Source organism: Streptomyces sp. NPDC057302 (genome assembly GCF_042667685.1).
Lineage (GTDB): Bacteria > Actinomycetota > Actinomycetes > Streptomycetales > Streptomycetaceae > Streptomyces.
This window is the reverse complement of record NZ_JBHUZJ010000033.1, coordinates 16,392-74,062: the sequence shown is the minus strand read 5'-3', so window position 1 is coordinate 74,062 and position 57,671 is coordinate 16,392. Positions and strand designations below refer to the sequence as shown.

The 57,671-nt window shown below is 70.6% G+C and carries 43 protein-coding genes (1 of these 43 only partly in view); 26 read left to right on the top strand and 17 right to left on the bottom strand.

Annotated features, from left to right (window positions below; genetic code table 11):
- Together ACFUPX_RS23140 and ACFUPX_RS23135 are read left to right on the top strand one after the other, a co-directional pair.
- Window positions 1-560, top strand: partial view of a protein kinase gene (locus ACFUPX_RS23140; RefSeq protein WP_383325634.1) — the end only. It extends 1,048 nt beyond the left edge of the window; the window shows 560 of its 1,608 coding nt (coding positions 1,049-1,608); the start codon falls outside the window, past its left edge; its stop codon occupies window positions 558-560.
- A gap of 17 nt (window positions 561-577) precedes the next feature.
- On the top strand, window positions 578-2,722 hold the full coding sequence (locus ACFUPX_RS23135) for a 3'-5' exonuclease (protein ID WP_041984962.1): 2,145 nt from the start codon (window positions 578-580) through the stop codon (window positions 2,720-2,722).
- A gap of 61 nt (window positions 2,723-2,783) precedes the next feature.
- Here the strand turns inward: ACFUPX_RS23135 and ACFUPX_RS23130 are convergent.
- Window positions 2,784-3,574, bottom strand: a protein-coding gene (locus tag ACFUPX_RS23130) for an IS5 family transposase (RefSeq protein WP_383325685.1) whose coding sequence is annotated in 2 segments (ribosomal slippage) — window positions 2,784-3,238 and window positions 3,238-3,574 — 792 coding nt in all. Because the reading frame shifts where the segments join, the coding sequence is not laid out codon by codon here.
- A 902-nt stretch (window positions 3,575-4,476) separates the two neighbouring features.
- Between ACFUPX_RS23130 and ACFUPX_RS23125 the strand changes: the two genes are divergently transcribed.
- Both ACFUPX_RS23125 and ACFUPX_RS23120 read left to right on the top strand, forming a co-directional pair.
- The gene (locus ACFUPX_RS23125) at window positions 4,477-5,490 is read left to right on the top strand and encodes a tyrosine-type recombinase/integrase (RefSeq protein ID WP_383325630.1); all 1,014 of its coding nucleotides are present in this window, start codon (window positions 4,477-4,479) and stop codon (window positions 5,488-5,490) included.
- 550 nt (window positions 5,491-6,040) lie between these two features.
- Window positions 6,041-9,025: a CARDB domain-containing protein gene (locus ACFUPX_RS23120; protein WP_383325627.1), complete on the top strand. Its 2,985-nt coding sequence runs from the start codon at window positions 6,041-6,043 to the stop codon at window positions 9,023-9,025.
- A 110-nt stretch (window positions 9,026-9,135) separates the two neighbouring features.
- Here the strand turns inward: ACFUPX_RS23120 and hemG are convergent, their stop codons facing one another.
- From hemG to ACFUPX_RS23090, 6 genes are read right to left on the bottom strand one after another with little or no spacing between them, the layout of a single operon-like run.
- Entirely contained in the window at window positions 9,136-10,542 is a 1,407-nt protein-coding gene (hemG, locus tag ACFUPX_RS23115) for a protoporphyrinogen oxidase (RefSeq protein ID WP_383325624.1), read from the bottom strand.
- On the bottom strand, window positions 10,530-11,774 hold the full coding sequence (locus ACFUPX_RS23110) for a TIGR04053 family radical SAM/SPASM domain-containing protein (RefSeq protein ID WP_383325620.1): 1,245 nt from the start codon (window positions 11,772-11,774) through the stop codon (window positions 10,530-10,532). The genes hemG and ACFUPX_RS23110 overlap by 13 nt, the downstream gene beginning before the upstream one ends.
- Window positions 11,771-12,499, bottom strand: coding sequence for a respiratory nitrate reductase subunit gamma (gene narI, locus ACFUPX_RS23105; protein ID WP_383325617.1), 729 nt, complete (start codon window positions 12,497-12,499; stop codon window positions 11,771-11,773). Before narI ends, ACFUPX_RS23110 begins: the two co-directional genes overlap by 4 nt.
- The gene (gene narJ, locus ACFUPX_RS23100; RefSeq protein WP_383325614.1) at window positions 12,496-13,230 is read right to left on the bottom strand and encodes a nitrate reductase molybdenum cofactor assembly chaperone; all 735 of its coding nucleotides are present in this window, start codon (window positions 13,228-13,230) and stop codon (window positions 12,496-12,498) included. The genes narI and narJ overlap by 4 nt, the downstream gene beginning before the upstream one ends.
- Window positions 13,227-14,807 (bottom strand): nitrate reductase subunit beta, encoded by a 1,581-nt coding sequence (gene narH / locus ACFUPX_RS23095; RefSeq protein ID WP_383325611.1) that lies wholly within the window; start codon window positions 14,805-14,807, stop codon window positions 13,227-13,229. Before narH ends, narJ begins: the two co-directional genes overlap by 4 nt.
- Window positions 14,807-18,472 (bottom strand): nitrate reductase subunit alpha, encoded by a 3,666-nt coding sequence (locus ACFUPX_RS23090; protein ID WP_383325608.1) that lies wholly within the window; start codon window positions 18,470-18,472, stop codon window positions 14,807-14,809. The genes narH and ACFUPX_RS23090 overlap by 1 nt, the downstream gene beginning before the upstream one ends.
- A gap of 327 nt (window positions 18,473-18,799) precedes the next feature.
- Here ACFUPX_RS23090 and ACFUPX_RS23085 point away from each other — a divergent pair, with 327 nt between their 5' ends.
- Window positions 18,800-19,534, top strand: coding sequence for a YwiC-like family protein (locus tag ACFUPX_RS23085; protein WP_383325605.1), 735 nt, complete (start codon window positions 18,800-18,802; stop codon window positions 19,532-19,534).
- Between the two features lie 136 nt (window positions 19,535-19,670).
- A complete protein-coding gene (locus tag ACFUPX_RS23080; RefSeq protein ID WP_383325602.1) occupies window positions 19,671-21,353 on the top strand; it encodes a hypothetical protein in 1,683 nt (560 codons plus the stop codon).
- 85 nt (window positions 21,354-21,438) lie between these two features.
- Here the strand turns inward: ACFUPX_RS23080 and fusA are convergent, their stop codons facing one another.
- Window positions 21,439-23,562, bottom strand: coding sequence for an elongation factor G (fusA, locus tag ACFUPX_RS23075; RefSeq protein WP_383325599.1), 2,124 nt, complete (start codon window positions 23,560-23,562; stop codon window positions 21,439-21,441).
- A 492-nt stretch (window positions 23,563-24,054) separates the two neighbouring features.
- Here fusA and ACFUPX_RS23070 point away from each other — a divergent pair, with 492 nt between their 5' ends.
- Window positions 24,055-24,807: a hypothetical protein gene (locus ACFUPX_RS23070; RefSeq protein ID WP_383325596.1), complete on the top strand. Its 753-nt coding sequence runs from the start codon at window positions 24,055-24,057 to the stop codon at window positions 24,805-24,807.
- A 66-nt stretch (window positions 24,808-24,873) separates the two neighbouring features.
- Here ACFUPX_RS23070 and ACFUPX_RS23065 read toward each other — a convergent pair whose 3' ends face one another.
- From ACFUPX_RS23065 to ACFUPX_RS23050, 4 genes are all read right to left on the bottom strand, one after another.
- Window positions 24,874-25,479, bottom strand: a complete 606-nt coding sequence (locus ACFUPX_RS23065; protein ID WP_383325593.1) for a response regulator transcription factor — start codon at window positions 25,477-25,479, stop codon at window positions 24,874-24,876.
- 50 nt (window positions 25,480-25,529) lie between these two features.
- Complete coding sequence (locus ACFUPX_RS23060; RefSeq protein WP_383325590.1) at window positions 25,530-26,789, bottom strand: sensor histidine kinase; 1,260 nt, start codon at window positions 26,787-26,789, stop codon at window positions 25,530-25,532.
- 236 nt (window positions 26,790-27,025) lie between these two features.
- Window positions 27,026-29,434, bottom strand: coding sequence for a TOMM precursor leader peptide-binding protein (locus tag ACFUPX_RS23055; RefSeq protein WP_383325587.1), 2,409 nt, complete (start codon window positions 29,432-29,434; stop codon window positions 27,026-27,028).
- Window positions 29,431-29,610 (bottom strand): hypothetical protein, encoded by a 180-nt coding sequence (locus ACFUPX_RS23050; protein WP_383325584.1) that lies wholly within the window; start codon window positions 29,608-29,610, stop codon window positions 29,431-29,433. The genes ACFUPX_RS23055 and ACFUPX_RS23050 overlap by 4 nt, the downstream gene beginning before the upstream one ends.
- A 354-nt stretch (window positions 29,611-29,964) precedes the next feature.
- On the opposite strand from ACFUPX_RS23050, the gene ACFUPX_RS23045 reads away from it, so the two are divergent.
- From ACFUPX_RS23045 to ACFUPX_RS23015, 7 genes are all read left to right on the top strand, one after another.
- Window positions 29,965-30,744, top strand: a complete 780-nt coding sequence (locus ACFUPX_RS23045) for a thioesterase II family protein (protein WP_383325581.1) — start codon at window positions 29,965-29,967, stop codon at window positions 30,742-30,744.
- A 26-nt stretch (window positions 30,745-30,770) separates the two neighbouring features.
- On the top strand, window positions 30,771-31,418 hold the full coding sequence (locus tag ACFUPX_RS23040; RefSeq protein WP_383325578.1) for a thermostable hemolysin: 648 nt from the start codon (window positions 30,771-30,773) through the stop codon (window positions 31,416-31,418).
- Window positions 31,408-33,033 (top strand): AMP-binding protein, encoded by a 1,626-nt coding sequence (locus ACFUPX_RS23035; protein ID WP_383325575.1) that lies wholly within the window; start codon window positions 31,408-31,410, stop codon window positions 33,031-33,033. The genes ACFUPX_RS23040 and ACFUPX_RS23035 overlap by 11 nt, the downstream gene beginning before the upstream one ends.
- Window positions 33,030-33,932 (top strand): TauD/TfdA family dioxygenase, encoded by a 903-nt coding sequence (locus ACFUPX_RS23030; protein WP_383325572.1) that lies wholly within the window; start codon window positions 33,030-33,032, stop codon window positions 33,930-33,932. Before ACFUPX_RS23035 ends, ACFUPX_RS23030 begins: the two co-directional genes overlap by 4 nt.
- Window positions 33,933-34,035: 103 nt before the next feature.
- Entirely contained in the window at window positions 34,036-36,267 is a 2,232-nt protein-coding gene (locus ACFUPX_RS23025; RefSeq protein WP_383325569.1) for an MMPL family transporter, read from the top strand.
- Window positions 36,268-36,316: 49 nt separating this feature from the next.
- Window positions 36,317-38,701, top strand: coding sequence for a LuxR C-terminal-related transcriptional regulator (locus ACFUPX_RS23020; RefSeq protein WP_383325566.1), 2,385 nt, complete (start codon window positions 36,317-36,319; stop codon window positions 38,699-38,701).
- Window positions 38,701-39,438 (top strand): 4'-phosphopantetheinyl transferase family protein, encoded by a 738-nt coding sequence (locus tag ACFUPX_RS23015; RefSeq protein ID WP_383325563.1) that lies wholly within the window; start codon window positions 38,701-38,703, stop codon window positions 39,436-39,438. The genes ACFUPX_RS23020 and ACFUPX_RS23015 overlap by 1 nt, the downstream gene beginning before the upstream one ends.
- Before the next feature lie 51 nt (window positions 39,439-39,489).
- Here the strand turns inward: ACFUPX_RS23015 and ACFUPX_RS23010 are convergent, their stop codons facing one another.
- The 5 genes from ACFUPX_RS23010 to ACFUPX_RS22990 all read right to left on the bottom strand — a co-directional run bounded on the left by ACFUPX_RS23010 (window position 39,490) and on the right by ACFUPX_RS22990 (window position 44,820).
- Complete coding sequence (locus tag ACFUPX_RS23010; protein WP_383325560.1) at window positions 39,490-39,984, bottom strand: hypothetical protein; 495 nt, start codon at window positions 39,982-39,984, stop codon at window positions 39,490-39,492.
- A 74-nt stretch (window positions 39,985-40,058) separates the two neighbouring features.
- Complete coding sequence (locus ACFUPX_RS23005; protein ID WP_383325557.1) at window positions 40,059-41,255, bottom strand: FAD-dependent oxidoreductase; 1,197 nt, start codon at window positions 41,253-41,255, stop codon at window positions 40,059-40,061.
- Between the two features lie 96 nt (window positions 41,256-41,351).
- Window positions 41,352-42,377 (bottom strand): 3-oxoacyl-ACP synthase III family protein, encoded by a 1,026-nt coding sequence (locus ACFUPX_RS23000; RefSeq protein WP_383325555.1) that lies wholly within the window; start codon window positions 42,375-42,377, stop codon window positions 41,352-41,354.
- A complete protein-coding gene (locus tag ACFUPX_RS22995; protein ID WP_383325552.1) occupies window positions 42,374-43,048 on the bottom strand; it encodes an SRPBCC family protein in 675 nt (224 codons plus the stop codon). The genes ACFUPX_RS23000 and ACFUPX_RS22995 overlap by 4 nt, the downstream gene beginning before the upstream one ends.
- Window positions 43,045-44,820, bottom strand: a complete 1,776-nt coding sequence (locus ACFUPX_RS22990) for a thiamine pyrophosphate-binding protein (RefSeq protein ID WP_383325549.1) — start codon at window positions 44,818-44,820, stop codon at window positions 43,045-43,047. The genes ACFUPX_RS22995 and ACFUPX_RS22990 overlap by 4 nt, the downstream gene beginning before the upstream one ends.
- A gap of 246 nt (window positions 44,821-45,066) precedes the next feature.
- On the opposite strand from ACFUPX_RS22990, the gene ACFUPX_RS22985 reads away from it, so the two are divergent.
- The 12 genes from ACFUPX_RS22985 (at window position 45,067) to ACFUPX_RS22930 (ending at window position 57,584) form a co-directional block, all read left to right on the top strand.
- Window positions 45,067-45,315 (top strand): acyl carrier protein, encoded by a 249-nt coding sequence (locus tag ACFUPX_RS22985; RefSeq protein WP_383325546.1) that lies wholly within the window; start codon window positions 45,067-45,069, stop codon window positions 45,313-45,315.
- On the top strand, window positions 45,312-46,214 hold the full coding sequence (locus tag ACFUPX_RS22980; RefSeq protein ID WP_383325543.1) for a class I SAM-dependent methyltransferase: 903 nt from the start codon (window positions 45,312-45,314) through the stop codon (window positions 46,212-46,214). The genes ACFUPX_RS22985 and ACFUPX_RS22980 overlap by 4 nt, the downstream gene beginning before the upstream one ends.
- Window positions 46,215-47,540, top strand: a complete 1,326-nt coding sequence (locus ACFUPX_RS22975) for an NAD(P)/FAD-dependent oxidoreductase (protein ID WP_383325540.1) — start codon at window positions 46,215-46,217, stop codon at window positions 47,538-47,540.
- Window positions 47,537-48,553 carry an SDR family oxidoreductase gene (locus ACFUPX_RS22970; RefSeq protein WP_383325537.1) on the top strand — a complete coding sequence of 339 codons (1,017 nt, stop codon included), beginning with the start codon at window positions 47,537-47,539 and terminating at the stop codon, window positions 48,551-48,553. The genes ACFUPX_RS22975 and ACFUPX_RS22970 overlap by 4 nt, the downstream gene beginning before the upstream one ends.
- 40 nt (window positions 48,554-48,593) lie before the next feature.
- On the top strand, window positions 48,594-49,529 hold the full coding sequence (locus ACFUPX_RS22965) for an SDR family NAD(P)-dependent oxidoreductase (protein WP_383325534.1): 936 nt from the start codon (window positions 48,594-48,596) through the stop codon (window positions 49,527-49,529).
- 61 nt (window positions 49,530-49,590) lie between these two features.
- Window positions 49,591-51,069 (top strand): MFS transporter, encoded by a 1,479-nt coding sequence (locus ACFUPX_RS22960; RefSeq protein WP_383325531.1) that lies wholly within the window; start codon window positions 49,591-49,593, stop codon window positions 51,067-51,069.
- Between the two features lie 26 nt (window positions 51,070-51,095).
- Complete coding sequence (locus ACFUPX_RS22955) at window positions 51,096-52,106, top strand: acyl-CoA desaturase (protein ID WP_383325528.1); 1,011 nt, start codon at window positions 51,096-51,098, stop codon at window positions 52,104-52,106.
- A gap of 2 nt (window positions 52,107-52,108) precedes the next feature.
- Window positions 52,109-53,758 carry an AMP-binding protein gene (locus ACFUPX_RS22950; RefSeq protein ID WP_383325525.1) on the top strand — a complete coding sequence of 550 codons (1,650 nt, stop codon included), beginning with the start codon at window positions 52,109-52,111 and terminating at the stop codon, window positions 53,756-53,758.
- 56 nt (window positions 53,759-53,814) lie between these two features.
- Window positions 53,815-54,918, top strand: a complete 1,104-nt coding sequence (locus tag ACFUPX_RS22945) for a pyridoxal phosphate-dependent aminotransferase (RefSeq protein WP_383325522.1) — start codon at window positions 53,815-53,817, stop codon at window positions 54,916-54,918.
- Window positions 54,919-55,090: 172 nt separating this feature from the next.
- Window positions 55,091-55,732 carry a hemerythrin domain-containing protein gene (locus ACFUPX_RS22940; RefSeq protein WP_383325519.1) on the top strand — a complete coding sequence of 214 codons (642 nt, stop codon included), beginning with the start codon at window positions 55,091-55,093 and terminating at the stop codon, window positions 55,730-55,732.
- Between the two features lie 191 nt (window positions 55,733-55,923).
- Window positions 55,924-56,586 carry a DUF6875 domain-containing protein gene (locus ACFUPX_RS22935; protein ID WP_383325516.1) on the top strand — a complete coding sequence of 221 codons (663 nt, stop codon included), beginning with the start codon at window positions 55,924-55,926 and terminating at the stop codon, window positions 56,584-56,586.
- Window positions 56,583-57,584, top strand: a complete 1,002-nt coding sequence (locus tag ACFUPX_RS22930) for a beta-ketoacyl-ACP synthase III (RefSeq protein WP_383325513.1) — start codon at window positions 56,583-56,585, stop codon at window positions 57,582-57,584. Before ACFUPX_RS22935 ends, ACFUPX_RS22930 begins: the two co-directional genes overlap by 4 nt.
- Window positions 57,585-57,671: the final 87 nt, after the last annotated feature.

Below are 57,671 nucleotides of genomic sequence, written 5' to 3'. Positions count from 1 at the left end.
TCGTGGAGGAAGAGCGGTTCTCCCAGGCATCCGGAATGCTGGAGGACGTCTTGGCCCGCGCTGCTGCGGTCCGTAGCGCTTCCGAACCGCTGATGGTCGGCCTCCGTCTTGTCCACGCGCTCGCGCTCTTCTGCGACGATGACTACGGGCGAGCGCTGCCGGAGTACGAGGCGCTCGTTGAGGTACTGGAGGCCGCAGGTCCCGCCCGTGGCGAGGACGCCCTTTACTGCCGCAGGCAGGCCGCCTTCTGCCGGATGGAGCTCGGCGACAGCGAAGGCGCGCTGGCCGAGTTCGAGGCCGTACTGGGACAGATGAGGCAGGGGCTGCCGGACAGCGATATGGACGTCCTTGAGGTACGCAGGCATGTCGGCCTGCTGCTTCAGGCGGTCGACCGGCTGCGCGAGGCGGTCGAGGTGCTAATGCCGCTGTACCGGGACCTGATGGCCGAGTACGGGCCGGACGCACCGGAGACCGCCCAGGTACGGGATGCGCTTGTACGCATCCGGCTTCGCACCTCGCGTACCACCGGCTCCGGCCGGGCCGGCACACGCAGAAACTGACCGAAGGAGCTTCCCCCATGGCACAGCTGGCTCTGTCGGTGCGTTTCCTCGACGAGTTCGGGAAGCTCGACTCCAAGGCGCGGTCTGGGGCTGTGAAGACGGCTCTCAAGTTCCAGCAGCTCACGCTCAAACAGCTCTGGTCGGACGCCGGACTGGATTTCAAGCAGCCCAAGGGGGCCAGGGACAAGCATATCTATACCTGCCGTATTGACAGGTTCTATCGGGGAGTCGTGCTGGCTCCGGGTGCCGGCGAGGACTTTCTGTTGCTGCGTGTAATGGCGCACGACGACGCCTACACGTGGGCGGCCAAGCAGGTACCGAGCGTTAACGCGGTCACCCATGGGCTAGAGATCCGTGACGTCGTCACCGTGGAGCAGCTGGTGCCGGAATGGGAGGCGGAGGCGGCCGCCGCGGTGGTGGAACCTCTCTTCGTCCGTCACACGGACGGGGATCTTCGTGGGCTGGGTATTGAGGATGACGTGCTGCGCGCGGCTCGTTCCCTGACCTCCAAGGAGCAGCTCGATGCATTCGCTCCGTTGATGCCGGAGGACCAGTGGCAGGTGCTGCAGTTCCTCGCAGAGGGACTGAGCGTGCAGACGGTATGGGGTGAGCTGGTCGCCTTCCGCGCCCGAAACGGCGCGCTTACGGTGGACCGTACAGACCTGGCCGGTGCGATGCGTAATACTCCGTCGCGCATTGCCCTGGTGACTGGCCCGGGAGAACTGTCCGACATCCTCGACAAGCCGTTCGCCGCGTGGAGGATCTTCCTGCACCCGTCTCAGCGGTATATGGCGTACCGGCCCAGCTACTCGGGACCTGCCCAAGTGACTGGCGGACCGGGCACGGGAAAGACTGTGGTGGCGCTCCATCGAGTCAAGCACCTCTTGGGGCATCTACGGGCCGGCGAGCGCATCCTGCTCACCACGTACACCGGGACGCTCACGTCGGCTCTTCGCGAGGGGCTGGCCCTGCTGATCGAGGACGAGGAGCTGCGCGGCCGGGTGGACGTGTCGACAGTCAACGCCCTGGCACGAGAAATCGTTGAACCACATGACACCGTCCGGCGTGCTTACCTCGACGGGGTGCAGGAGGCGGCTCTCTGGGAAGAGATCGGCGAGCAGCTGGGTCTGCCCTGGAACGGCCAGTTCCTGGCCCAGGAGTACAAGCACGTCATCTTGGCGCAGGGCCTGCGCTCGCTCGACGCCTACCGTGAGGCGTCCAGAAGCGGTCGGGGCTCCCGACTCGCCTCCGCTCGACGGCACGAGGTCTGGCAGGCGGTGGAGGCGTTCCAGGCTGCGCTCGACAAGCGCTCCGTGCGTACGCATCTTGGTGTGTGCGATGAAGCGGCGTTGCGGGTCACCGCATCCGGCGTAGCGCTCTACCGGCATGTTGTCGTTGACGAGGCACAGGACCTCCACCCCGCCCAGTGGAGGCTGCTGCGGGCGGTGGTACCCCCTCGCCCTGACGACTTGTTCATTGCCGGCGACCCGCATCAGCGCATCTACGACACGAAGGTGTCTCTGAGATCGCTGGGGATCGCCGTGACCGGCCGTTCCACCCGGCTGCACAGGAATTACCGCAGCACGCAGGAAATTCTCGTTTGGGCGGTGGCGTTGCTGGACGGTCGGCCTGTGGAGCAGCTGGAGAACGGGGGTGCGGACACACTGGCAGGATTCCGGTCCTCGCTCCGCGGCGCCCGGCCGACCGTGTGTGCCACGGATGACCCGGATGCGGAACTGGCCGAGCTGGTGGTGCGCATCCGAGAGTGGGCTGGCAGTGGGGTCGAGCTCTCTGACATTGCGGTGGCTGCCCGGTTCAACAAGATCGTGTATCGCGTGGCGCAGCGGTTGCGGGACGAGGGAATCCCCGCGGTCCGGCTACGGCAAGACGGAAGCGCCGACGCTGAGGGCGTCAGGGTCGCAACCATGCATTCCCTCAAAGGGCTGGAGTTCAGGTGCGTGGCGGTCGTTGGGGTGCGTGAAGGGACGGTTCCGTACCCAGGAGCCATCACCCCAATGGAACTCGACCCCATTCAGCACCACACGGATCTGACAGCGGAGCGTTGTCTGCTCTTCGTCGCCTGTACGCGCGCACGCGACCGACTGCACGTGTCGTGGAGCGGTCCAGCGAGTCGCTTTCTCGCTGAAGTGGGAGCGGCATAAGAGCCTCGTGCGCGTCGCACTGGCAATCCGGGTCGAGTCTAGAGCCTGCGCCTAAGAGGTCCTAACAAAGGCGTTGGACGTGGCGGTGGGTGATGAGGCAGGTGGCTAGGCCGAGGAAGGCTTCGTGGATGTCGTCGCGTCGTTCCCAGCGGATGCGTAATCGGCGGAACCCGTGGAGCCAGGCGATCGTGCGCTCGACGACCCAGCGGTGCACACCAAGTCCGGACCCGTGGGGCACGCCGCGTTGGGCGATCACCGGCTTGATGCCCATCGCCCAGGCCAGGCGGCGGTACTTGTCGTGGTCGTAGCCACGGTCCCCCAGCAGGGTGTCGGGCCGTTTTCGCGGCCGTCCGACCAGGCCCGGCACTGAGGGGGTCTTCTTCAGGAGCGGGATCAGCTGGGTGACGTCGTTGCGGTTGCCGCCGGTCAGTGAGACGGCGAGCGGGATGCCCTGGCCGTCGACGAGGACGTGGTGCTTGCTGCCCGGTCTGGCGCGGTCGACCGGGCTGGGCCCGCTTTGGGGCCCCTTCGAGCGGCCCGGACGTGACTGGAGTCGATCACCGCCCTCGACCAGTCGATCTGCCTGGCCGCCCGCAGTTTCGCGAGCAGGAGTACGTGGAGCTGATCCCAGACACATGCCTGGTTCCAGGCTTCGAGCCGGCGCCAGCAGGTCATGCCCGAGCCGAAGCCCATTTCTTGCGGGAGGTACTCCCACTGGATGCCGGTATGCAGCACGAAGAGGATCCCGCACAACGCTTGCCGGTCCGGCACACGCGGCCGGCCCGGCTTCAGCTTCGGTCCCGGAACCGGCAGCAACGGCTCGATCAGAGACCACAGTTCGTCCGAAACGATGCACGGACGAGACTCCCACTTGCCCACGACCAGACCAACGACCAACCAGGCCGATAGTCACACCACGACCCGCTTCTGTTAGGACCTCTAAGGGCTGTCCCGTAATCCCTGATGGATCAGCGCGCGGCGTCAGGTGCGGTGCCTCGCCAGGCGGAGGGATGCTTGCACACTGGATGCATTCGGGCATTCCGGCAACGCGGCGAGGTGCCGTAGCTGTCGTCGTGCGCCCGCCGGGGATTGCGGGACAGCCCTTAGCCGCAGGGGAAGTCCCGGACGAGGCGGGAGTCGCGTCGAGCATGCTTCGTGCCTGCGTAGGTGAGGTGGAGGGACTCGTGATCGCGGCCGTGAGAGCCTTCGTGATCGTGACGATGGGCGTTACCGATCCGGTGGCGACATTCTGTGCCTCGTTGATGGGTATGGGGCAGCGCAGCTCCTCGTAGCCTCGGTGGCTGTGTGGCGGGCAGCGTTATCTGTATCCGGGTGCACAGAAAGCCGCGCCCATCGGCGTGGAAACACGACCCCGAGAGCGCGGTGGTTGCTTCGTCTGCGTTTGAAGCGTCACGTTCGCTGAAAGGGGCGGTTTAGTGTCATACATCTTGTCTAGTTACGAAGTGATGGCAACGCTTCAGGTCGGAGAGTCAGACTGATCGGGGTGCTGGGTGGCGATCGTCTTTCAGAGATGCAAGCGGGATGTCCGAGATCGAAATCATCCCTGCAATCGTCCCAAATGTGGCCACGGGTGGACGGTTCGGTACCGGGAGCCGGGCGGTAGATGTGGGAGACAGCGAGAGAAGTCGTTTCCGCGGAGGGTCGGCCTGGACGGTGCGGACGCCTTTGCCGCTGGCGTTGAGGACGCCAATAAGGCGCGTGCCTCCGTAGACCCTGCGCGCGGTGCCCTGCCTTTGCAGTTTTGGGCTCAGGATTGGCTCGAGCGACGGGTCGTCGGTGAGTCGACCCGTCGCAACTATGAAGGTTTTATCCACAACTATCTCGTGCCGCGCTTGGGGAGCAAGCCCCTTACCGGACTTGCGCGGCGGGACTTTGAGAAGTTCGCCAAGGACATTCATGGAGGCGGGGCGAGGCTGGCGGCCTCTACGGTTAATGACCGCATGGTGATGGTGGCTGCCGTGTTGGAGGCGGCCGTCGTCGACAAGCGCATCCCGGAAAACCCTGCACGGGGCATCCGGGTATCCCGGAGAGATGCGCTGGCGGTGGACGAGGATGAGATCCCGACGCCGGCCGAGGTCGACCTCATTGCGGAGCACATCGCGCCGCAGTACCGGCTTGCCGTCTACCTGCAGGCTGGCACCGGCCAGCGTCCGAGCGAGGCCCTGGCCTTTTCCGTCGAGTGTCGGCGGCCCGGCTTTCTCAGAATCCGTTGGCAGGTCAGCGCCAAGGCCCACCGGGCAGACTGCCGCACGGCCTTCGCGCCCCTCAAGAACCGGATGGAGGGCGAGTACCGCGACGTTCCGGCTGCCCCCTTCGTCGAGCAGGAGATCGACACTCACCTCGCGAGGTGGAGGCCGGTGCCCGTGGCTTTCATCGGACGGAAGGGTAAGCGGCGGCGCCTTGAGGTCTTCTTCGCGCCGCGTCAGCGTGGCAAGGGCGTGATGCCGACCGCCTCCACCTACGGCTACCACTTCAAGAAGGCGTGCGCGTCGGCCGACCTGGTCGATGTGGACGGCACGGCGAAATACACGCCGCATAGCCTGCGACACTTCTTCGCCTCGACTGCCTTGGCCAACGGTGTTCCGATCCACGAGGTCTCGCGCTGGTTGGGCCACCGGTCGGTCAAGACCACGATCGACATCTACGGGCACCTCGTACCCCGCGCCTGGCATCGCTGCCGGGAGGTCTTGCAGGACGCCATGCGCCCGGCATCTCGCGGCTCTTCGGAGTGCGACTCCACCGCCTGATGTGCTGGATGAACTTCGACGGTGCTGGATCGGTGCTGGATATGATCACTTGAAGGAACGTTTCTGCAGGTAGGAGCTCTGTACTACAGATTCCGCTTCAACGTGTAGTCGTTCCACCGCTGCGCGCCAGGTGATGCACCGGCGGGCGTGCGGGGTGCAAGGGGTCGGGCTCTGGTGGAGTCCGGCCCCTTCTGCGTGCTCGCTTCGCGCCGACGTGCTCGCAAGATCTCGATGAAATCGAGCAAGAACTTTGCTGGAGCGGCGGGGGGTGATGGCGCTCGTCAGCGGGGTGCGGTGCCCTGCTGGTCTGCTCGGTTGCTTCCGTGGTGGCGGAGGCGACTGAACTGCCCTGGTGTGCCGCAGAGTTGAGTGGCGTGTGCGAAGCGTTGACATTCCTGGGGTGGGGGGCAAATCTATGCTCCTGCGGACGCAAGAAGTTGACTGTACACAGTAAATTCCGCACGCATAGATCCCCCTTGCTCCTCCCTCTCCGCGCTGCGTCGGCTAGGCGCACCGCGGCACCGCCCCCCCCCGTGGAACAGAGGACGCCATGAGATGGAAGCAACGCAGCCGGCGGCTGATCACCGCTGTGATCGGTGCTGGGCTGATAGCCGTCGGGCTTGTGCCCGTCGGGGTCGGGGCCGCTGCCGCGCGGCCCGCCGCCGAGCCCGTGAACCTCGCTCTCAACAAGCCGATCGAGGCGTCCTCGTCGACGCAGAACTACTTCGCCACCAACGCCAACGACAACAGCACCAACACCTACTGGGAAGCGGGCAGTAATCCGTCGACGCTGACCGTGAAGCTCGGTGCCAACGCCGATCTCTCGTCCGTCGTCGTCAAGCTCAATCCCGACGCCGCCTGGTCGGCTCGTACGCAGGGCATCGAGGTGCTCGGGCGTGAGCAGTCCGCGAGTGGGTTCAAGTCGCTGAAGGCGCGGGCCGATTACAGCTTCAGTCCTTCGGGGAATCGCAACTCCGTGACCATTCCGGTCAGTGGACGGTACGCCGACGTTCAGCTGAAGATCTTCTCCAACAGCTCCGGGTACGCGGGGCAGGCTGCCGAGTTCCAGGTCATGGGGACGCCCGCGCCCAATCCTGACCTGGTCGTCTCGGATCTCGGCTGGGAGCCCGCGCAGCCCTCCGAGAGTGATGCGATCAGTGTGAACGCCACCGTGCGCAACACCGGCAGCGCGGCCTCGGGTGCGACCACGGTGAGCGTCAGTCTCGGTGGCACCGTCGCCGGCAGCGCCGCCGTGCCCGCGCTCGGCGCCGGGGAGTCCGCCGTCGTCAAGGTCGGCATCGGCAAGCGTGCGCAGGGGAGTTACACCGTGTCCGCGGTGGTCGACCCCAGCGACACCGTCGATGAGCAGAACGACGACAACAACAGTCGTACGGCCGAAGGTAAGTTGACCGTCGGGCAGAGTCCTGGGCCCGATCTTGAGGTCACCGGGATCACCTCCAGCCCGGCCAACCCCGCCGTGGGCGCGAAGGTCACCTTCGCCGCCAAGGTCCACAACCGTGGCACCAGCGGTGTGGGCGCGGGGTCCGTGACCCGGCTGACCGTCGGTGGTGACACCCTCAACGGCACCACCCCGGCCATCGCCGCCGGGGAGACGGCGACCGTCAGCATCGGTGGCAGTTGGACGGCGACCAGTGGCGGCGCCACGCTCACCGCGACCGCCGATGCCACGAACACCGTCACGGAGACCAACGAGAACAACAACGTCTTCGCGCGCTCCATCGTGGTCGGGCGCGGGGCCGCCGTGCCGTACGTCGAGTACGAGGCGGAGGACGGGCGGTACGACGGCACGCTGCTCGAAGCCGACTCCGTGCGCACCTTCGGGCACACGAACTACGCGTCCGAGTCCTCGGGGCGCAAGTCCGTGCGGCTCAACTCCACCGGCCAGTTCGTGGAGTTCAGCTCGACCAGTGCCGCCAACTCCATCGTCGTACGCAACTCCATACCCGACGCGCCGAGTGGGGGTGGTCAGTCGAAGACCCTCAGCCTCTACGCGGACGGCAAGTTCGTGCAGAAGCTGAGCCTGTCCTCCAAGCACAGCTGGCTGTACGGCAACACCGATCAGCCCGAGGGTCTGACCAACACCCCGGGCGGCGACGCGCGGCGGCTCTTCGACGAGTCGCACGCACTGCTCACGCAGACGTATCCGCAGGGCACCAAGTTCAAGCTCCAGCGCGACGCCGGTGACGACGCCGCGTTCTACATCGTCGACCTGGTCGATCTGGAGCAGGTGGCTCCCGCGGCGAGCAAGCCCGCCGAGTGCACGTCGATCACCACGTACGGAGCGATCCCGAACGACGGCATCGACGACACGAACGCGATCCAGCGGGCCGTCACCGCCGACCAGAACGGTGACATCTCATGCGTGTGGATCCCGGCCGGACAGTGGCGCCAGGAGCAGAAGATCCTCACCGACGACCCGCTGAACCGCGGGCAGTTCAACCAGGTGGGCATCCGTGACGTGACGATCCGCGGCGCCGGCATGTGGCACTCCCAGCTCTACACGCTGACCCCGCCGCACGAGGCGGGCGGCATCAACCATCCGCACGAGGGCAACTTCGGCTTCGACATCGACGACAACACCAAGATCTCCGGCATCGCCATCTTCGGCTCCGGCGCCATCCGTGGCGGCGACGGCAACGCGGAGGGCGGTGTGGGTCTGAACGGGCGCTTCGGCAAGAACACGAAGATCAACGACGTGTGGATCGAGCACGCCAACGTGGGGGCCTGGGTCGGGCGCGACTACAGCAACATCCCGGAGCTGTGGGGTCCCGGTGACGGACTCGAATTCAGCGGGATGCGCATCCGCAACACGTACGCGGACGGCGTGAACTTCACCAACGGCACGCGCAATTCCACCGTCTTCAACTCCTCCTTCCGCAACACCGGTGACGACGCCCTCGCCGTGTGGGCGAGTAAATACGTGAAGGACACGTCGGTGGACGTCGGCCACGACAACGCCTTCCGCAACAACACCGTGCAGCTGCCCTGGCGGGCCAACGGCATCGCGGTGTACGGCGGTTACGGCAACAAGATCGAGAACAACCTCGTGTACGACACCATGAACTATCCCGGCATCATGCTCGCGACCGACCACGACCCGATCCCCTTCACCGGGCAGACGCTGATCGCGAACAACGGGCTCTACCGCACCGGCGGCGCGTTCTGGAACGAGGACCAGGAGTTCGGTGCCATCACGCTGTTCGCGCAGGGTCCCGACATCCCCGGTGTCACGATCCGCGACACCGACATCCATGACTCGACGTACGACGGCATCCAGTTCAAGACGGGTGGCGGTGCCATGCCGGACGTGAAGATCTCCGACGTGACGATCTCCAAGTCCAACAACGGCTCCGGCATCCTCGCCATGGGCGGCGCGCGCGGCAGCGCGACGCTCACGGACGTGACGATCAGCGGCTCGCGCGACGGGGACATCCTGAAGGAGCCCGGGTCGCAGTTCGTGATCAACGGAGGGGGTGCCAAGGAGTCGTCGGTCCGGTCGTTCACCAACCGGTAGCCGGTCGGTTCCGGTTCCGGGTGTACTCCCGGGCTTAGTTCCGGGAGTGCGGAATTAGCGGTACGCCGCCTGTGCCCGTTCAGTGGGTGCGGGCGGCTCACCGCTTCCCTCTAGCTCTCCGACAGCCGCACCGACAGCCGCTGCGCCGCCGCTCGCCCCGTCGCGACGCAAGCGGCGACGCCCACTCCCTCGTACAGCGCCCCGCACAGCTCGACCCCCGGAATCTTGCCGACCGCCTCCCGGATGGCGGCGACGCGGTCGGCGTGCCCCACCTCGTACTGCGGCAGGCCCTGCGGCCAGCGGGTGACCTTCGAGGCCAGCAGGTCACCGAACGGGCCCATGGCGTGGGTCAGTTCGGCCAGTGCGAGCCCGATCAGGTGGCCGTCGTCGAGGTCGAGCAGGTGCTCCTCGCCCACCCGGCCCACCGAGGCGCGCACGATCACCTTCGAGGGTGCCTCGTCACGCTGCCAGGCCCATTTGCGGGAGAGGACGGTGGCCGCCTTGATCGTGCGGCCGTCCACCGGTGGGACGAGGAAGCCGTTGAGGTCCGGGGGCGGGCCCGGCTGTTTGTGGGTGAACGCCATGGTGATCACGGCCGATCCGGCGTAACGGACACCGTCGAGCTCCGCCTGCGCGGCCGGGGAGTGCGGGCCGAGGAGCGTGGCCGCGGCGGACGCCGGCAGCGAGACGATCACCGCGTCGGCGTCCAGCGTCGCCGGGCCCTGGTCGGTGGCCGTGTGCACCCGCCAGCGGTTGCCCGGCAGGCGCTCCATGGCGAGGGCGGTGCTGTTGACGCGTACGTGGGCGCCGCTCGCCGCGGCCACCGCGCGGGGCAGCCGCCCGGTCCCGCCGACGATGCCGCGGACCACGCTCGGCGGCCTGGACCCCGGAGCCGCGCACTGGCTGTCCCGGCGGCGCCGCAGCGTGGCGAGCAGTGAGTCGCCCGAGGTGGCGACCGGGGCGAGGAAGGGCATCGCCGATCGCAGGGAGAGCTGGTCGGTGCGGCCCGCGTAGATACCGCCGAGGAGCGGTTCCACCAGGCGGTCCACCGCTTCCTGGCCGATGCGGGGGGCGAGGAAGCCCGCGATGCTGATGTCCGTTCCGTCGGTGAGGACGGGGCTCGCGGGGATGGCTTCCTCCTGGGCCAGCCTGGCGAGGCCTTCGGGGGAGAGCAGGCCGGTGCCGCTGAGAGTGGCCGGGTCCGCCGGGATGCCCATCACGTGACCCGGGGGCAGCGGGCGCAGGGCGTCGCGCGTCCAGAAGGTGACGGGGGCGGGCGCCGGGTCGCACAGGCTGCCGCCGAGACCGACCTCCTGCGCGAGCCGGACGGCTTCGGGGCGCAGCGCCATGATCGACTCGGCGCCTTCGTCGACGGGGATGCCGGCCAGGGAGCCGGTGCGCAGCTTGCCGCCCACGCGGTCGCCCGCCTCCAGGACGGTGACATCGGCCGTGCCGCGCAGCTCCCAGGCCGCGGCGAGGCCGCTGATGCCGCCGCCGATGACGATCACAGAGCGCATGGGGATTCCTTGGTGGGGGTGGGGCCGGGGCTGGGCGCAGGCGCTGAGGCGTGCGGTCCCGGCGGCTCGTAGGCGCACCACGGGTCTTCCGCCAGGTAGTCCCCGGTGACCGCGTACGCCCGTGAGCGCGAGCCGCCGCACAGCGAGCGGTACGCGCAGCGGCCGCACTTGCCGCGCAGGAGTTCGGGGTCGCGCAGCTCTGTGAAGAGCGGGGACGTGCGGTAGATGTCGGTCAGCGGGCGGTGCTTGGTGTTGCCCGCGGACAGCGGCAGGAAACCGCTGGGGGTGACGTCGCCGGTGTGCGAGACGAAGACGAAGCCGCGGCCCGACGAGATGTCCATGGGGGGTCGGCGGACCGCCCGCCGCTCGCCGTCGAAGAGGCCGAGCGCGGCGGCACGTGCCGTGAGGCGTGCGTGCAGGTCTCCCGTGGGTGGCGTCCCGCCGCTCTCGGCGAGCGCCGTCCGCTGGAGCACGACGCGCCGGAAGTGGTGGCCCTCGGTGGTCTTGGTGGCCATGAACGCCCCGCAGTCGTAGAGGAAGTGCAGGACGTCCTCGGTCTCGGCAGGGGTCAGCGAGGCGAGGTCGGCGCCGCGGCCGGTGGGGACGAGGAGGAACCCGGACCAGAGCATGGCCCCCTCCCGGCGGACGAGCGCGGCGATGTCGGCCAGGTCGTCGAGGCTGTGCCGCGAGACCGTGGTGTTGATCTGCACCTTCAGGCCCAGTTCGCGGGCCGTGCGCCAGCCCGCCAGCGTCAGGTCGAAGACCCCGTCGACGCCTCGGAAGGCGTCGTGCCGCGCGGCGGTGGACGCGTCCACGCTGAGCGAGAGGGCGACGGCGCCCGCGTCGCGCACCGCCGTCAGGTTCTCCCGGGTGAGGGTGGGCGTGCCGGACGGTGATACCGCTACCCGCAGGCCCAAGTCGGTTCCGTACGCGATGAGTTCGGACAGGTCAGGGCGCTGGAAGGGGTCGCCGCCGGTGATGACGAACAGCGGGTGGGGCCGGCCGAAGGAGGCGATCTGGTCCATCAGGGCGCGGGCCTGCGCCCCGTCCAGCTCGTGCGGGCTGCGTCGGGTGTTGGCCTCGGCCCGGCAGTGCAGGCAGGCCAGCGGGCAGGCCCGCGTCGTCTCCCAGATGACCAGGAACGGGCGGTCCGCGACCGCGTGCCGTGGCGAGCGCACCAGTTTTCCGGGGGCGGCGGCTGCGGGCAGGGCGTCAGAAGCGGTCGTCGTCACCGGACCCGCTCCCAGCCGCGCCGCTCCCGGCCCGGCGTGAGCCGCTTCGGGTCCCGGGCGCGGTAGACGACGAAGGGGCGGAAGACGTACCGCACCGGGGCGCTGAACATGTGCACGAGACGCGAGTACGGGATGAGCGCGAACAGGGTGAAGCCGAACAGGATGTGCAGCTTGAAGGCGAGCGGCGCGCCCGTCATCAGCGTGTAGTCGGGCGAGAAGGTGAACAGCGAGCGGAACCACGGCGAGATCCCCTCGCGGTAGTTGTAACCGCCCGTCGCACCCGTGGAGTTGAGGATCGTGGCGAGCAGCCCGAGGACGATCGCGCCGAGCAGGAAGGTGTACATCAGGTGGTCGCTGCGCAGGGTGGCCCGGCGCACGGCGGGGACCGTCAGACGGCGGTGGACGAGCACCCCGATCCCGACGATGGCCGCCGCGCCCGCGACGGCGCCGGTGCCGACCGCGACCAGGTGGTACGTGTGGTCGCTGACGCCGACCGCGTCGGTCCAGCTCTGCGGGATCAACAGGCCCACGACATGGCCGAGTACGACGAACAGCATCCCGAAGTGGAACAGCGGGGAGCCGATCCGCAGCAGCCGCGACTCGTGCAGCTGGGAGGAGTGGCTGGTCCGCCCGAACCGGTCGTAGCGGGCGCGCCAGACGGTGCCGGAGATCAGCAGCGCGATCGAGACGTAGGGCAGGACGCCCCACAGGAGCAGATCGGTCATGCCGACGGCCTTTCGGGGAGCGCGGTGGCACCGGAGCGGCTGGGCCAGGGCAGGTCGATGACCGCGCCGAAGGGCTCCAGCGGCGAGCCGATGCCGACGAGTTCCTGCGGCGGTCCCTTGCGGGCCATCGCCTTGGCCTCCTCCCTGGTGCGCGGGGACGGTCCGGGCAGCGTCGTGCAGAGCGCTTCGAGGACCGCCGCGTAGGGGGTGTCCGCCGCCGCGACGGCGAGCCGCAGCAGTTCGAGGCCGACCCGGTGCTCCTCCAGGAGTGCGGTGCCCGCGTCCGGGCGGCGGGCGGCGAAGTCGAGGACGACGGGCAAAAAGTCGGGCAGCTCCTCGTCGGCGTACCGCAGGCCGTGGTCGCGGTAGATCTGCTTGACGCGTACGAGGGACATGCCGCGCCGCCGGGTGTCTCCGTCGGCCCACCACGTGAGGTAGAGGCAGCGGCGGTTACGGGTGTCGAAGGTGGCCGTGTAGTGCGCGCAGAGGTCGAGCGGCTCGGTCGCGGCGACGTGGTCGAGGAACCCGGCCAGCAGCGCGGCGGCCTCGGGCGGCGCCTCGCCGAGCGCCGCGCGCAGGGCGGGCAGATCGGCGTACAGCCGGTTCTCGGGATACTCCAGGCAGCGGCCGACGATCAGCCGGGTGACGTCGTCGGCGGTGACCGGCGCGTCCGTGGGAGGTGGGGTCACGGCTGCTGCGGCTGTCGCGGCGGGAGCGGTGGGCGCGCTCATGCGGTCCTCCGGGTGGCTCCGAGGTTGAGCAGGACGCGCGAGGGGGACCCGGCGGCATCGGGAAGCCCCGCGACCGGACACTCGGCCTGCGCCGGATCGGACGCACCCTCCAGCGGATGAGCCTCCGCCAGCGCGTCCGCATCCGCCCGCGCCGCGCTCGGCACCACGAAGCGGTCCTCCAGCTTGGCGACGGCGAGCAGCCGGAACATGTCCCGCATCTCCACGCCCGTCAGGCCGACGGCCCGCGCGATGCTCTCGTCGGGCTCGACGCCGAGGTTGATCCGCCGCATGTACGCGCGCATGGCGGCCATCCGGTGCAGTACGGCGTCCACGACGTCCGTGTCCCCGGCGGTGAGGATCTGCGCGAGGTACTCGACGGGGATGCGCATCGAGTCGATCGCCCCGAAGAGGTTGCCCGCGTCCTCCCCGTCGTGCCCGGAGGCGGCGACGGCCTCGACGACGGGGGAGAGCGGCGGCACGTACCAGACCATCGGCATCGTGCGGTACTCCGGGTGCAGCGGCAGCGCGACCTGGTAGGTGGCGATGAGGTCGTACACGGGGGAGCGGCGGGCCGCCGCGAGCCACTCGTCGGAGATGCCGGACGCGCGTGCGGCGGCCTGCACGGCGGGGTCGTGCGGGTCGAGGAAGCAATCCAACTGGCTTGGATACAGGTCGTGTTCGTCCTCGACGGCCGCCGCTTCGGCGACCTTGTCGGCGTCGTACAGCATCACGCCCAGATAGCGCATCCGGCCCACGCAGGTCTCCGAGCACACCGTGGGCATGCCGACCTCGACGCGCGGGAAGCAGAACGTGCACTTCTCGGCCTTGCCGGTGGCGTGGTTGAAGTACACCTTCTTGTACGGGCAGCCGCTCACGCACATCCGCCAGCCCCGGCAGGTGTCCTGGTCGACCAGGACGATGCCGTCCTCGGACCGCTTGTACATCGCGCCGGACGGGCACGCGGAGACGCACGCGGGGTTGAGGCAGTGCTCGCAGATGCGCGGCAGGTAGAACATGAAGGACTGCTCGAACTCGAAGCGGATCTTCTCGCCCACCTCGTCGCGGATCTTCTCCACGATCGGGTCGCGCGGACCGTGCTCGGGGGCACCGCCCAGGTTGTCGTCCCAGTTCGGACCCCATTCGATCTTCTCCATGGGGGCGCCGGTGACCTGCGAGACGGGCCGGGCGGTGGGCAGGTCGTCGCCCGCCGGGGCCTCGGTGAGGTTCTTGTACTCGTAACTCCACGGCTGGTAATAGTCGTCGAGCCCCGGCAGGTCCGGGTTGGCGAAGATGCTGCCCAGGCGCTTGGCGCGCGAGCCGGAGCGCAGCCGCAGCTTGCCGGAGCGGGTGCGTTCCCAGCCGCCCTTCCACTTCTCCTGGTCCTCCCAGCGGCGGGGATAGCCCTGGCCGGGGAGGGTCTCGACGTTGTTGAACCAGACGTACTCGGTGCCCTGCCGGTTGGTCCACGTCTGCTTGCACGTGACCGAGCAGGTGTGGCAGCCGATGCACTTGTCGAGGTTCATCACCATGGCGATCTGCGCCATGACGCGGCGGGGTGCGGCTGTGTCGCGGGCCATCAGTACTGCACCTCCTGGGCGCGGCGGCGTACGACGGTGACCTCGTCGCGCTGGTTGCCGGTCGGGCCGAGGTAGTTGAACGCCCAGGTCAACTGGGCGTAGCCGCCGATGAGATGGGTGGGCTTGAGCATCACGCGGGTGAGCGAGTTGTGGATGCCGCCGCGCTTGCCGGTCTTCTCGGTGCGCGGGACGCCGACCGTGCGCTCTTGGGCGTGGTTCATGTAGACCGTGCCGGGCGGCATCTTGTGGGAGACGATCGCGCGGGCCGTGACGACGCCGTTGCGGTTGACCGCCTCGATCCAGTCGTTGTCCGCGACGCCGATCGCGTCGGCGTCCTGCGGGGACATCCAGATCGTCTGGCCGCCCCGGCCGAGCGTCATCATGTACAGGTTGTCCTGGTACATGGAGTGCACGGCCCACTTGTTGTGCGGGGTGAGGTAGCGCACGGCGACCGTCTTCTCGTCGACCTGGCCCAACTGCGGTTCTCCGTAGAGGCGGTGCATGTTGAGCGGTGGTTTGTAGACGGGCAGCGCCTCGCCGACCTCGTGGATCCAGTCGTGGTCGAGGAAGAAGTGCTGGCGTCCCGTGAGGGTGTGCCAGGGCTTGAGGTGCTCGGTGTTGATGGTGAACGCGGTGTAGCGACGGCCGCCGGACTCGCTGCCCGACCACTCGGGCGAGGTGATGACCGGGACGGGGCGGGCCTGGGTGTCGGCGAAGGTGACGCGCTTGCCCTCGGCCTCCGCCGCCAGATGGGCCATCTCCGTGCCGACCTTCTTCTCCAGGGTCTCGAAGCCCTGCTTGGCCAGGCGGCCGTTGGAGGTCCCGGAGAGCGAGAGGATCGCCTCGCAGGCGCGCTGGGCGGTGTCGATGCGGGGCCGCCCTTCGGCCACCCCACCCCGGACCGTGCCGTTCTTCTCGCCGAGGTAGCCGACCTCCTCGCCCACGTCGAAGGTGATCGCCTTGGTGGTGACGCCGAGGGTGTCGATCAGCGGGCCGAGCGCGGCGAACTTCTCGCCGACGGCGCCGTAGTCGCGCTCCACGACCGCCAGGTTGTACATGGTGCGCCCCGGTACCGGCTCGCACTCGCCCTTCGACCAGTCGAGCGCGACCCCGCCGGGCTGCGCCATCTCCCCGCCGGGAGTGTCGTGTTGGAGCGCGGTCGCCACCACGTCCTTGCGTACGCCGAGGTGCTCGGCTGCCAGCTCGCTGAACCTGCGGGCGAGGGTGTGGAAGGCGTCGAAGTCGGAGCGGGCCTGCCAGGGCGGGTCGACGGCCGGGGTGAAGGCGTGCAGGAAGGGGTGCATGTCCGTGGAGGACAGGTCGTGCTTCTCGTACCAGGTGGCCGCAGGGAACACGACGTCGGCGAGCAGCGTCGTGGACGTCATGCGGAAGTCCATGGCGAGGAGAAGGTCGAGCTTGCCCTCGACGTCCTTCTGGCGCCAGGTGATGTCGCGCGGCGCGCAACGCGGCCCGTTGTCGGGGAGATTGGAGTGGGTGCCGAGCAGATGCTTGAGGAAGTACTCGTTGCCCTTGGAGCTCGATCCGAGGAGATTGGCCCGCCATACGGTGAGGACGCGAGGCCAGTTGCCGGGCGCGTCCGGATCCTCGCCCGCGAACTTCAGCCGCCCCGCCTTCAGTTCGTCGACGGTGTGCTGGACGGGGTCTTCGGCGTCGCCCAGGTCGAGGGGGTTGCGGTCAAAGGTGGGGTAGGAGGGCATCCAGCCCATGCGGGCGGACGCGGCCAGGCAGTCGGCGCCGCTCATGCCCTCGAAGTGCCCTTCGGCCAGCGGGGACGCGAGGGACTCGGCGGGCAGGGTGTCGTAGCGCCACTGGTCGGTGTGCAGATAGAACCAGCCCGCGCCGATCATGTGGCGGGGCGGCCTGGCCCAGTCGGCGCCGCTCGCCAGGGTGGCCCAGCCGGTGACCGGGCGGCACTTCTCCTGGCCGACGTAGTGCCCCCAGCCGCCGCCGTTGCGGCCCTGGCAGCCGGTGAGGGTGAGCAGGGCCAGGAAGGCGCGGTAGATGGTCTCGGAGTGGAACCAGTGGTTGGTCCCTGCCCCCATAAGGATCATGCAGCGGCCCTTGGACTGCTCGGCCGTCTGCCCGAACTCCCGCGCCACGCGCGCCGCTTGGGCGGCCGGTACGGAGGTGAGGGTCTCCTGCCAGGCCGGGGTGCCGGGCTGCGAGGCGTCGTCGTAGGAGGTGGGCCACTGGCCGGGCAGACCGTCGCGGGCGACGCCGTACTGCGCGAGCATCAGGTCGAAGACGGTGGTGACGAGGTGCTCGCCGATCCGCCGGACCGGCACGCCGCGCCGCATGGTGGTGTCCGTGTCCTCCTCGAAGCGGGGGAGCACGATCTCGGCGGTGTGCGCTCCGGCTTCTCCCCGCGGAGTCTCGCCGTGCAGCGTGAGGCGGGGGACGGTCTCGCCGAGGTCGAGGTTCCACTCGGGGGTCTCGTTGCTGCCCCAGCGGTGGCCGAGGGTGCCGTTCGGTACGACGGGCTCGCCGGTCGTGTCGTCGACGAGGACGGTTTTCCAGCGGGCGTTCTCGGTGGACTCACCCAGGTCCGACGCGTTCAGGAACTTGTGCGGGACGAGCCCCTGATCGGTTTCGCGCAGGGTGACCAGGAACGGCAGGTCGGTGTATTGGCGTACGTAATCGGTGAAGAAGTCCGTCTGCCGGTCGACGAAGAATTCCTTGAGGATGACGTGGCCCATCGCGAGGGCGAGCGCGCCGTCCGTTCCGGGGTGCGGATGTATCCATTCGTCGGCGAATTTGGTGTTGTCCGCGAAATCGGGGGAGACGGTGACGACCTTCTGGCCGCGGTAGCGCGCCTCGGCCATCCAGTGCGCGTCCGGCGTGCGCGTCACCGGCACATTGGAGCCCCACATCATCAGATACGCGGCGTCCCACCAGTCGCCCGACTCCGGTACGTCGGTCTGGTCGCCGAAGACCTGTGGCGAGGCGACCGGCAGGTCCGCGTACCAGTCGTAGAAGGAGAGCATCGGGGCGCCGATGAGGGAGTGGAAGCGGGCCCCCGCCGCGTGCGAGGCCATCGACATGGCGGGGATGGGGGAGAAGCCCGCGACGCGGTCGGGGCCGTGCTCCTTGATGGTGTGCACGTGCGCGGCGGCGGCGATCTCCACCGCCTCCTCCCAGGTGGCCCGGACGAGGCCGCCCTTGCCGCGTGCCTGCTGGTAGGAGCGCCGGCGCACCGGGTCGCGCTGGATTTCGGCCCAGGCCAGGACGGGATCCTTCAGGCGCTTCTTCGCCTCCCGGTACATCGTGAGGAGCGTGCCGCGTACGTAGGGGTGGCGCACCCGGGTCGGCGAGTAGCTGTACCAGGAGAAGGAGGCGCCGCGGGGGCAGCCGCGCGGCTCGTACTCGGGGCGGTCGGGGCCCACGGAGGGGTAGTCGGTGGCCTGGGTCTCCCAGGTGATGATGCCGTCCTTGACGAAGACCTTCCAGCGGCAGGAGCCGGTGCAGTTCACGCCGTGGGTGGAGTGCACGACCTTGTCGTGGCTCCAGCGGTCCCGGTAGAAGGACTCACCGTCGCGCCCGCCGGTGCGGTGCACCGTCCGCAGGTCGTCGGATACGTCGGCGCGGCTGAAATACCGCCCGGCCTTGAGCAGCGTCTCCGCGGCTCCGCGCTGATTCTGCCGCAACGTGACCCTCCGAAATGGGAAAGACTCCGGCCGCGACTTGCCGACAACTCGCCGGGAAATTCGGTGGCCTGTTCAGAGCTTATGCCTGCTGATCGGGCAGAACCCGGGGACTTAAGTCCCACCGGGCAGTGACCTAATTCCGCAATTCGGGGTCCGCGTGCGTGACATGGTGGAACTCCGGGCCAAATAGCGGTCGGGAGGGGGCTTTTGGCCCGTGGGCCGGCGGCTCTTTGGGCGTCCTTCTCCCGGTAGGCCCGTCTCCAGGTAGGCCCGTCGCCCGGGAGGTCCGTCGCCCGGTAGGCCCGTCGCCCGGAAGGTCCGTCTCTCATGCAGCGCTCCAAGTGGATACCCGACCAGCACGGCGCCTGGGCCATGCTCGCCGTGCCGTTCGTGGCGGGCACCTTCCTGGGCGATCCGGGGTGGCCGCACCTGCTGCTGTTCGCGTGCTGGCTGCTGGCCTACGCCTCGGCCTTCCACCTCCAGCAGCACCTCAGGCTGCGTCGCTGCTCCCGCAATCCGCGCGCCGCCGAGCGCCACCTCCGCCCGTTCCTCACCTTCGCCACCGCGCTCATCCTGCTCGGCGTGCCGCTTCTCGCGGTGCGGCCCTGGCTGGCGGTGGCGCTCGGCGTGGCGCTGCCGTTCTTCGCGGTGAACACCCTCTACGCCCTGCGCAACCGGGAGAGGGCGCTCGTCAACGGGCTGGTCGCGGTCGTGCCCGCGTGCGCCATGCTGCTGGTCGCGCTGCGGCTCGGGGGCGGGGCGCTCGGCGAGGGTGTGCCCGCGTTCGCCGCCTGCCTGCTCTACTTCGGCGGCACGGTCCTGTACGTGAAGTCCATGATCCGCGAGCGCCGCAACCGCCGCTTCCTGGCCCTCTCCGTCGGCTGCCACTGTGCGGCCCTGATCTGCGCGACGCTGCTCTCCCCGCTGCTGGCGGTGCTGTTCGCCCTGTGCCTGCTGCGGGCCGCGCTGCTGCCGGGGCGTGGTCTGCGGATCCGTACCGTCGGGCTGATCGAGGTGGGCCTGTCGGCGGTCCTGCTCGCGTCGCTGCTCGTCGCGTTCTGAGCAGGGGAGGGGTCGAAGGGCCCGGGAGTGCGGGTCCTTCGGCGGGGTTCTGGCAGGTCGCAGTGGCCCAGACTGGGCTTCGGGCGAAACCTACGGTTCCGTAGGTTTCGGAGCTCCAGCGATGAGGTTGAGCGCTATGCCGAAGACCACGAGGGGCAGGGCGCTGCCCTCGATCATCCAGGGCGGCATGGGCGTCGGCGTCTCCGACTGGCGGCTGGCCCGCGCCGTCTCCCTCACGGGACAGCTCGGCGTCGTCTCCGGCACGGCGCTCGACGCGGTCCTCGCGCGCCGCCTCCAGCTCGGCGACCCGGGCGGCGACGTGCGGCGCGCTCTCGCCGCTTTCCCCGTACCGGAGTTGGCGTCCGTGGCCGTCGACCGGTTCTACGTCGAGGGAGGCGTCGGCGAGCGGGAACGCTTTCGTACGGTGCCGATGCTGCGGGCCGAGCGGGGCAGGCCCGCCGAGATCCTGACCATGCTCGGTAATTTCGTCGAGGTGTGGCTGGCCAAGGAGGGGCGGGAGGGGGCGCCGGGGTGCGAGGGCCGCGTAGGTGTCAACTACCTCGGCAAAGTCGAACTGGCCCTGGCGCCCGCCATGTTCGGGGCGATACTCGCGGGCGTCGACTGTGTCCTCGTCGGCGCCGGAGTCCCCGGCCACGTCCCGGAACTGGCCACGCGGCTGGCCCGGGTGGAGCCGGTGACGGTGGCCGTCACGGTGGAGGGCGATGACGAGACGTACGCTCACCGCTTCGACCCGAGAGCGGCGTTGAGCGGGGGCGAGGTGCCCGTGGAGGAAGGGTGCTCGGGTGCGGGTGGCGGGGACTGCGCCTGTGGGTCGGGCGGCTCCGGGGCGGGGGAGGGGAGGCGCCGGGTGCAGGACGTCCAGATCGAGGGGATGGATGCCGTACGCACCTCAACGCGCCGCACCGCCCCAGACGTTGCTCCGAACACCATCGACTCACTGGCGTCGGGGCTGCGGCGGCCCGACGTGCTGGCCATCGTCTCGCTGCCGGTGCTCGCCTCGTATCTCGCCAGGGACGAGCTCACCCGGCCCGACGGCGTCGTCATCGAGACCCACGGCGCGGGCGGTCACAGCGCGCCGCCGCGCGGCAGTCTGCGGCTCGACCCGGACGGCGATCCGGTGTACGGCCCCCGCGACCACCCCGACCTGGCCAGGATGACCGCGCTCGGCATCCCCTACTGGCTGGCGGGCGGCACCGCCCACCCCGACCGGCTCGCGGCGGCGCGCGCGGCAGGGGCCCGCGGGGTGCAGGTCGGCAGCGCGTTCGCGCTCAGTGAGGACTCCGGGCTCGATCCGGAACTGCGCGGGCAGCTGATGGAGCGGGCCCACGCAGGGACCCTCCGGGTGCGCAACGACCCCTCGGCGTCCCCGACGGGCTTCCCCTTCAAGGTGGCGAAGGTGCCGGGCACCCTCTCCGACCCCGAGGTCGTCGCGGGCCGCCGCCGTGTCTGCGACCTCGGATACCTGCGTACGCCCTACCGCACCCCCAAGGGAACCATCGGCTACCGCTGCCCGGCCGAACCCGAGGCGGCCTACCGGCGCAAGGGCGGCGACCCGGCGGCCACCGAGGGACGGCTGTGCCTGTGCAACGGCTTGCTCGCCACGGTCGGCCTCGGCCAACGCCGCCCACACGAAGGCACCGAACCCCTCATCGCGACGCTGGGCCAGGACCTCGACTTCTTGACCGACCTGAGCCCGAACGGCACGGCGTACGGCGCGGCCGACGTGGTGCGATGGCTGCTGGACGCCGCTCCTGAGCCGACCTCTGGGCCAGCCGATGGGGTGGAGCGGCGCAGGTGATCCCACCCCGCGGGGCCGGAGCCCTGCGCGGGCCGCAGGACGGGAGGGGGCCGCGTCCTGCCAGGCGTGGCCCCCTCCCCCCCCTCTACCGGCCCAGCACCCCGGCCGAAACGCCACTCGGCACCGAGGCGTACCCCAGTGGGCGGGTCGTGAATGTGCCGCGGCCTTGGGTGCGGCTGCGCAAGCGGGTTGCGTAGCCGAACAGTTCGGCCAGTGGCACCGTTGCCGTGATGGCCGCCGTGCCGGAGCGTGTGGTCGAGTTCGTGACTCGGCCGCGGCGTGCGGCCAGGTCGCCGAGTACTCCGCCGACCGCGTCGTCCGGCACCGTTGCCGTCAACTCGACCACCGGTTCCAGGAGTTCGAGCACCGCTGCCCGCAGGGCCTCGCGCAGCGCGAATCTGCCCGCCGTCCGGAACGCCATCTCCGAGGAGTCCTTCGGATGCGTCGCTCCGTCCGTCAGCGTGACCCGCAGGCCCGTCACCGGATGGCCGCCGAGGGGGCCCTCGGCGAGAGCATCCCGGCAACCGGCCTCCACCGCGCGGACGTACTCCTGCGGCACCCGGCCCCCGGTGACCGTCGAGCCGAAGGCGAAGGCGTGCGCCGGGTCCGACGCTGCCTCGAGCCGTTCGACGTCGAGCACCACATGCGCGAACTGGCCCGCGCCACCGTCCTGTTTGACGTGCCGGTACACCAGACCCGAGACGCCGCAGACGACCGTCTCGCGGTACGACACCTGCGGGCGGCCCACGCCGACCTCGATGCCGTGCGCCCGGCGGATCTTCTCCACCGCCACCTCCAGATGCAGCTCGCCCATGCCGGAAAGCACCGTCTGACCGGTCTCGCGGTCGACCCGCACCGCCAGCGAGGGATCCTCCTCGACCAGGCGGGCGAGCGCCGACGAAAGACGGCCGGTGTCCACGGTCCTGCGCGCCTCCACCGCCACCGACACCACCGACGCCGCCACCGAGGGCGGTTCGAGGACCAGGGGCGCCGACGGCGAGCACAGCGTGGTGCCGGCGCGGGCCGACTTCAGGCCCACCACGGCCACGATGTCCCCCGCCGAAGCGCGGTCGAGCTCCGCATGGCGGTCGGCCTGCACGCGCAGGATCCGGCCGATCCGCTCGGTGCGCCCCGTGCCCGCGTCCATCACCGTCTCTCCCTTCGTGATCGTTCCCGAGTACACGCGCAGATACGTCAGCCGCCCGGTCGCCGTCGCGTTCACCTTGAACGCGAGTCCGGCGAACGGCGCCCCGGCGTCGGCGGCCCGCTCCTGCACGCTGTCGCCATGGGTCCCGCGGACCGCGGGGACGTCCAGCGGCGAGGGCAGGTAGGACACGACGGCTTCGAGCAGCGGCTCGATCCCGCGGTTGCGGTACGCGGAACCGCACAGCACCACCACGCCCTCACCGCTGAGGGTGAGGTCGCGCAGCGCCGCCGCCAGTGTCGGGGTGGAGAGCGCCGACGCCGTGCAGTACTCCTCCATCGCCGCCGGATGCAGCTCCGCCACCGTCTCGTCGAGCAGCCGCCTTCGCCGGTGCGCCTCCTCGCGCAGAGCCTCGGGGACCGGGACCACTTCGTACGTGACTTCGTGCGTGACGTCGTGAGGGACGTCGTGCGTGGCACGGCCCGCGTGCCAGACCAGCGCGCGCATCCCCAGCAGATCCACCACTCCGGTGAACGCCTCCTCCTGCCCGATGGGGAGCTGCACCACCAGCGGAACCGTGTGGAGCCGCTCCCTGATCGACGTGACCGCCGTGTCGAGATCGGCGCCCGCGCGGTCCAGCTTGTTGACGAACGCGATCCGTGGCACGCCGTACCGATCGGCCTGCCGCCACACCGACTCGCTCTGCGGCTCGACGCCCGCGACGGCGTCGAACACCGCGACCGCCCCGTCGAGCACCCGCAGCGAACGCTCGACCTCATCGGCGAAGTCGACGTGACCTGGGGTGTCGATCAGGTTGATCCGGTGACCGTCCCACGCGCAGCTGACCGCCGCGGCGAAGATGGTGATCCCGCGGTCGCGTTCCTGTGCGTCGAAGTCGGTGACGGTCGTGCCGTCATGGACCTCACCTCTCTTGTGGGTGGCGCCGGTCAGGAACAGGATCCGTTCGGTGACGGTGGTCTTGCCCGCGTCGACGTGGGCGAGGATGCCCAGGTTCCGTACGTCGGCGGATGAACGGGCGGACGGGAGGGCGGAGTTGGTGCGCATGGCCCGGGGCCTTTCGTGGTGTTGGGGCGGGGCGGCGCGATGTCCGGGCGAGAGGACGTGAAGGCGTGAAGGCGTGAAGACGTAAGAACGCCAGGAAAGACCTCAGGAATGACCTCAGGAATGACCTCAGGAATGACCTCAGGATCAGGTCACGTGCTCGCCGCGGATTCTCAGTGACGGCCGCGCAGCCGGCACCGCAGCGGCGAAGACACCAGGATCACGTCGTACCGGGCACGGGGGCCGCAGGCAGCTGTGCGGTAACGCATGGCCCGGCCCCCTCACTTGACGGATCGATCGCTCGAAGCGCGCGTACCGCCCTCTTGTCGCGGCCCGCGTCGTTGCGAGTGTAGGCAGCCGGGGTCGTCTCAGTCACCGGAATATCGTCCGGCAGGACCGTGAAGGGATCACGACCCCGGCATGAGTTCATGACTGTCGGGATCCCACCGGACGCCTCCAGAGTGGAACCTCTCGAATACTGCGAGGAGAGCGCGCATGGAGGCCACGATCGACCTGCTGGAGCTGCCCGGCGGGCGGCTGCGGCATCTCTGGTCGCTGCGCGAGGACGTGGTGGTCGAGTCCGACGCGCGCACGGGGTCCCTGATGCTCACCTGGGACCACGGCGCCGCCCACATGCCGAGCCTGGAGCCCACGGTCCTCGAAGTGCTCCGGCGCATGCAGCTGGGTCCGGTACTGCTCGGCAACGCGCTCCCGGACGACGAGAACGGGTACGAGAGCGGGCACGAGAGCGGGTACGGGAGCGGGCACGAGGGCCGGGCCCGGGACACGAAGGTCTACGTCATGATGCAGCCCGTGTTCGGGCGCTTCCCGCATCTCCTGGTCCGCACCCTCGGGGTCGACGGCATGAGCGGACCGCTGCTCTCCATCGCGCCCCTGGCCGACGCGGGCGGCGGGGGCGGCGGGGGCGGCGGGGGTGGCACAGGCGGTTCAGGCGGCACAGGCGTCGCCGCCCTGGCCGTCGTGCCGCTGGAACAGGCCCGGCCCATCCGGCTGTTCCTCGGCCTCTCCTTCGCGTTCGACCCGCTCTCGGCCACCTTCGAGTCCCGTACGGCCTCGCACCGTCTGGTCATCCACCGGCAGGAGGCCATGATGGTCTTCGCCCTCGCCCTGGCCCGCCCCGCGACGCTGCGGGCTATCGCCGCCGTCCTGCCGCTGCCCGCCGACGTGACGGAGGGCATCCTCTGCTACCTCGCCGCGTCGGGCATCGCGGCCCAAGTACGGCCGTGAGCAGCCCCAGCCCCAGCCCCAGCACCAGCACTAGGACCAGCACCAGCACCAGGGGTGACCGGAGCCTCAGAGCCAGCCCGAGTCGTTGGCGATGCGGATCGCGTCCACCCTGTTGCGTGCGTTCAGCTTGGTCACCACGGTGGTCAGATAGTTCCGTACGGTCCCCACGGACAGCCGCAGCCGCTTCGCTATCTCACCGGCGTCCGACCCCTGTGACGCCAGGCGCAGCACCTCGGTCTCGCGGGAGGTGAGCGGACTGTCCGCGCTGCCCCACGCGGCGAGCGCCAGCTCGGAGTCGATGACCCGCTGGCCCGCCGCCACTTTCCGTACCGCCTGGGAGAGTTCCTGCGGCGGTGCGTCCTTGAGCAGATATCCGGAGACCTTGGCGGACATCGCCCTGCGCAGAGTGCCTGGGCGGCCGAGGCTGGTGAGGATCAAGGTGCGGCACTGAGGCAGGCGTTCGTGCAGTTGCTCCGCCGCGCTCAGTCCGTCGAGGCCGGGAAGATCGATGTCGATGATGGCGACGTCCGGCTGGAACTCCCGGGCCGTGGAGAGAATCTCGTCGCCGCGTTCCACGCTCGCCACGACATCCAGGTCATGTTCGAGATTCAACAAGGCGACCAATGCGCCTCGCAGCATCTGCATATCCTCAGCGAGCATTACACGGATCATCGATAGCCCCCCATGATTACCCGTATCGCGAACCCCCGTTGTGCTCGCGGTCACATGATATCAGCCGACTGGAATGCGCCATTCGGATTTGTTCGCCCGGTTTTCTGTGGTTGTTCCGAGCTGTTTCGCGCGACGGCCTGCGCGGGCACCTCGGCGACGAGGTGGAACGATCCTCCACAGGCCGGCGGCATCTCCTGCGCGCGCTCGGAGATCAGCCGGCCGCCGATCTCGGTGAGCCGCTGTTCCAGGTTGCCCAGGCCGTTTCCGCTGTCCGGGGAAGAGTCCTGATAGTCGTCCATTACGCCGTCGTTGATGATGGTGAGCCGCGCCGTCCCGTCGTCGACCACCGCGGTGATGCCGCAGCGTGACGCCTTGCTGTGGCGCAGCAGATTGGTGACGCCCTCGCGCAGGACCGTGGCGAGCGCCGTGCCCGCCGGGGCGCTGATCTCCTCGATGGAGGGGTCGAGGACGACCTCGACCTCGACCTCGGCGGCGTCGAGCACCGACTGGGCGGAGGACACCTCGGAGACCAGCGACATGTCGCGGTAGCTGCGGGCCACCCTGCGGACGTCGCCGAGCGCCTGCCGGGAGATGGCGAGCACCTCCTCCACCTCCTGGTCGGCGCGCGGGTGCTGGGCCCGGATCAGCCGCTGGAGGAGCTCGCTCTTGAGTACGATCGCGGAGATGCTGTAGCCGAGGAGATCGTGCAAGTCCCTTGCCAGGCGCAGGCGTTCACCGGCGACCGCCATCCTGGCTATCTCGGCGCGTGCGGCGTACACCTCGTCGACGAGGGACGAGAGACGGGACAGGCCGTAGACCACCAGGCCGGTGAGCAGGGTGCTCTGGCACATGTAGACGAGGTCGATCACCGACATCCCGTCGAGCGACCCCGGGACCAGCAGACTCAGACCGGTCACCCCGTAGAGCGGCCAGGCCACCCGGGGCGACAGCAGGAGCAGCAGCGACCCGCCGAGGAAGCCCGCCATCGCCCCCCACAGGATGCCGAAGAAGAACAGGGGCAGAAACGTCAGCAGGGCCTGGGCGCCGAGCGTCGCCGCCTTCGACCAGGGCGACGCGCGGTCGGCTCCGGGCCTGGAGTGCACGAGTTGCAGGGCGAATACGGCGACGAGCGTGGCGAGTCCGGTGACGAGTTCGGGCGTGGAAGGCTGCTGGCTCAGCAGGTTGATCGCGGTGATGCCGAGATAACAGGTGAGCGCCGCCAGCAGGATGACGTGCGCCAGCCGGGGTGCGGGCCGTGGGCTCCACCGGGAACCAGTCACGTCGGACGTGTCCTTGGTGCCGCTGTGCATCCTCGAAGTGCTCCTCTTCTGCCAGGAGAGCGCACGAGAGCGAGTCCTCACGGGCGCTCTCGAACCCTGGGCCCGTGGTATTCGGCCACAACGCTCGTCCAGCAGACCTTACGTGGGATGTCCGCGCATCAGTCCCTTCCGGGAAAAACCGTGCTTTCACATCAACTGGCGGGGAGCGACCTGTGCTTTGCGTTGTCGCTCTCCCGCAATTCTTTCTCCCGCCGGATGAACGGCTCTCAGACGAACAAGGGGATCGGGTTGAGTTCGCCGTACGGAGTCGGACGCGTGACCCGCCCCAGCGCGACGGGAACGTCGTAGAGCCGTCCGGGCGCGTATCTCGCCCAGAAGTGCCGGAGCCCGGGGACGACGACCTTGACCACGGGAAGCCCTATGTCGGGGCGGGTCTGGTCGAGTACGAGCAGATCCATGCCGTGCGCCCCGAGCAGAGCGGTGGCCGCCGTGAGGTCGTCCCGCAGATCGCCTCTGGGGGTGTACTCCCAGGAGTGGGGCGTTCGGGCGGGCGTGTCCGGCGCCGGGACCAGGTAGGGCTGGGTGGCCGTCGACTCGCGCAGCCACCAGTTCATCGCTTCCGGCTGGTCGACGCGGTAGCCCGATCCGTCGGGACGGGCCCCGGCCACGGCGGGCAGGAGCTGACCCATCTCCGTCAGCGCCCGGCGCAGCGCGATGCGCGGATCGAGGTGGGCGCCGAAGCCGAAGACGATGTCCTGGGATGGCTTGTCGGTGCGCCGGGAGAGGGCCGCGACGACGGGGATCCCGAGGTCGGACGTGAGGTCGAGCGCCCAGACCTCGCGGTGCAACGTGCCGTAGCCGTCCAGCAACTGGCCGATGTACGGCTCGGCGAAGGCGTGCAGGTCGATGCCCGGCTGACGGGTGCGGTTGTACCACCACAGGGCGACCGCGTCGCGTTCGACCAGCTCCAGGAAGCCCTGGAGCACGGCGTCCTCGAAGCTGCTGCCCGCCGCGTTGCCGTTGGAGTCGGCGAGCGGCTCGTGCGACGAGACCGCGTCGGCGGGGAAGTACAGCATGCTGGTCGGAAGCAGCCGGTGCGTGCCCGTGGCCAGGGACCACAGAGGGGTCCAGTCGGTGGGGCGGTGCTCGTCGAAGCGCTCCGGTACGTGGGTGAAGGGCGAGCGGGCCGCGTTCCAGCGGGCCCGGTCGCGGAACTGCCGCTCGTCGTACAGCTGACAGGAGTTGGGGTGCAGCGCCGCGTCGCCCAGACCGCGGAAGGTGTCGCGCACCACCGCCTCGTCGCCGCGCCGGGTCCCGCTGTACCGCTCGATCGCCTCGCCCAGGGCGCTGACCTTCGCCTCCTCGGCGGTCAGGCCCTTGCCGCCGCTGAGCGAACGCAGGCCGGCCCGCAGACCGGAGAGGGTGCTCGCCTCCATCGCGAGGTTCTGGCCCGACACATAGGCCTGGGTGAAGGCGGGCGCGCCGGGTGCCCGGCGGATCTCCTTGACCACGCCCGTGACCGGGCCGACGAGGTGGCCGTAGCGCTCCAGCATCCGTGCGGTGCCGAGCGCGCGGTGCCCGCCGCCCGTGCCGTCCGCCGCCTTGGGGCGGCTGCGCGGCGCCGTGGTCCGCCAGCCGCGCTCGCTCATCAGCGCGGGGTCGCCGCAGGCCGCGCACTGCGGGAGGCGGGACACCGGGTGGGTCGCGGTCTGCAGCGTGAGGGTGTCGAGGGTGCGTACGGCGCTCTGCTCGGCACTGCGCAGCCCGCTCGCCCACTTGACCGCTTCGAGCACCGCGGCGTGCACGGCGAGCGCCCGCCCGGTCGGCAGCTGGGCCTCGGGCCTGGCCACCGGGTGGTCGAGGCGCAGCGCACGCTGCAGGGGCAGTTCGGTGGTGCGGTGGCCGCGCAGCCGGGTCGCCAGACAGGACCAGCAGGGCCCGTCGCCGGGGCGGAACACCGGCCCGAACCAGGGCTCGGGACCGCCGAGGCGTACGAGGAGCCAGGGCCGCCCGGTCGCCCGGTGCTCGGCATCCACGTCCCGCAGGCCGGGCCAGAGGTAGTCGTCGCACAGGACGATGCTGAGGCAGGCCTCCCGCGCCGAGTCCGTGATCCGCAGGCCCGCCGCCGCACAGGCCTCGCGGACGCGCACCTCGTCGGCGAGCCCCGCGGGTGCCACGATCCGCACGGCCGCCCGTGCCGCCTCCTCGGTGGCGCGGGCACCGTCGAGGCCCGCGAGGTCCCAGTACGCCTCGGACGCGCGGTCGGCGGGGCTCCGGCCCGGCCGCCGCTGGAGGCGCAGCAGCCCGGCGTCGGTGAGGACCCGCAGCGCGTCGTCGACCTCCTGCGAGGTCAGGGACGAGGCGGCGGCACGGGCGACGGCCGCGGCCGTGCGGGTCCCGTCGAGCAGCGGGGCCAGCGCCTCGGCCTGCGCCCCGCGAAGTGCCGTGATCCCCGAGTGCGACACCAGATAGGCGGCTTCGCCGGGGACCACGGCGCAGCGCAGGTGGCTCTTGAACTCGACGAACGCGTTCTCTGTGCCTTCTGCGTTGCCTTCTGCGTTGCCTTCTGCGTTGCCTTCTGCGTTCTCCGGCTTCCCGGTGTTCTTCGCGTGCTCTTCCCCCATGACCGCGCTCTCTTCCCCCGTGAGCGCGGCTTCTTCCCCCATGAGCGTCATGCGTGGGCGAGCTCGTTGACCGTGCCGGCGCCGGACAGGAGGGTGCAGAAGGTGAACAGGGCGACCGCGTCGTCGCCGCTCGTGTCGAGGTGGTCCACGACGATTCCCTGGCGCGGCGCGGTGTGGGTGTCCGCGGTCGCGGGAAGCGTGAGTGCGCCGGCAATGATCTCGATCATGAGTACGTTCCTTTTCGGTCGTGAGAGGTATCGGGAGGTGTTCTCCGTTGCCAGGATCCTCATACGGGGAAGCGTCCGCAGAAAGTGAAGGGCTCATCAGTGAGGGGTGATACTTTCCCGTCCTTCCCCTTCATATTTCACTCCGTGATCACCGCGGCCCCGCCGGGATAATCGGAAACTTCCATTCACCTTTGCTCCGTCGAATGGCAGGGGCTGTTCTGGAATATTCGCTTCCGGCCCCGTGGTTTCCCCGCGGATGTGACGTGGTCACACCCCGACGCAGAGAAACCCACGCCGGACGCCGGTACGCACCCACTGTTTCCAGCCCCGGTCGCAATGGAATCGTCGGTCTCCATGAGGGTCACCGAGACGCCGTATCTGCCGCAGTCGGCACGCACCGCCGCCGCGGGGCCGAGCCTGTTCTGCCTGCCCTGTGCGGGCGGAGGCGCGTCCGCCTATACGCGGTGGCAACGGGAGCTCGATGTCCACGGGGCCGGGGTGCGGGTGCGTCCGGTGCAGCCGCCGGGGCGTGAAGAGCGCGCCCACGAAACGCGGTTCACCGATCTGGACGCACTGGTGGAGGAGATGGACGAGCAGCTGGACGACGCGTTCTCGCGTCCCCATCTGCTCTACGGGCACAGCATGGGGGCGTTCATCGCCCACGCGCTGACCCTGCGCAGGCAGCGACGGGGTGCTGCCTTGCCGCGGGCGCTCATCCTCAGCTCCCACCGAGCACCCCACATACCGCCCAACCGGATCCTGGACCCGGCGGCGGACGACGAGGAACTGGCCACGAGCCTGGCCGAACTGGGCGGGATACCCCCGGAGCTGGCGGTGCGGCGCAGATTCAGGCAGCGGTTCATGCCGCTGGTCCGCGACGATCTCAAGCTCTGCTCAGGGGTGGTGAAGGCAGGCGAGATCGAACCGCTGCGGGTGCCTCTGCGCCTGTTCGTGGGGGACCAGGACCGGTTGGTGCCGGTCCACAAGATGGCCGCGTGGTCGGAGCACGGAAGCCGGGGGGCCGAGCTGTGCACGATGCCGGGCGGACACTTCTTCGTCCGCTCCCAGGAAAGCGCTTTGCTGCGCGAACTAGCCGTGGTTCTCCGCGAGTTCGGTGCCGTACCGGCCGAGTAACTCCATTCTCGAAAGGAACACGGAACGTGAAGATAGTGATCGCCCGGCGGGGGACTCCGGTCTGGCTGGAATCCGCATCGCTGGTCAGCAAGGTGTTCGGGACGCGATTCGGTGCCCAGGTGGCCCCGAATCCGGATCAGTTCATCGCGTACGTAGGACAACAGGACGGCGGCCCCGAGGAGGTGGAGGCCTGCATCGGGATCTCCTTCCCGGAGAACGGCCCGATCTTCCTGGAGCGTTACCTGGACGGAACGATCGAGGACGCGCTGTGCGAGGCGGCGGAGCAGGAGGTGCGGCGGCACCAGATCGTCCAGCTCGGCAGCGTCGCCTCGCTCAAGAACATGGCGGGCGCCGAGATATACCGCGCGCTGCCGCTGATCCAGGCCTGCCTGGGCCGGTCGTACGCCGTCATGACGATGACCAACCGGTCCGCGGCGCTCGCGAAGCGCCTCGGCCTCATCACCCACCGGCTGTGCGACGCCGACGGCACCCGCCTGGGCGCCGAGGAACTGGCCCGCTGGGGAACCTTCTACGACCAGCGGCCCGCGGTGCGCTGGGGCCGTCTCGCCGACCACTCCCAGCAACTGGTCACGGGGGTCGAACGCTACGCACTCGACTCCGTCGACATCCGCCTGCTCTCCCGGAACCGAACGGAGCTGACCCGTGCTGCCTGACGTCATGACGCCCACCACGACCCTCGCCGCCGGACTCCTGTCGCGCGCCGGGAGCGACGCGGCCATGGTCGAGATCCTGTCCTCCACCGGAGGACCGGGAACCCGCCACACCTACCGCGAACTCATCGGCGCCGCCCGCGTGTTCGCCGCCGAACTGCGCAGGCGCGGGGAAGAGCTCGGCCGGCCCGTACGGGTGGGCCTGCTCGCCGAGAACTCCGCGCAGTGGGTGGTCGCCGACCTCGCCGCCCTGTTCGCGCGGGCCGTGGAGATCCCGGTCCCCACGGCCTTCACCCCGGAACAGGCCGCCTCGCTGCTCGCCGACGCCGACATCTGCCTGGTCGACGCGCGCGGCGAGCAGTGGCTGGAGCGCGCCGCCGCCGCGCGGGCGCAGGTCCTGCCCGAGGGCTGCCCGGTCATCGGGGTCGACCTGCCGGGGCTCGTCGAGGCCGCCGGGACCGCTCAACTCCCGCCGCTCGCCGAGGAGATCGCGGCAGCCGAAGCCGCCGCCGACACCGTCGTCAAGGTGGTGCACACCTCGGGCACCACCTCCGCGCCCAAGGGCGTACGCGTCAGGCTGCACGGGATCGAGGCGCTGCTCGCCTCGCTCGGCGGCCGGGTGGACGACGAGGTCTTCGCCCGCTACCTCTCCGTGGTCCCGCTGAGCCTGCTCATCGAACAGGTCGCGGGGCTCTACATGCCCTTCCTGAACGGCGGCAGCGTCACCTTCCTGCCGCCGGGCACCGCCCTGATCGGCACCGTGGCGGACGCGGGCCCCCGGATGCTGTCGCTGCTGCGCCAGGCCCAGCCCACCGCCATGGTCGTGCCGCCCACCGTCGCGGGCCTGCTGCTCGCGCTGTGCGAGCAGAACCCCACGGAGGACCTGTCCCGGCGCAGGCTCCGGCTCTTCGGCCACACGGGGCCCGTCTTCATCGCCTGCGGCGGCGCGCCCGTCTCGCTGGACGTCCTCAGGCGTCTTGAGGCGTTCGGGATCCCCTTGTACGAGGGGTACGGACTGAGCGAGAACAGCTCGGTCGTGGCCTGGAACTTCCCCGGACAGTTCCGGTTCGGCACGGTGGGCCGCGCACTGGACCACGTACGGGCGCGGCTCGCGGACGACGGTGAACTGCTCATCCGCAGCACGTCGTTGTTCGCCGGATACACCCAGGAGGACCCCTCCAGCGTGGTCGTCGACGCACAGGGATGGCTGCACACCGGCGACCTGGCCACCATCGACGACGACGGCTACATCCGGATCACCGGCCGCAAGAAGAGCCTGGTCATCACGGCCGCCGGCCGCAATCTGTCGCCCGAGTGGGTCGAGGCCCGCTACCGCGAACTGGGATTCGTGCGCGAGGCGGCCATCGTCGCCGACGGCCTGGACGAGGTGCTCGGCCTCTTCGTGATCGACGCGGGCACGGACCGCGCGGAGGCCGCCCGGCAGATCCGGGAGTTCGGCGCGGGCCGCCTCTCCGCCATCGAAAGGGCCACCTCCGTACGCCTCATGGCCGAGGACGACCCGGAGTACACCACCTGCTTCACCGTGACCGGACGCCCGCGCAGGGAAGCCGTCCGCGACCTGCTGACCCGTACCGCACCCGAGGAGATCACCGCATGAGCACGGCCCTGAGAACCACCGCGTACGGCACCGGCGGCGGACTGCTCGTGACGCCCGCCGAGCCGGGCGACCTGTCCGGCGTCGAGCCCAAGGAACTGCTCGACCTCCTCGCCGAGGCGGGCTTCCTGCTCCTGCGCGGCTTCGGCACCGACATGGCCTCGTTCACCGACCTGGTGCAGCGCACCTCCACCTCCACCACCCTCGACCCGGCCCGCGACTTCTACTCGGAGGTCGCCCAGAAGGTCGACGCGGGCCTCGGCGAGGTCGGCCTGCACACCGAGAACGGCAACAGCCCCTTCCGCTCCCACCTGGCCTGGTTCTTCTGCGAGAAGGCCGCCGCCGACGGCTCCCAGACCACGGTCTGCGACGGCTACCGCGTGTGGGACGAGCTCGCGGAGCCCGTACGCACGGCGTTCCGCGGCCAGGACATCGTCTACAGCCGCCACGTCGCCGAGCCCCAGTGGCGCGCCATGGCCCACCACCTCACCGGCAGGCCCGCCGAGGAGATCGCCGTCGAGGAGCTCGTCGGACTCGCCGCCTCACTCCCGGGCACCGAGGTGACGCCCGAGGCGGACGGCGGGGTGCGCTACTCGTTCCGCACACCGGCCGCGGGAGCCACCCTGTTCGGCGAGCGCGTCTCCTTCGCCAACAGCATCCTGGGCCCGTCCTTCAACTACGAGAAGCCCCGCATCACCTTCGCGGACGGCAGCGAACTCTCCGAAGAGCTGCTCGCCGCCGTCACCGCGACCACCGGCGCCCTCACCGAGGACCTGGACTGGGCCGACGGAGACGTCGCCGTCATCGACAACACCCGGGTGATGCACGGCCGCAGGGCCATCACCGACCCGCGACGGACCATCTACAACGCGCTGAGCTTCGTGGATCCCGTGGCCGCCTGATCCGCGCCGCCCGAGCGGCGGCGCACCCGACCGGCGGAGGCCGGCCCACCCCCCGGCGCCGGCCTCCGCCCCCGTACCACCGAAACCCCGAAGGTGATCTCGCATGTTCTCTGCCCTGGGCTCCGCCCTCCACTCGAAGCGGAGGCTGACCCTTTACCTGGTCATCGGCTTCGCCGTGCTCGCCGCCCTCTTCGGCGGCACCCTGCAGAGCAAGGTGACCAACGGCCTCGCCGACTACGACGACCCGACGGGGTCGCACACCGTGGCCCGCAAGGTCATCCAGGACGCCACCGGCATCGACGCCCAGCAGGGGTACGCGCTCCTCATCCGCACGGATGAGGCCATCGAGCCCGGGGGGCCGCAGCCGAAGGCCGTGGCCGCGGGCATCGCCCTCCTGAAGGACCGGCCCGAGGTGAAGCGGGTCGTCGACTACAAGTCGGCCGGAGATCCGGCCCTGATCTCCAAGGACTCCCGCTCCACCGTCCTGATCGGCGCGGTCGGGCCGATGAAGGAGAAGGAGACCAAGGACGCGGAGAAGGCCATGGGAGAGGCGATCGACGCCGATCCCGCGCTGCGCGGCCACGCCCACCTCGGCGGGCCGACCATCGGCATGGTCCAGGTCGGCGAGGTCACCACCAAGGATCTCTCGATGGCCGAGGGGTTCGCCCTGCCGGTCGTCCTCGTGCTGCTCTTCCTGGTCTTCCGGGGCCTGGTCGCGGCGCTGCTCCCGGTCATCGGCGCGATCTTCACGCTGCTGCTCACCATGGCGGGCCTGCGGCTCGTCACCCTCTTCGACAACGTTTCCACCGGAGCGCTCAACCTGGCCTTCGCGCTGGCGCTGGGACTCGCCGTCGACTTCGGCCTCCTGATCGTCTCCCGCTACCGCGACGAGCTCGCCCAGCACGGTCCCGGGGCGCTCGCGCTGCGCCGGACCATGGAGACCGCGGGACGCACCGTGCTGTTCAGCGGTCTCACCGTGGCCGCCGCGCTCGCCGCGCTGCTCGTCTTCCCCCAGCCCTACCTCCAGTCCATGGGCATGGCGGGCGTGATCACCTCGCTCGCGGCGGTGCTCTTCGCGCTCCTCGCCCTGCCCGCCGTGCTCGCGCTGCTCGGCGCCCGCGTCAACTCCCTCGCCCCGCAGCGCTGGCAGCGCGCCGCGCAGGACGACGAAGCCGCGGGCTCCGGCGACAAGGCCGTCCGGCGCTGGCGGCGCATCGCTCAGCTGGTGATGCGCAGGCCCGTCGTCGTGGCGGTCGCCGCCACCGCGCTTCTGCTCGCGCTCGCCTCGCCGGTGCTCGGTATCCGCTTCACCGGTGCCGACGCCTCCGCACTGCCCACCAGCATCAGCGCGGGGAAGGTCTCGGCCGCCCTGCAGGACGACTTCGCGAAGCCCGCCACCGCGCCGCTGCGCGTCGTCGCGGACACCTCCGACGGCGGCGAACTCGCTGCGTACGCACAAAAGATCGGCCAGGTGCCCGGCGTCGAGTCGGTCGCGAAGCCGGTCCGTCTTGACGGCTCCCACTGGGAGATCGACGCCGTCCTGGAGGGTCAGCCGCTGGGCACGGTGGCCAAGGACGCCGCCGACGAGGTCGAGTCGCTCGACGCACCCACGCCCGTACGGTTCACGGGGCAGACCGCCGACTTCCTCTCGCAGAAGGACGGCATCCGTGACCGGCTGCCGCTCGCCATCGGCGTACTCGCCCTGGTGACCCTGCTGCTGCTCTTCGCCTTCACCGGCTCGGTCGTGCTTCCCTTCAAGGCCCTCCTGATGAACACCCTGTCCACCGGGGCCGCGCTCGGCTTCCTCGTCTGGGTCTTCCAGGACGGGAACCTCGGCTTCACGGCGCAGAGCGGCATCGAGTCCACCACTCCGGTCCTGGTCTTCGCGCTCGCCTTCGGACTCTCCACCGACTACAACGTCTTCCTGCTCGGCCGCATCAAGGAGGCGCGGGCCGCCGGTCTCGACGACCGCACGGCGGTGGCCGAGGGCCTGGCCCGCACCGGACGCATCGTGACGTCGGCCGCGCTGCTGTTCTGCGTGGCGGTGGGCGCGCTCGCGCTCTCGCGGATCGTCTTCGTCAAGGAACTCGGGCTCGGCACCGCGTTCGCGGTCATCCTCGACGCCACCGTCGTGCGCGGGCTCCTGGTGCCCGCCCTGATGACGCTGCTCGGCGGCGCCAACTGGTGGGCGCCGAAGCCGCTGCGCCGACTGCACGGAGCTCTGCGGCTCGACCGCATGGAGACCTCCGACGACGCATCGGCGCGGCCGGGCTCCGGGGACGGGGACGGGAACGCCGGAGCCACCGGGCGGGAGGAGGCGGTGAGCAGGGCCTGACACAGGAACTCACCGGCTGCGGTTGCGGGGAACCACACAAGGGGGAGAAATGTTCGCACCAGAGCGGGAGCCCGGGGTCGTGGTCCCGGAGCGGGAGTACGAGGTCGTGATCCCGGCCGAGCCGGGGAGCGGCGGTGTGGCGGCGGCGGAGGCCGACGCCCACCGCCTGATGGGCCACGGGTTCGGCAGGCTGCGCGGCCGGGAGAGCGAACTTGCCCTCCTCGCGCGCCTGTTGACCCAGCCACAAGAACGCCTCATCACGCTGACCGGGCCGGCCGGAGTCGGCAAGAGCCACGTGGCCCACGCGGCGCTGATCGCACGGACACGGGCCGGCGGCGCGCCCCTGCTCTGGACCGACCTCGCCGAGACCGCCGACACCGGCGCGGTCTGGTCGAGTGTCGGCGCCGCGACGGCCGGGGCGGCCGCCGCGCTGATCGGCACCCGGCAGACGCTGCTGGTCCTGGACAACTGCGACCCGGTGGCCGCGCACGTGGCCCTGGACATCTCCGCCCTGCTCAGGGCCTGTCCGCGGCTGAAGTTGCTGGTCACGAGCAGGGTGTCCCTCGACATACGGGCCGAGCGCGTCCTGGTGGTGGAGCCGCTGCCCACGGGCGCCGGATCACCGGCCGAGGAGCTCTTCGCCGATCATGTGAGCTCCCGCCACCGCGCCGCACTGGACGGCGCCCAGGCGCAGTCGGCGGTGACCGACCTCTGCCGCGAGCTCGACGGCATCCCGCTGGCCATCGAGCTGGCGGCGGAGGCCGTCGGCACCGAGGGCCCCCAGGCCGTACGGGAGAAACTGAGCAGGGGCGAGCCCATCGGCAGGCGCAGGCTGCGGGACGCGTCGGCCCGGCACGACGGCATCGGCAGCGCACTGGGCTGGGCCGGGCAGGGGCTGAGCACCGCCGACCGCGAACTCCTGCGCACGCTCGCCGTGTTCGAGGCGCCCCTTGGCCTCGCGGAGGTCCGCAGGGCGGCGGGCGAGGGCCAGGCGGACGCGGTGGCCGGCATCGAGTCCCTGGTCCACCAGAGCCTGCTGCTCGGCGGGCGCGGCCCGGACGGCGAGCCGGAGTTCCGGCTGCCCCGCCTGGCGCGCGCCCACTACCACCGGGACCTGACGGGCGACCCGGACGCGCTGGGCGCCGCGCTCGACCGGCACGCGGCGCACTGCACCGCCTTCGCCGCCGTCCTCGCCGACGGCCTGCGCGCGGGGCGCGACATGGGCCAGCTTCTCGCGGCCGTCGAGGCCAGACTGCCCGACCTGCGCAAGGCCGTGGGGCATCTGCGCTCGCGCGGCGACCACGCGGGCGTACTGCGCATACTGACCGCGCTGGAGGGGCCGCTGCTCGGCCACGGGCTCGACCTCGACGCGGCGGACGCCATGGAGGCCTCCGCCGCGGTGTGCGCCGACGGCACGCTGGCCGCCGAGGCGCTGATGGCCGTCGCCCGCTGGGCACTCGGCAGGGACGAGCGCCCGCGTGCGGAGGCGGCACTCGACCGGGCGTCCGCCGTGGCCGCCGGACTCCCCGCCACCCTGGCGCGGGTGTCGGCCCACACCGGGGAGCTGCTGCGCCGCAGGGGCGAGACGGCGGGCGCCGCCGCGCTGCTGGAATCCGCCCTCAGGGAACTCGACGCCGCCGGGGACGTGTACGGCGCCGCCTTGGCCCGCAGGTCCCAGTCCCTGCTGCGGGCCGGGCACGGCGACCCGGACGCGGAGCGCCCGGCGCTGCGGGCACTGGCCGAACTGCCCTGCACACCGATCGAACAGGCCCCCGGCAGCGCCGACTTCTGGCGCGACCCGTGGTCCCCGGTCGTGGCCCGCGCCGCCCTGCTCAACGCGCTCGCCCGGGTCCGCCGACTGCTCGGCCGCGCCCCGGAGGCGTACGTGAACGTGCGTGAGTCGATCCGTCTCCTCATGGGCACCAGCGGCCCCGCAGAGGCGGCCGAGGCTTTGGAGACCATGGTGACGGTGGCCGTGGGGCCGGGGAACGAGGAGCACAGGGAGGCGCTCGCCCAGGTCCTGGCCCATGCCGAGGCCCTGCGCCGGCAGCACTCGCTGGTCTCCGAGGAGGGCGTGGCGCTGCACGCGGTGGCCGAACGGCTGCACCAGGGCTTCGACCCCGCCGCCCTGCGCAGGCTGCGCCTCGAAGCCCGCCAGGTCTCGCCGCACAGCGCCCTGATCGCGGCCCTGTTCGCGCCCGCGCCCAAGAAGGAGGAGCGGCCCGCGCAGGCCGGGCCCGCCGCCCCGCACGGACTCACGCCACGCCAGCACGAGGTCGCGCTGCTCGTCGCCGAAGGCATGACCAACCGGCAGATCGGCAGGCAGCTCGGCATCTCGGAGTGGACCGTGACCAATCACCTGCGCGTGGTGATGCAGAAGCTGGAGTGCGGCTCACGGGTGCACGTAGTACGCGCCATCCAGCAGGCCGGGTGATGGGCGAGCCCCGGCCCGCGGGCGTCCACATCTGGGCCGGGCGGGTGCCCGACACCGTGGCCGACCAGGACCTGGCGCTCCTGGACGACCGGGAGAAGCGCCGCTTCGACCGGTTCCGGGACGAGGTGGCGCGTGCCCGGTACGCGGGCGCCCGCGCCGAGATCAGGCGCACGGCCGCGAGCTGGCTGGGGGTGGGGCCGTCCGTGCTGGAGTGGGGCGTCGCGCCCTGCCCGGGATGCGGGAGCGGCCTGCACGGCCCTCCCCGCATCCGCCTGCCGCGCACCGAGTGGCGCACGAGCGTGTCGCGCTCCGGCCCGTGGTGGATGCTCGCTCTCTCGTACGGGGTGGACGTCGGCGTCGACATGGAGCGCAGGGGAGCGTCCGGGACGGAGGCGGTGGCCCGCCGCGCGCTCACGCCCGACGAGCGGGCCCATGTGGCCGCGGCCCGGGAGGGCGGGGAGCGGGACGAGGCGTTGCTGCGCTGCTGGGTGCGCAAGGAAGCGGTGGTCAAGGCCTGGGGCGTCGGGCTCGGGACGGACCTCGCCGCGGTGGCGGTGCGGCCCTGGCAGGAGTCGGCTGTCGTGGAGCGGGCGGGCGGCGGTGGCAAGGAGCGCTGGGCGGTGCGTGAAGTGAGCGTGGGGGAGGGCTGCCTGGCCGCGCTGGCCCGCCCCGCGGATGTCGCGGCGCCGGTCGTGGTGCACCGGATCGACGCGGCGGGAGCAGCCGCGAGGGCCTGACTGTGCGCACAGCCAGGCCCTCGCGAACTACCGGAAGGAACCGCTCGGCCGTCAGAAGACGATCGGGCCCGGCGTCTGCTTCGAGACGGCCTTGCAGGTGTTCTCGCTGCCCAGGATGTTGAGGCTCAGCGAGGCGTCGGCGGAGCCCGCGGCCGGGATGTACGAGTCGAGGCTGTCGCCCGCGGACACGGCGCCGGTCAGCGCGCCGATGGTCACCGGCTGCCCGGCGGCGGCCGCGTCGTTGGCGGTGCCCGTGAAGTTCACCGTGCCGCCGCCGGCCCGCTCCAGGGTCAGCGTGGCGGTGATCGAGTCGGCCGGGATGTCGACCGGGGCGAGACCGCCGCTGGTGGAGATCTTGACGGAGCCGGTGCCGTTGGCGGCCGAGGCTTCGATCTTCAGGTCGGAGACGCCGTAGCTTCCGCAGTCGTACGAGGCCGTCACCGTCTGGGACGCGGTGGGGGCCGCGGCGGAGGGGGTGGCGAGAGCGACACCGCCGACGAGCAGGGCGGCGGTGGCAACGGTGCTGGCCTTGATGATGTGACGCACAGTCAGTTTCCTTCTGTTCGGGTGCATTCGGGAGGGAGCATTTTTGAGAACGGGAGGCCGGCGGGCCGCCCGGGTCATTGGGGGTGGCGCTCGGCCACCGGGATCTTCACGGTCGGCGGATGCCAGTCGGCGATTCCGTCGAAGCCGCGCAGGAGCAGGCCGGGGACGGCCTTCGAAGCGGCCCTGAACACCGCGTCGCGGGTCGCGACGGCCGCGCGGGAGCGCAGCGACGTCAGCTTCAGGACGCGTTCCGCGCGCCGCACCAGGGCGGTGGTGCGCGGCCTGCGGTCGTGGTCGTAGGCGGCGAGCGCGGACAGCGGATCCCCGTTCGGCGCGGCGTGGTGGGCGAGCACCACGGCGTCCTCGATCGCCATGTTGGCGCCCTGGCCGAGCGTGGGGACCATGGCGTGGGCCGCGTCGCCGAGGAGCGCGGTGCGGCCCCGGTGGAACGCGCCGAGCGGCACGGCCATGTGGTGCACGTCGTGGCGCAGGATCTCGTCCTCGCCGACCGAGTCGATCAGCGTCGGCACGGGGTCGTGCCACTGGCCGAAGCGCCTGAGCAGTTCGGCCTTCTCGCCGTCCGGGGAGCGGCCGCCCTGCTGGGTCGCGGCACAGGCGTAGATGAACACGCTGTCCGCGTCCCGGATCAGGCTGCCCCACACGAGGCCGCGGCCCCACGACTCGTGCGGCACGAAGCCGGGGCCCGGCATGGGCGCCAGGATGCGCCAGACGGTCCAGCCGCCGTAGGCGGGACCGGGGTGGCCGGGGAAGAGGATGGTGCGCGTCCTGGAGTGGACGCCGTCGGCGGCGACGACGAGATCCGCCTCGTACATCCCCTGCGGCGTACTGACGTGCGCCGTGCGCCCCGCGGAGCCCGCGTCCGTGAGGTAGGCCGCCTCGCCGGTGCGCAGCACCCCCTTGGGCAGCCGGTCGACGATCAGGCCGACCAGGTCGCTGCGGCGCAGCACCACGAGAGGGCCGCCGAACCGCTCGGTGACGGCCGCGCTGGTCGTGCGGGTCAGCGGGCGGCCCCGGGGGTCGCACATCAGGCCGTCGCCCTGCCATGCCGCGAGCGCGGTGACCTCGTCGCCCAGGTCGAGGGCGGCGAGCGCCCGCTGTGCGTTGGGCGCGAGCGTCAGGGCGGCGCCGATCGGGGAGAGGGTGGGGGCGCGTTCAAGGACGGTGGTGTCCCAGCCGCGGCGGTGCAGGGCGAGGGCGGCGGTGAGGCCGCCGATGCCGGCACCGATGACGACGGCTCTGGGGCGGGGCATGGACTCTCCTTGTACGTCAGGCGAGTTGGCGTGAACCGAGAGTGGTCCGGGCGCGGTCCGGGGGCGGCGCGAACCGCCCCCGGACCACCCCCCGGGTCACCCCCGGGCACCTCCCGCCCGCCAGTGCACGGCGGCGGCTCCCGCGAAGTCCCCGGCGTGGGCGAAGCCCGCCAGCATCAGGAGGCTGCCGTCCTTGACCCGGCCCTCGCGGATGCCGTGGTCCAGGGTGATGGGGACGGCCGCGCCGAACAGGTTCCCGAACCGGTCGAAGGTGTCCAGATGGCGGTCGGGGCCGATGGAGAGCCGCTCCTGCCACTGCTTCAGGAACATCCGGTTGGGCTGGTTGGTGATCAGCAGATCCAGGTCGTCCGTCTTGAGGTCGAGCGACTCGCAGACCTTGCCCACCACCTCGGGCACCAGGCGGTTGCCGCGCTCGACGATGTCGGCGACCTTGTCGGGCGTGAACCCGACGTGCATCTGGCTGACCCCCGCCTCCCAGTACTTGCGCCCGTCGTGCAGCGCGAGACCGCAGTCCCGGGTGTACTCGCCGTGGTTGGCGACCTCGATGCCGAGGATCGGCGACTCGTCGGACGCCGCCACGTAGGCGGCTCCGCAGCCGTCACCGGGGATGACGGCCTCGGGCAGCCCGCGCACGTCGGGCTGCGTCATCACGGGGCCCGCGCTGTTCTGCACGTTGAAGAGCAGCGCGGACCTGGCCTGGCCCGAACCGATCAACGCACGGGCCAGCCGCAGCAGATGGACGAAGGAAGCACAGCCGCCGTTGTGGGCGTCGAGCACCCAGTCGGCCTTGACGCCGAGCCGGTGCGCCACCTCGGCCCCAGGGCCCGTGAACGGCACCTCGGGGAGCAGCGAGTTGGTGATCACCACGTCGACTGCGCGCAGGGCGTCGTCCCCGATGCGTTCCCGCAGGACGAGCCCGGCCTTCTCCATCATGTCCGCGGGCGTCTCGTCCCTGGACACCTGGTGCCGGGTGCGCGGCGCCTTGAACATCGTGTGCCCGGCCAAGTCGCCCTCGGCCGCCTGATGTTCGAGGAAGTACTCCGTGCCCACCGGTTCCCCGGGCATGTAGGAGGCGAGTTCGAGCAGGCTGACGGCTCTCATGCGGTGGCGCTGCCGTTGCGGAGCTCCAGGATCTTCTTCATGTTGTCGATCTCTATCTGGTGACCGGCGTAGAAGAGGTTCCACATGTCGCCGACCCACGGACGCTCGGGGCTCGACGCCAGCTCGGGGTGCGGGTTCTTGTCGTAGTACGGGTGACGGCAGTTGGTCCAGATCACCACGGAGCCGGGCTTGTTCAGGACGGTCTGCGCGTCGATGATCCGGTGGATGTAGACCATCCACAGCTCCTCGCCCTGGTCCCAGGCGCACTTCATGTCGACGGTAAGGGCCCTGGGGTCGCCGTCGATCCGCAGGAAGATCTTGGTCTCGTCGTCGAGGAGGGTGTCGCGGCCCTGGTAGAGGCCGGGGGTCCCGGTGGGCGCGAAGTCGCGGGTGCTGTAGGTGTACTCGTTGAGGTTGCGCTCGTTGGTGAGGTAGTCGTAGACGTCCTGCGGCGGCGCGTCGATGTACTGGTGGACGGTGACGAACTTCCCGTACACCTCGTCGTACGTGAATGACTCCTTGGTCATCTGCGCGGCCTGGGCGAGGGCCTCCTCGCGGGGCGTGGTCTCCCAGCGGAGCAGCCCGGGGACGTCCTTGAGGTCGGCGGGGATCGCCTCCGGCGCGACGTAGTCGGTGTCGGTGGCGTCCGTGTTCGTGAGGGCGGTGGTCATCCTGGTACGACTCCTTGGTTGCTGGGCCGGCTCTTGCCGACGGCCATGGCGTGCTGCTGGAAGGGGCGGAACGGAGGCATTTCGGTGGGGTCGGTGTCCACGCAGATCAGCGAGGGCGCCCCGGAGGCCTCGGCTCGGGCGAGCGCGGTGCGCAGTTCGTCGGCGGTCGTCGCGGTCACCGCGTCGAGGCCGGGGAACATGGCGGCGGCGCCTTCGCCGATCCGGGCCGGGCGGAAGAGGTTGTAGGTGTAGTCACCGGAGAAGAACAGCTGCTCACGGGTGTGGCACATGCCGTGCGAGTTGTTGTTGAAGATCACGAAGGTGACGGGCAGCCGGTGCTCGACCGCGGTGTGGATCTCCAGGCCGTGCATGAAGAAGGCCCCGTCACCGGCGAACACACAGGTGCGCCTGCCGGTCGCGAACGCGGCCCCGATACCGGCCCCGAAGCTGTGGCCCATGCCGCCCATGCCCATGGCGACGATGAACCGGCCGCCGACGGGCACACCGACGTGGTGGATCACGGTGGCGCCGGTATTGCCCGCGTCGCTCACGACGGTGGCGCCCTCGGGCAGCGCGGCGCCGACGACGATCGCGGCGGTGCGCATGCCCAGCGGTTCCAGTGGGTCCAGCGGGTCCGACGGCGAGAGACCTGGGGGCGGTGGCGCCGACCCGGCCGCGGGAGTGGGCGCCTCCTCCTGTTCCGCGCCCGCTGACGGAGCTGGGGCTCCCGCGTTCCCGGCCACCAACTCCTTCGTCAGTACGGTCATTTCGTCGGCCAGCGGCCCGGTGAGGCGCACCAGGTCCTCGTGCGGCTCCAGGAACGGCGCCCGCGGGTCGAGACAGACCACCGGCGCGCCCTTGAGGTGGTCGTGCAGCCCGGCGCCCGCCATCTGCGGAAGCCGGGTGCCGACGAGCACCACGGCCGACGCCTGCTCAAGTGCCTCCTGCACGTCGGCGGTGCCGATGACACCGGCGACGCCCAGATGTCCGGGATCGCGGTCGTCGAAGACGTCCTTCGCGTCCGGAGCCACGGCCACCCGCGCGCCGAGCGCCTCGACGAGCCGGGCGAGCTGGGGCCGCGCGTCCGCCCTCGCCACCGCCTCGCCGGCGACCACCACCACGCCCTGGCGCTCCCCGGCCGTGCGCAACAGGGCCACGGCCCGCTCACGTTCGGCCGCCGAAGAGAGCTCGGAGGCGGCGAGCTCGGGCGGGCCCGGGGTGTCCCAGGGGGAAAGGACGGCCTGCTGCACGTCCTTGGGCAGCAGGAGCACGGCGGGGCCCGGCGCGGCCGGGTCCATCGCCGCCGCCAGGGCGCGCGGCAGCGACTCGGTGATGGACTCCGGGTCGTCGACGCGTACGCAGTGCACGGCGATCTCGCCGAACAGCCGCTCCGCGTCGATGGACCCGGCGAGCCCGCTGGTCTCCTGGAAGGAACCGCGCCCGTCCAGTGAGGTGGGCGGCTGCCCGATCAGGACGAGGGCGGGCACGTAGGAAGCCCTGAGTTCGGCGATCCCGGGGACCAGGTTCATGGCCCCGGCCCCCGAGGTGGCGGCTATCACCGGTATGCGCTGGGAGGCACGGTGATAGCCGTCCGCCATCGTGGCCGCCGAGAACTCGTGCTTGGCGACCACGCCGAGCGGGCCCGATTCCGCGTGCCGGATCGCGTCGTAGAGGTCTTCGATATTGGCGCCACCGACTCCGAATACGTGCCCGACGTCCTGCCGGCGAAGAAAGTCGACGATGAAGTCGACCACGCGGAATTGGTTTCTCATGTGGACCGTCCCTCTTTCCAGGCGGTGGTCCAGCTATTGCAGGCCTTTCGGTCCGCCACGGGCAAGTGACACATCCCTGCCACCCCGGGGCGGGCACGGTATGGCAGGGATCTGCCATACCGGTCTGTCATGTCCGGTGGCGGCGGCCGAAGTTAGGTTCTGGTCAATCGCTCACCGCGCATCGCATCGCACCGCGCATCGCATCGCACCGCACCGCGTATCGCACCGACCGGAAGGACTCCCATCGTGATCACCGTTGAATCCATCTGCGCCCTCATAGCGAAGAAGCTCGGCAACAAGGCCTCCGGCCTCACGCTCGACGCCGACACGGCCTTCGACTCGGTGGGTCTCTCCAGCCTGCAGATCGCCGACATCGTCTACACGGTCGAGGACGACGCGGAGATCGAGCTCGACCCGAGCCAGGCGGCGAACGTGAAGACCGTCGGCGACCTGGTCAAGCTGGTCGAGTCCACCCAGACGGCCGCCGCCGCATGAGCACCGTCGCCTACCAGGGCGCCACGGCCGAGGCGATCAGGCACCACTACGACGTCTCCAACGACTTCTACGGCCTGTGGCTGGACGGTTCGCTCACCTACACCTGCGCCCTGTGGGACGAGTCGGGGGCCGACCTCGCCGAACTGGCGCACAGCGCCGACGACTTGGAGGCCGCGCAGGCCCGCAAGCTGGACTACCTCATCGAGGGGGCCAAGGCGGCCGGCGCCGGCCGGGTCCTGGACGTGGGCTGCGGCTGGGGAAGCCTCCTCAAGCGCCTGACCGGGATCTACGGCGTGCAGCACGCGACGGGGCTCACCCTCAGCGACAGCCAGGCCGAACTGGTCAGGGCGTCCGGGATCGCGCGCACCGACATCCGGGTGGAGAACTGGCTCAACCACGAGCCGACCGAGGGCTACGACGCGATCATCTCGATCGGCGCGTTCGAGCACTTCGCCAAGACCGGCCTGTCCAGGGCCGAACGGATCGCGGCCTACCGCGAGTTCTTCGAGCGCTGCTACGAATGGCTGCCCTCGCACGGCCGCATCGCCCTGCAGACCAACATCAAGGGCAACAACACCGTGATGGACAAGGCCACCGTGCGTGAGCTCATGTTCATCATCGAGACCATTTTCCCGGAGTCGGAGATCCCGGCGCTCTCCGAAGTCATCGAATCCAGCGAAAAGCTCTTCGACGTGGTGTCCCTGCGCAATGACCCGGACCACTACAGCCGTACCTGCGGGGAATGGCTGCGTCGGCTCCAGGAGAACAGGGAAGCCGCCGTACGCATCTCGGGCGAGGACAACGTCGTCAATTACGAGAACTATCTCGGCGCGAGCGTGCGGCACTTCAAGAACCGCCACCTGGGCCTCGCGAGGATCATTCTCGAAAAGGGGCGTTGAGTGAGCACGCGGAGGAACGTCGTCTACTGGCACGAGACGGAGTCCGTCACGCCCGAGCCCCCGCTGCGGGACGAGGTCGACTGCGACGTCGCGATCGTCGGCGGCGGCTACACCGGCCTGTGGGCCGCGCACTTCCTCAAGGAGGCCGAGCCCGCGCTCGACATCCGCGTCGTCGAGTCCAAGTACTCGGGGTACGGGGCGTCGGGCCGCGCGGACGGCTTCGTCACGCCGACCATCGGCAAGGACATCCAGGCCCTGGTCGAGGAGTTCGGCACCCGCCGCGCCCTGGAGGCCTCGCAGGCCGTCGGGCGCTCCATCCTGGAGATCGGCCGCTTCACGCGCCGCAACAAGATCGACGCGCAGTACGAGGCCAACGACTACCTGATGGTCGCCACCGACCAGGCCCAGCTGCGCCGCCTGCGCGCCGACCGGCAGCTCGCGACCACCATCGCGGGACGCGAGCAGCCCGAGCTCCTGTCGGGCGCCGAGGCCCGGGAGGTGATCGGCTCGCCCGCCATCCTGGGCGCGATGCGCACCGGCGGCGCCCTGATCAACCCGTTCCGCCTCGCCCGCGGTGTGGCCCGGGTGGTCAAGGAGCGCGGGGTGACCGTCTACGAGAACACGCCGGTCCTGCGCGTGGACCCCGGAGTGCGGCCCACGGTCGTCACGCCCGGCGGCCGGATCAGGGCCGACAAGGTGATCATCGCGGCCAACGCGCACCAGTTCACCTTCGAGGAGTTCCGCAACAAGACCGTGCCCATCTGGAGCTACGCGATGGTGAGCGAACCGCTCACCGAAGAGCAGCTCGGCCGTGTCGCCTGGGCGGGCCGCGAAGGCCTCGTCGAGGCGAAGACCTTCCTGACCTGCGCCCGGTTCACCGCGGACAACCGCCTGATGTGGGCCGGCGGCCCCGCCCTCTACTTCTACGGCCGGGACATGCGCAGGCGCCGCATGAACGACCAGCGGGCCTACCGCGAGCTGCACAAGGAGTTCGCGCGGTTCTTCCCCATGTGGCGGGACGTCAAGTTCACCTACACGTACGGCGGCACCGTCGACGTCACCCGTGACTACGCCCCGCACTTCGGGTCACTGCCCGGCGGCAACGTCTTCTACGGCTACGGCTTCAACGGCAACGGCATCGCCGCCACGCACACCGGCGGCAAGGTCCTGCGCGACCTCGTCCTCGGCAAGGACTCCGAGTACTCACGGCTCCTCTACGTGGACGACGCGCACCGCAAGCAGCGCAGCTTCCCGCCCGAGCCGCTCCTCTACGTCGGGGCCCGCGCCACCACACGCCTCATGGAGTGGAAGGAGTCCCGGGCATGAGCGAGCGACGCACCGTACTGCTCACCGGCGCGTCCGGCGTCGTGGGCCGCGCCATCCTCCAGGAGGCGCCGGGCCGGCCGGTCCGGCTCATCTCCATGGCCAGGCCCGGCGGCGTGGCACTGCCCGCCGGAACCGAGCACGTACTCGACGCCGACCTGGCGAAGCCGCGCTTCGGTCTCGACGAGGACAGCTACCGGGCCCTGGTCAGGGACGTGGACACCGTCATCCACTCGGCGGGCCTCACCGAGTGGGGTCTTCCCGACGAGCGGTACAAGCCGGTGAACGTGGACGGCACCCGCCGGGTCATCGAGTTCGCCGAACTCTCGGGCGCCACCGTTCACTTCATGAGCACCGCCTTCGTGGCCGCGCTCTCGGCGAACGCCCCGTACAGACTCAGCGACACGAACGTCACCACCAACTACGTACGCTCCAAGCTCCGTTCGGAGCAGCTGCTGCGTGACAGCGGTCTCCCGCACACGGTGTTCCGGCCGACGAACCTGATCGGCGACTCGCAGACCGGCTGGACCTCGCGCGGCCAGATCGTGCAGCTGATGTCCGACTGGATCTGCCGCGGCCGTGCGCCCTTCATCCCCGTCCACGAGGGCAACCGCATCGACATCGTGCCGCAGGACCTGCTCGCCAAGGCGGTGCTCGCCGCCGTCGAACTCGGCGACACCAGCGGCGAGTTCTGGGTGACGTACGGCGAAGAGGCCATGGACATGCAGGCCGCCATCGACGTGTGCGCCAAGCACGCGGCGGGCCTGGGCCGCACCCTCACCCCGCCCCCGGTCACCGACCCCGACGCCCTGGACCCCGAGGAACTGCGCAGGCTGCCTCCGTTGGCCCGCTCGTACCTCTCCGTCCTGCGGGACGTCAGCGAGGTGACCCGCTGCGGCGGCGGAGTCCTGCCCACGTCGATGCCGCAGCTGCGCGAGCGCTACGGGGTCCCCTTCGTCCACGACACGGACGCCTACCAGCGGACGCTCGAATACGCCTCCGCCCACCTCAGCTAGCCGGTCAGACCCAGTAGGACCAGCAGGAAAGGACGCAACCGTGAACCCCGAGAACGTGGCGTGGAAGCCCCCGCGGCTCGACAACACCGTCGCCGTGGTCACCGGCGCCAGCAGGGGAGTGGGCCGCGGCATCGCGCTCGCCCTCGGCAGCGCCGGCGCGACGGTGTACGTCACCGGGCGCAGCACCCGCACCGACGGCCGCACCGAAGGCCTGCCCGGCACGGTCGACGACACCGCCGACGAGGTCACCGCACGGGGCGGCACCGGCATCGCGGTCCGCTGCGACCATCGCTCGACCGAGGACAACCAGGCGCTCACGGACCGCGTCAGGGCCGAGCACGGCAAGCTGGACCTGCTGGTGAACAACGCCTGGGCGGGATACGAGCGTTCGGCCGACGTACGGTTCGACGCCCCGTACTGGAAGCAGCCGATGTGGCGCTACGAACTCTGCGAAGGCTCGCTGCGCGCCCAGTACGACATCACGCGCCTGCTCACCCCGCTGATGATCGAGCAGGAGGCCGAGCGCACCGGACTGATCGTCGGCATCGGCTTCACCGACGGCGACACCTACCTGGGCCAGGCGGCGTACGACGTCTTCAAGTCCGCCAACGACCGGCTCAGCAAGGCCTTCGCCGCGGACCTGCGCAAGCAGCGGATCGCCGCGCTCTCCCTGCACCCCGGCTTCGTGCGGACCGAGCGCGTCGAGGCGGCCTGGGAGGCGCTCGGCGACGGCCCCGCGGCGGTCGTCCACTCGCCCGAGTACGTGGGCCGCGCGATCAACGCGCTGGCCGCCGACCCCGACGTCCTCAGCCGCTCGGGCCAGGTGCTCTCCACCGGTGACCTGGCCGACGAGTACGGCTTCAGCGACGTCGACGGCAGGCGGCTGCCCGCCTTCCGCCTGGAGGGCCGGATGAGCCTGGCCACGCGCATGGACCGCCTCAACCGGGTGGTCGCACAGGCCACGGCGGCCTCCTGACCTTCAGAGACCGAAGCACCCCCACACAGCTTGGCGAACATTGGCGAACAGGAGAACGCATATGGGCAGGGGATCCGCCTCGTCCACCGCGGCAGCCGTACCCGGCGGCGCGGCGACCAAGGCGGCAGGGCTCGCGCTCGCGGTGACCTGCGGCGCACAGTTCATGGTCATCATCGACGACACCGTCGTCTCCATGGCGCTGCCGACCATCCGCACCACCCTCGACTTCGACCGGGCCTCACTGGCCTGGGTCGTCGACGCCTACATGCTGCTGTTCGGCGGCTTCCTGGTGCTCGGCGGCCGCTGCGCCGACCTGTTCGGCAGACGGCGGGTGTTCCTCACCGGCCTCGCGGTCTTCACCGCCGCCTCGCTCGTCTGCGGTCTGGCCAACTCGCCCGAGATGCTGATCGTGGCGCGCGGCGCCCAGGGCTTCGGTGCCGCACTGCTCAGCCCGGCCGCGCTCTCCATCCTGATCACCGTCTTCACCGAGGCGAAGGAGCGCCGCAAGGCCCTGGGCATCTGGGGCGGACTCACCGGGATCTCGGGCGTCTCCGGCGTCCTGCTCGGCGGGGTCATCACCGACCTCGTCGACTGGCGCTGGGTGTTCTTCATCAACATCCCGGTCGGTGTCCTGCTCTTCGCCCTCGCCCTGAAGCCCGCGCTCGCCGACCGCGAGGACGGCGCCCCGGGCAAGCGGCCCGCGACGGACGGCCTGGGCGCGGTCCTGATCACCGGCGGTCTCCTGCTGTTCGTCTACACGGTGATCAGCACCAACCACCGCCCCTGGGGCTCCGCCGCGACGATCGCCGGACTCATCGGCTCCGTGCTGCTCCTGGTGGCCTTCGTCATCAGGGAACAGCGCGCTCCCGAGCCGCTGATCCGCCTCGGGATCTTCGCCAGCCGGCAGATCTCCGCGGCCAACCTGATCATGCTGCTCGCCGCGTCGGGCCTGTACGGGATCTTCTTCTTCCTGACCCAGTACATGCAGAACCTCCTCCACTGGTCCCCGCTGCGCGCCGGCGTCTCCTGGGCGCCCTTCGGCATCACCATGGCGGTCTTCTCCGGCATCGCGATCCAGCTGCTCCCCAAGCTGGGCAGCCGCATCCTGTGCCTGCTCGGCCTCGCGTCCGCCACCACCGGACTCGCCCTGCTGATCGGCGCCCCGCTCAAGGCCTCGTACGCCTCCGACATCCTGCCCACCCTGCTGCTCTGCGCCGCCGGTTACGGCCTGGCCATGGTGCCCCTGGTGGTCGCCGCCGTCAGCGGCGTGCCCAAGGCGGACTCGGGCGCGGCGTCCGGAGTCCTCAACACCGGCCAGCAGATCGGCGGCGCGATCGGCCTCGCGGTCCTCGCCACCCTGGCGAGCACCCGCTTGGACGACGAGATCGCCTCCGGCGCGGCGGTCCCCGACGCCCTTCTGACGAGCTTCCACACGGTGTTCCTCGTCGGAACGGTGCTCACCGGATGCGCCGCGCTCCTCTCGCTGCTTCTGCCCGCGCTCCGCACCGAATTCGACCCGGAGACGACCTCGGGTGTCTGACGCCCAACGAAACTAAAGGGGAAGAAATGGACGGCAAGGAACACCGCTGGTACATGCTCGCGGCCTCCCTGGTCCCACTGATCGCACTCGGCGCCGCCATGGTGCTCGCGTGGAACCACATCTTCGGCTGGACCGACGTGGTGGTCACGGCTCTCATGTACGTCATCTCCGGGATCGGCATATCCACCGGCTACCACCGCATGCTGACCCACCGCTCGTTCGAGACGTACAAGCCGGTCCGCGTCGCCCTCGCCACCGCCGGGGTCCTCGCGGGCCAGGGCCCGCCGATCATCTGGGCGGCCCACCACCGCAAGCACCACCGCGTCGCCGACAAGGAGGGCGACCCGCACAGCCCGCACCTCGGCTTCGAGCCCGGCTTCAAGGGCGCCGTCGCCGGCATGTGGCACGCCCACCTCGGCTGGCTCTTCGACGAGGACCTCAGCTCCGACCCGATCCGCTACTGCCCCGACCTGGTGCGCGAGAAGCCGCTGCGCTGGCTCAGCGAGAACTTCGTGGCCGTCGTCGCCGCCGGTGTCGTCCTGCCGGGCCTCCTCGCCTTCGCGATCACCGGCGGCTCGGTCCAGGCGCTGTTCACGGGCATGCTGTGGGGCGGTCTGGTCCGCATCTTCCTGATCAACCACATGACGTACGCGGTGAACTCCGTCGGCCACGTCTTCGGCCGCCGCCGCTTCACCACCACCGACCAGTCGCGCAACGTCGCCTGGCTGGCGCTGCCCTCCTTCGGCGAGGCCTGGCACAACAACCACCACGCGTTCCCGCGCTCGGCCAGGCACGGCATGAAGTGGTACGAGGTCGACCTCTCCGCGATCTTCATCTGGAGCCTGGAGAAGACCCGCCTCGCCTGGAAGGTCATCCGCATCGACACCGAGCGGATGACGATGCGCGAGGCCGGCGTGAGCCGGGTCAGCGGCAGCAAGCTCAGCCAGGAGGAACTCCTGGTCAGCCAGCAGCGGATCGCGCCCATGGCGGACCGCTCGCGCGGCGGCACCGATCTCTCCCTCGTGGACGTGGAGTGACCATGGCGACCAACGGCACCGGACTCTGGGACCTCCTCCTGCGCGACGATTCCCACGGAGTCCTGCACCACTGGCAGGAGGACGACGGCTTCGGGCACACCCCGTGGCGCGAGGTCGTCGCCGACGCACACGGCATGGCCGCCACCCTGCGCGCCGCCGGTGTACGGCCCGGCGCCCGGGTCGCCACCGTCCTGACCAACTCGGCGCACACCCTGCGCGGACTCCTCGCCGTCTGGCTCGCGGGCGGCGCCGTCGCGTCCTTCCCGCTGCCCGCCCGCGGCCAGAGCCCACAGGAGTACGGCGCCCAGCTGAGCGTGCTCACCGAGCGGCTCGGCCCCACGGTGCTCATCGTCGACGAGGGCCTCGCGCCCCTCGTGCCCGTGGAGCTCGCCGCGCGGTTCCCGGTGCTCAACTGGACGTCCCTGTACGGCGACGGGAGCATCGACCCGTCGCCGCCCGGCCCCGAGGACACCGCCTTCATCCAGTACTCCTCGGGCAGCACCAGCCTGCCCAAGGGCTGCGAGCTCAGCACCCGTGCCATCGGCACGCACCTGCACATGCTGCACGAGATGACGGGCGGGCGCCCCGGCGCCGAGACCATCGCCTCCTGGCTGCCGCTCTCCCACGACATGGGGATCTTCGGCACCATGCTGCACGCCTGGGCCTTCGACTACGACTTCGTCCTGTCGTCGCCCGAGCGGTTCGGCATGGCGCCGCGCACCTGGTTCCGCGACATGTCCGAGTACGGCGCCACCATGACCGCGGGCACCAACACCGCCCTGCACCTGGCCGCCCGCGCACAGGGCCGCAACCAGCTGCCCGAGCCGCTCGTCCTGAAGGTCTGCGTGGTCGGGGCCGAGCGGGTCGACTGGGAGACCCTGGACGCCACCGTGGCCGCGTTCGGCCCCTCGGGCCTGGAGGCCACGGCGTTCATGCCCGCCTACGGAATGGCCGAGGCGACCCTCGCGGTCTCCTGCTCCCCGCTCGGCGAGGTCCCCGTCACCCGCAGCTTCGACGGGGCGGCCCTGCTCGACGGCCGGATCGTCGAGGTCCCCGAGGACGCGCCGGGAGCCACCCGCCTCGTCTCGAACGGGCCACCGCTGCCCGGCGTCACGGTGACCACCAAGGAGCCGGGCCTCGTCTCCGAACTCCGCGTCGACTCGCCCAGCCTCGCCTCCGGCTACCTCGACGACGCCGAACGCACCGCCGAGCGCTTCCACGGCGGCGTCCTGCACACCGGCGACCTGGGGTTCGTCCACGACGGCGAGGTGTACTTCGTCGGCCGGGCCGACGACCTGATCTCGGTCGGCGGACGCAACGTCTACACCAGCGAGATCGAATCGGCGGTCGAGGCGATGGGCCCGGTCCGCAAGGGCTGCTCGGCCCTGGTCGACATGGCCGGCGGCGGCGTCTCCAAGCTGGTCCTGCTCCTCGAACCCACGCGCAAGAGCGCCGACTTCGAGCTCATCGCCGACCAGGCGGCAGCCGTGGCCAGGGAGAAGTCCGGCATCGCGCTCGCCGAGTGCGTGTTCGTCGAGCGCGGCCATCTGCCCAGGACACCCAGCGGCAAGATCCAGCGGTTCCGCTGCCGGGCCCTGCTCGGCGGGGACGCCGGCCTGCTCCAGACCATAGCGCGCGTCCAACTGGCCTGACCGGCACGGCCTTTCGGCCGACCGGCACGGCGACACCGTACGAGAAGGGATCCACCATGCCCCAGGGCCAGGCCCCACCAGCGGGCTTCTTCGCCGACACCGAGATCGTCGGCAAGGAGGACCATCTGCGACTGCACCTCAACGAGAATCCGTACGGCCCGCCGCCCGGCACCGTCGACGCCGTGCGCGCGGAGGCGGCGAGCCACCTCAACCGCTATCCCGACAGCGAGTGCAAGGAACTGCGCGCGAGCCTGGCCGCCCACTTCGGCGTCACCCCCGACATGGTGGCGGTCGGCAACGGCACCGACGAACTCGTCCTCGTCGCCTCGATGGCGTTCCTGCGCGAACCCGGCGCGACGGTCGTCACCACCGCCACCACCTTCCCCGGCTACGTGGTGTCCGCCGCGGCCGTCGGCGCGCGGGCGCACACGGTCCCGCTGCGTGACGCGTCGATCCCGGTCGACGGGGTCGTCGACGGGATGGAGCGCGGCGCTGGACTCGCCTTCGTCTGCAACCCGCTCAACCCCACCGGCGCCGTGCTCGACCGCGCCGCCGTGACCGAGCTGATCGACGCCGCCGAGCGCACCGGAACGGTGCTCGTCTTCGACGAGGCGTACATGGACTTCGCGGGCCCCGCCCACGAGTTCGCCCTCGACGCGGTGCGCGCGGGCCGCCGGGTCCTTGTGACCCGCACCTTCTCCAAGGCGTGGGGGCTCGCGTCGGTCCGGATGGGCTTCGCCATCGGCCCCCAGGACCTGATCCGGCGGATCGGGGCCGTCGCGGGCGCCCTGCCCTTCAACGTCAACCGTCCCGCCCAGCGGGCCGTGCTGCGCGCCCTCGAACAGCCCGAGCACATCGACCGGGTGCGCGCGGACAACGCGCGGGCCAGGGAGCTGCTCTGCAAGTCCCTGGACGCCCTGGGCATCGAACACGCCCCGTCCGTATCCAACTTCGTGATGGTGAAGGTGCCGGGGGAGGGCGCGGCCCCCGGCGACAGCGTGCGGTTCGCGGCCCGGCTCGCCGCCGAGCACCGCATCTTCGTACGCAACCTCGACGTGCTGGACCTCCCCGGCTATCTGCGGATCTCGGTGGGGACCGTGGACGAGGTGGAGCGCCTCGCCACGGCGCTCGCGGCTCTTCTGGGACAGGCCCGGCCGTGAGTGCCATCCGGCCGAGCGGCCGGATGGCGTGAACGCGCCCGATGCCGCCTGCTGCCGAGGGAAGATCGCAACAGCCAGGTCCTTCGCCTCGGAGGCGCTGCCCTGGCGAACCCGAAGCACCCGGTGGGCGGCACCCGTACCGCTCGCCGTCGACCTGTAAGGAGCGACATTCATGACCGAGTCCATCGCCCACCTCCCCTCGGGGCACCAGACGATGCTGCTGGCCCACCGTGCCATGGTGCGCGACCTCGACCGCGTGACCCGCAGCGCCGAGAAGCTGGCCCGGACGCCCGACGCCGAGCAGGCCGCCGCCCTCCTTGACTACGTGGACAAGCTGTTCCAGGTGATCGAGCACCACCACGAGGGCGAGGACGACTTCCTCTGGCCGCGGCTGCGTGAACTGGGTGCGGACCAGGAGGCGTTGGCGCTCATGACCGCCGAGCACGAAGAGCTCGCGAAGGTCCTGCACACCTGGCACGAGACGAGCGGACGGCTCGGCACGGACCCCGCCGCCGCGGCCGAACTGGCCACACGTACCCGCGAGGTGCGCGAGCAGCTGGCCGGACACGCGGGGGACGAGGAGCGGGAGCTGCTCGGCCGGCTGGCACCGGCCCTCGGCAAACAGATCTGGAAGGGCTTCGCGACGCACATGCGCAAAACGGCCCCCGGCTGGACGCTGCGCTTCATGCCGGCCTGGCTGCTGTCCGTGGCCGGACCGGGGGAGCAGGGCGGCGTCGCCGCCGCGCCGATCGGCCGGCTGTTCAGCGGCTGGCTGGAGAAGAGGCAGCGCGCCGCCTTCGGCGAGAACTACTGAGCCCCACAAGGCCCGTACGAGACCGCCGCGGGGCGCTGAACAGGCGCCGCACTGACGAGAGTTGAACGTCCAAGACCACACCTGCCCGAGCTGAACCGCTGAGTCGCCCGGCGACCTCGACACCCCTCTGCGTCACGTCACGCGAGTCCGGGTGGCGGTTCAGTGCGTCCTGAATCACGGAGGGAACCTTCATGAGTCCGTCGGCATCGGCCGTCACTCCGCAGTACGGGAGGGCGGACACACCGGACCGCTCGGCCGTATCGCCCCTGGAGAAGGGGCGGCAGTGGATAGAAGAGTTCATCATGCGGCCGCACGAGCGTACCAACCGGGAAGGCGCCGTCTGCCCGTTCGTCGAATCCTCGATGAAGGCGCGCAGCTTCCGCCTGGAGGAGTGGCCGGTCGAGCCCGACGTCGACACCGAGGGTCTGGTGGACGTCGTGCGCCGGATGGCCGAGGACTTCGAGGCCACACGGTGGGAGGGCCGCAACCGCGTCCTGCACACGCTGGTCCTGGTCCTGACGGGCCTGCCCGAGGAGAACCACCGCCTGCTCGACGAGGCGCACGCCCTCGCCAAGCCCGAACTGGTCGGCCGCGGCCTGATGCTGGCGCAGTTCCACCCGGACTGCGACGAACGGGCCGCGCGCAACGCGGAGTTCCAGGTGTCGCGCTCGCCCGTGCCGATGCTGGCGATGCGCTGGATGGCCTTCCACGACGTGCTGTTCCTCGGGGAGGACCCCGAGTGGTTCGCCGCCTACGAAGAGCGGTACGGGGGCAGGCACGAGCGGGGTTCGGTGGCCGACCCGCTGTTCGCCGACGCCTTCGCCGAGGCACGGGACAAGTGGGGCACCGCATGAGTCCGCTGCTGAGCACGGACCGGGGCGCACGCTTCGCACGGATCATGGGCGTGGGGACGTACCGCCCACGGCGGATCGTCGGCAACGAAGAAGCCTGCCGCCGCATCGACTCCTCGGACGAATGGATCCGCTCGCGCACGGGGATCAGGACCCGCCGCTGGGCAGGACCCGACGAGACCCTCGCGGTGATGGCCGAGGAGGCCGCCGCCAAGGCGATCGCGGCCGCGGGCATCACCCCGGCCGACGTCACCTGCGTCATCGCCGCGACCTTCACCTACCTCAAGCAGACCCCGGCCGTCGCGACGGACATCGCGCACCGCGTCGGGGCCCGGGGCGCGGCGGCCTTCGACCTGTCGGCGGGCTGCGCCGGGTTCGTGCACGGCGTGGTGCTCGCCGCGGACGCGGTCCGCAGCCGCGGCGGCCACGTCCTGGTCGTCGGCGTCGAGCGCATGACCGACCTGCTGAACCTCGAGGACCGCTCGACCGCCTTCATCTTCGGGGACGGCGCGGGAGCCGTGGTGATCGGCCCCTCCGAGGTCCCCGCCATCGGCCCCGCGATCTGGGGAGCGGACGGCTCCCAGGCGGACGCGATCGAGCAGACCGCCCCGTGGGACGTGCTCAGGCACTCGCCGGGAAGCGAGTTCCCGTGGATGCGCCAGGAAGGGCAGCGGGTCTTCCGCTGGGCCGTCTACGAGATGGCGCAGGTCGCCGCCCAGGCCCTGGACGCCGCCGGAATCTCCCCCGCGGACCTCGACGTCTTCATCCCGCACCAGGCCAACGTCCGCATCATCGACGCGATGGCGAAGCGCATCGGCCTGCCGGCCGGCGTGCGGGTGGCCAAGGACATCGTCACCGCGGGCAACACGTCGGGAGCCTCGATCCCGCTCGCCATGGACGCGGTGCTCGCGTCGGGCGAGGCGAAGCCGGGCGACACGGCCCTGCTGCTCGGCTACGGCGCGGGCCTCTCGTACGCGTCGGTCGTGGCGACCCTGCCATGAGTCGGGGCCGGGCCCCATGGACCCCGCCCCCACACCGGGCACCCCCCCCGTTAACGCGCCATCCCCGGCAGCAAGCCCAATAACCGC

Excerpts from the sequence above, each read along its gene's own strand:
- ACFUPX_RS22945 (WP_383325522.1), top strand. The coding sequence starts at position 53,815 with ATGCCCCAGGGCCAGGCCCCACCAGCGGGCTTCTTCGCCGACACCGAG.
- ACFUPX_RS22940 (WP_383325519.1), top strand. The coding sequence starts at position 55,091 with ATGACCGAGTCCATCGCCCACCTCCCCTCGGGGCACCAGACGATGCTG.
- ACFUPX_RS23015 (WP_383325563.1), top strand. The coding sequence starts at position 38,701 with ATGGGCGAGCCCCGGCCCGCGGGCGTCCACATCTGGGCCGGGCGGGTG.
- ACFUPX_RS23120 (WP_383325627.1), top strand. The coding sequence starts at position 6,041 with ATGAGATGGAAGCAACGCAGCCGGCGGCTGATCACCGCTGTGATCGGT.
- ACFUPX_RS23045 (WP_383325581.1), top strand. The coding sequence starts at position 29,965 with ATGAGGGTCACCGAGACGCCGTATCTGCCGCAGTCGGCACGCACCGCC.
- ACFUPX_RS23060 (WP_383325590.1), bottom strand. The coding sequence starts at position 26,789 with ATGCACAGCGGCACCAAGGACACGTCCGACGTGACTGGTTCCCGGTGG.
- narI (WP_383325617.1), bottom strand. The coding sequence starts at position 12,499 with ATGACCGATCTGCTCCTGTGGGGCGTCCTGCCCTACGTCTCGATCGCG.
- ACFUPX_RS23135 (WP_041984962.1), top strand. The coding sequence starts at position 578 with ATGGCACAGCTGGCTCTGTCGGTGCGTTTCCTCGACGAGTTCGGGAAG.
- ACFUPX_RS23050 (WP_383325584.1), bottom strand. The coding sequence starts at position 29,610 with ATGATCGAGATCATTGCCGGCGCACTCACGCTTCCCGCGACCGCGGAC.
- ACFUPX_RS23020 (WP_383325566.1), top strand. The coding sequence starts at position 36,317 with ATGTTCGCACCAGAGCGGGAGCCCGGGGTCGTGGTCCCGGAGCGGGAG.
- narH (WP_383325611.1), bottom strand. The coding sequence starts at position 14,807 with ATGGCCCGCGACACAGCCGCACCCCGCCGCGTCATGGCGCAGATCGCC.
- ACFUPX_RS23085 (WP_383325605.1), top strand. The coding sequence starts at position 18,800 with ATGCAGCGCTCCAAGTGGATACCCGACCAGCACGGCGCCTGGGCCATG.
- ACFUPX_RS22970 (WP_383325537.1), top strand. The coding sequence starts at position 47,537 with ATGAGCGAGCGACGCACCGTACTGCTCACCGGCGCGTCCGGCGTCGTG.
- ACFUPX_RS23030 (WP_383325572.1), top strand. The coding sequence starts at position 33,030 with ATGAGCACGGCCCTGAGAACCACCGCGTACGGCACCGGCGGCGGACTG.
- ACFUPX_RS22930 (WP_383325513.1), top strand. The coding sequence starts at position 56,583 with ATGAGTCCGCTGCTGAGCACGGACCGGGGCGCACGCTTCGCACGGATC.
- ACFUPX_RS22980 (WP_383325543.1), top strand. The coding sequence starts at position 45,312 with ATGAGCACCGTCGCCTACCAGGGCGCCACGGCCGAGGCGATCAGGCAC.
- hemG (WP_383325624.1), bottom strand. The coding sequence starts at position 10,542 with ATGCGCTCTGTGATCGTCATCGGCGGCGGCATCAGCGGCCTCGCCGCG.
- ACFUPX_RS23065 (WP_383325593.1), bottom strand. The coding sequence starts at position 25,479 with ATGATCCGTGTAATGCTCGCTGAGGATATGCAGATGCTGCGAGGCGCA.
- ACFUPX_RS22955 (WP_383325528.1), top strand. The coding sequence starts at position 51,096 with ATGGACGGCAAGGAACACCGCTGGTACATGCTCGCGGCCTCCCTGGTC.
- ACFUPX_RS23080 (WP_383325602.1), top strand. The coding sequence starts at position 19,671 with ATGCCGAAGACCACGAGGGGCAGGGCGCTGCCCTCGATCATCCAGGGC.
- narJ (WP_383325614.1), bottom strand. The coding sequence starts at position 13,230 with ATGAGCGCGCCCACCGCTCCCGCCGCGACAGCCGCAGCAGCCGTGACC.
- ACFUPX_RS23000 (WP_383325555.1), bottom strand. The coding sequence starts at position 42,377 with ATGAGAGCCGTCAGCCTGCTCGAACTCGCCTCCTACATGCCCGGGGAA.
- ACFUPX_RS22935 (WP_383325516.1), top strand. The coding sequence starts at position 55,924 with ATGAGTCCGTCGGCATCGGCCGTCACTCCGCAGTACGGGAGGGCGGAC.
- ACFUPX_RS22960 (WP_383325531.1), top strand. The coding sequence starts at position 49,591 with ATGGGCAGGGGATCCGCCTCGTCCACCGCGGCAGCCGTACCCGGCGGC.
- ACFUPX_RS22990 (WP_383325549.1), bottom strand. The coding sequence starts at position 44,820 with ATGAGAAACCAATTCCGCGTGGTCGACTTCATCGTCGACTTTCTTCGC.
- ACFUPX_RS23055 (WP_383325587.1), bottom strand. The coding sequence starts at position 29,434 with ATGACGCTCATGGGGGAAGAAGCCGCGCTCACGGGGGAAGAGAGCGCG.
- ACFUPX_RS23005 (WP_383325557.1), bottom strand. The coding sequence starts at position 41,255 with ATGCCCCGCCCCAGAGCCGTCGTCATCGGTGCCGGCATCGGCGGCCTC.
- ACFUPX_RS22995 (WP_383325552.1), bottom strand. The coding sequence starts at position 43,048 with ATGACCACCGCCCTCACGAACACGGACGCCACCGACACCGACTACGTC.
- ACFUPX_RS23070 (WP_383325596.1), top strand. The coding sequence starts at position 24,055 with ATGGAGGCCACGATCGACCTGCTGGAGCTGCCCGGCGGGCGGCTGCGG.
- ACFUPX_RS23025 (WP_383325569.1), top strand. The coding sequence starts at position 34,036 with ATGTTCTCTGCCCTGGGCTCCGCCCTCCACTCGAAGCGGAGGCTGACC.
- fusA (WP_383325599.1), bottom strand. The coding sequence starts at position 23,562 with ATGCGCACCAACTCCGCCCTCCCGTCCGCCCGTTCATCCGCCGACGTA.
- ACFUPX_RS22950 (WP_383325525.1), top strand. The coding sequence starts at position 52,109 with ATGGCGACCAACGGCACCGGACTCTGGGACCTCCTCCTGCGCGACGAT.